The organism is Paenibacillus pabuli (assembly GCF_039831995.1).
In the GTDB taxonomy this organism is placed as follows: Bacteria; Bacillota; Bacilli; order Paenibacillales; family Paenibacillaceae; genus Paenibacillus; species Paenibacillus pabuli_C.
In genome coordinates this window covers 806,879-864,549 of the sequence record NZ_JBDOIO010000004.1, presented here as the reverse complement: position 1 = coordinate 864,549, position 57,671 = coordinate 806,879, and the positions used below count along the sequence as shown (strand labels likewise).

The window sequence follows — 57,671 nt, the reverse complement described above, 5'->3', positions numbered from 1 at the left end:
AGACAGGTTGGCGTAGCCAACACAGAATCAACTACTTCTTCACTCATCAATTCTGTGGTTGTCATAGTGACCCAATCTGAGAGAATTAAAGATAATATTTCCCTAAAATGGGAGGGACGTTTATACTAACTTTATATTTGAACATCTTTATTGAAAGGTGAAGAGATATACTGACGATAATTAAGGAAGAGAAGAAAACTGTTAATAAAATAATAAAAGAGCTACTACTAAATTAGAAAGCCTTCGACCTAGCGTACTAAACCGAGCTACAGCAATTTTAGGAAAAGATATTACCATCCACTCGCTCCACGGAATGATTGGTGGAAAAAATAACGAATATGCCGATTGCGTAAACACTCAGTATGCGAAACCTGATGAGTTTATTTCGAGGTGGTTGGAAGGGTTTATTGAAACAGAGGGAGATGATAGGTGGTCCGGTGGCCATCCTTTGTTTCATTTGTTGAAGGGTAAGAAATTCAAGCAATATCTTATGTTGTTTCTTGAGAGGAATTTCTATAGAAAATTTGAAGAACGAACTAGGGAAAAGCCAATAGAAAGTTTGTGGAGTTATTGGTTTGGGGATAAAGATATCTACTGGGGTTGCTGATATCACCAGTTAAAAGAGATAAGAAATGGAAAAAATGACGTGAGCGAGATTCGCAAAGCTGAATTCTCATACTGGACTATAGGTCATGTAATGAGTACTGGACTTGTTGATATTGAAAATGACGAATTGTACGAATTCGATTCTCTAGAAGAACTATATAAATTCATTAAGAACATCTTAAAGCGTCTTAAAAGATCACAGTACGAAAAGGAATTATATGATCGATATATTGATTACCTAAAAATCTGAGAACATTTTAGAAGAACCATTCCTAATTCCAGAGCTACGGTGGGGTGGAGCAGATAAGGAGCACAAGTATAGGTTGGATTTTACAATCTTAAATCCCCATACTATGAAGATTGTGGGCTTTGAAATAAGTCCACAATCTTCACACATGTCTGTAAAAGGAGCTAAAAGTGGTAGGCAAATTGAATGGAATAGTGATTTAAAATTGCAGTGGGGTAAGGAAATGCGTAATAGAAACGACTATTTTGGAGATTTCGGAATCACAACCATTACTTTTACTGATAGTGAACTCGAGGATTTGGATGCATGCTTTGACAAAATCGAAGATTATCTAAGTATGCATGGTAAAAAGCAAAAGTCGGTGCAGACGCTTTTAGATCAAATCGACATACTTGCAAATGATAATAAGAAGTAGTTATTGTCAGGGAGTTCGTGTTCCCAAAAACGAAAAAAATAACATATAATACTAGTGACAATAAGCCCGCTAAGAACGCGGGCTTATTGTGTTGCGAGAATTCAGAAAGTACACGGTGCAGGATTCCAAGTTAGCTACTTTGGAGCATTCTCATGTATCCGAAGTCAACAGCAGGTCAACGCTGCGTTGGAGAAAATGCTTTCTAAGGGGAATGATAATTACAAAGCCCCGGAGTACGCGGGGCTTAAAGAACGAACGTAGAGAAAACGGCCTGACTCGGAGCTGTGCAAGTTGGAGTCAACAAGGCGATGTAGGTTTTCTGAGTTCGATCAACAAAAAGCCAACCAATAAACAAATAATACAATATGGTGTTATATTACTACCATGTATGTACAGTATGCATAGGAATAATACTAACAGACTTTTTAGAGTGAGTGGTGACCCTATAATGGTCGAATAGTTCTTTTTCAGTATTGTGGCAACAATGTTTATACTTTTCTCCAGAGTTACAAGGACAGGGTTGATTTCTACCTATTTTAATGTACTCTTCTCTTTTCTCCTTCAGTACATCTAAGTCCCAATCATCATGTGGTCCAGATATTTGACCTAGCAAATTATCAAGCATTGCATAATTGTATTCCATTCCTTCTAGGAAAAGTACCGTGTACTTGTCAAATGGGTTAGTTACAATTGCTATAGCTAGAAATTCAGCGTCCTCAATAATGCGACCACAATGGTTACCGTTATAGATTTCTCCAATCCGGTGACCACAAGGCCTCCTTATAGAAACAGTTTCTCCACATATTGAACAGCTAGCCCGTTTTACAACCATTTCACGACTCATAAAATATTGGTATGGAAACAACTTTTGATACTGAAAAATCATCTTATCGTAAAATTGTAAATTAAATTTATTATCTTGAAAATCCAAATGTTTTCTAAGGAAGGAAAATTCTATATCAGCACGATCAAAGGCTAGCCAGGCATCAAAATGTTTTTTTTCTTGCAAATTTCGAAAGGCAGTTAAATATCCTTGAATCACTTTATACACCTGTTCAATGCACCAAATTTCTTTTGCTACAAACTGATTATTATGAGATACTTCGATAGCCTTCAATGATTTAAGATGGTTGGGAATATCTTCATTGAGAGCAGTGCCGCGGAAATTATGCAAATAATTTTTAACAGTCAACAGATCCATGTATATAGCCTACTCTTCCCAAAGATTAACTGCTTTTATCGTCTGATCAAATTTATCAGCATCACCTTCATATGAAATTTGTTTCGATTTCCCTTCTGTTTCTACTATCAGGTTTACTTTTACTTTAAGATCAGATCTTCGAGACTTCATTTTATCGTATAGATAGTTAGTTATCAGCCCCGTAACAATAGGTAAAGCAATAACTGTCATTATAATATTTGGTATGTTTATAAGGTCAGAGTGGAGTTCAAGTTCTTGAAATTGTTCATCAGAAGCGCAAATATCAAAGGTAACCTCGGTACCTTTTGAAACATCTTGAACATATTGAAAAAACGCTATAGATCCTTCAGGAAAAAGTGGGTCATTGTGATCACGAAACCCTTCCTCATATGGAAGGATTAGAGCATTTGCTCGCTGTACTTCTTCAGCATATTCCTTAGGGAAATATGATTTCTCATATACACTATTGAATGTTAATTCAACATCGGTTATTACTATTTTAGATGTTTCTTTGCTTTCGTGAATCACAGCAATATCATTCCTTTCCACAGTTTAGATTACTTTATTATACGATCTCCAACTAAAGGGTTGCAATATAAATGAAGACTCTCAGACAACTTAACAACCTGCAAACAGTCACAGTTACATTCCTTTAATCTCTTTAAAATTATATATAACAAACCTCCAATTAAGATAGCTGAAGATATGGTGATTAATGTAAGATGAAAATCGATGGGCAGGAATATGATAAAGGTTTACAGCTTCCAAAAAGAGGTTTTAGCATTAACGGTTTTGGTGAGCATCATTAGTCCCTTACTCAAAGCTACACCCTAAATGGACAATATTCAGATTTATATTTTATGTACGGGGTTGACGATAGTGTTAAAGAAGAATCAGGAAAATTAACTAATATAGGGGATGAGAAAGTTCTTTGGACTAGTATAGTTAGTAAAGGTGTGCCAACCCAGAGTGCGAGTGTTAATATTTCTGGTGCTCTAGATCTTAGCCTAGTATTCGGAGTCGTTGATTAATATTGTGGATTTGTGTTATCTCGTAAATAATCAAACAAAAAATGCGCTATTCTCATTAGCAACTATAGAAATGAAATTCTCCAAGAGCAACCATTCATCTTCGAATGTGTGGCTCTTGGAGATGTACATACACTTTTATTATTGAACAACGGACTGAATCCAAACTTGTGCGACTTTGAAGGGATTAGTCTACTAAGATTTGTTCCCAACTTGATAAAAGTGATGAAGTTGCCGTACTTATTTTATTTCTAATGCTATATTAATAGAATGACCAATACTTACTTTTATTCTTCAACTAAGATATTTTTTAAATAATTTGCTTGAAACTCAGAGAATTTAGGGGGGAAAGAGTTCCCTATCATCTGAGCTAGTTCTGTCTTAGATATATCTGATGGAAACACATAATCAATCGGGAAGGTTTGAAGTAAAGCTGCTTCTCGAGCAGTAATAACTCTATCTTCTGTTGGATGCAGGAACCTTCCTTTAGAAGGGTTAAGGCACCCTCCCGTAATTGTAGAAGACACTTTGTTCCAGCTTAGGCGTCCATAAATGTCTGAAAAGCCAACTCCGCTTTTTTTGTGACATTCTAACCAGTGCTCGGGAGGCAGGTCCTTTCTACTACCACCATCTTTAGGAATTAAAGCAATAATATTCTTTACCTTCTCGCTATGTTTTGTGGTGTTTTTATGCATAGGATCTTCACTTATATCTACAGATGGGAGGTTATAAATGTAGTCTTTTACAGTTGTACGTAAAGATCGTGAACTTTCAGGAATAGTTACTTGTTTACTCAGAGAACCCAATAAAACTAACCTTTTTCTTCGTTGCGGAACCCCGTAATCCTCCACATTAACTATTTTATAATCTAATTTGTATCCAATTTCCATCAATCGATTAACTGTTTTATTAAAATTAATGTAATTCACAATACCCGGAACGTTTTCCATCATAATAAACTCTGGTCGTATTCCTTCTACTATTCTTAAAAATTCGAGAATTAATTTATTCCTATCATCATCTATAATATTACCTTTATTACGGGTTCTCACACTAGAAAATCCTTGACACGGAGGACATCCTACAACTAAATTTATTTTTTTATGAGGGGTAACATTTAAAATTTCGTTGACACTAACATTACAAATGTCTTGTTCAATTAATACAGTTTCAGGATGGTTCATTTGATAAGCTCTAGCTGCACTACGATTAATCTCTACCGCAGAAGCAACATCGACTCCTGCTTGCTTTAATCCTTGGGTTAAGCCTCCGCAACCTGCGAACAAATCTATTGCGGTTAAATTCATTACATTCACTTCAATACCACCTCTTGATTGTTCATTATATTCATAAATTCAATCAAAATATCTTTGATAGCCTGTTGAGAATCATCACTTTTATCGATCCATTTCTTAATCAACATGTCCTGCATTATGTTGATAGAAGCAGAGTTATCATTACCAGTCATTATTTCTGATAATTTTGATATTTTATTTTTATAATCTTTCTCTTCCATTACTTCCCCAAGTAAATTTCTATTTTGAAGTAAAATCATATCAGAAACGTAATCGTCATCCCAAATGATTTCTTCGGGAGTAAGCTTAGGGAGAAACCTCACACAATTTTTATAAAATTCGATATATCGCTTTTGCGCCTTAACAACTTGATCGTCCCTCTTTTTCCCTTCTCCTCCATCTTTAACGAAATCTATATCTTGGTTTGTAAAGTTCTTAATTTGGTCTTTTAGATAATCCTTGTCATCAAGTAGCTTCGCAGGTAAGGTATCAAAATCAATACAAATATCGTTAACTTTTTGATCACCATCAAAGATCACAAAACTGTTGCCAGTTTGTTCATTTGCATAATGTTGAATATAATTCTGTTTTATATAAGAAGCACCACCAGGTGTGAAAAAAATACTGAAATTGTCAAATCGATCAGAGTTATTCTTTATGACAGCATTTAAGATTTTTTCAGCTAAGTGATCTTCGACATGTATCTTAGCATTATCATATTTAGAAGAAAGTCCTAAATATCTAAACGCTTCGCTCGGGAAACATTCATCGAGAATATCAATTTTAGAAGACTTAGGATTTCTAATAAATCTCTTAATTGCTTCTTTGGGCATTTTCTCTGCAAATGCAGGAGAATGTGTAGACATGACAATTTGATGCTTATTTACTTTTATTTGCTCTAATAGAAACAATAGTAGTAGCTTCTGAGCACCAGGATGCAAGGAAACCTCTGGTTCATCCAATAGAATCAAACTTCTAGGAGGTGAATTTAAAACTCTATGGACTAAAGTAACTATAGCTATTTCGCCACTACCCGCGTGTGCTTCAGAATAAGAAAAACCATTTTTGCTCCATATAACCGATGTTCCCCACCCTTGGAATAACTTATGGTTAATCAGTTTGATATCAACATAATCTTCTTGTAAAATTAAAGCCACTGCTTTAATCTCAGTTTCAGTCAACTGAATTACGTTTTCATTTTGTGTGCATCCGTGTATTTCGTAAATCTCACCTGAATCAATTAAGTTTTTAAGTTTAGCTGATTGTAACCTTAAATAATCTTGCTTAGAACTTGAACGAAGATGATCTATAGTTCCAAAATAAAAGAATTTATCAAACGCACTTAATTCTTTCCTAAAATCAATGTATACAAGATTTTTTTCGATAGGATTTGAACGTGTTTTACTGGTAGCCATACCATATTTTGCTCTAGGTCGCGAAGTCTCCCAATACTCCATACTGCTACGATTTTTGTGATTCATCTTCTGATAAAGTACAGAATGCCTGTCTCCTTTGTTTAGATATTCATAAAAGAAACAATGACGCTCTTGAACTTCTCCAAAATCTTCTATTGGATCAAGTTGTGAAGAGAACCAGTAATCACTAATATTCGTTCCTCTTGGCGAACCATAAAGCGCATGAAGTGCAGAACTTTTACCAGAACCATTCTTCCCTGTTAAAATAGTTAGAGGGAAGTCAAAATTAATTACTGAGTGAAAGGCGAAATTTTTAAAATAGGGAAACGCTATTTTACTTATATAATTATCAAAAATCTGTTTTTCTTTCATCATGAAGATAGTATTTACAGCGCTCTCGAACTTTCCATTAAATTCTCCTACTTCCACAAAAAAACCACCTTATATAAGTTTCTATGTATTTTAGTATCTTTTCTGTTCCATAGAGCCCTCTCTGCTACTTGAAACTTATTTAATAAGTAGCATCAATTATATCATTATAATACATTCTGATTCTCGGATAAATAATTCCCACAAATAAACTGGGGATGCTCAGCACGCTTCGGCGAATAGCTCAGCGGTGCTGATTGATTCACGCGATGCCCGCCGCTATGCGGGGCTGGAGGAACCAATTGACGCCAAGGCCGGACATATTCCGGGTGCGCAGAATTATTTTTGGAAGGATGTACTGAATGCAGAAGGTCGGTGGTCTGACGTAAGTACATTGGAAGAACGCTTTGGAAAGCTGGCGAAGGACGAGCCCATCATCGTATACTGCGGCTCCGGCGTCTCGGCCTGCCCGAACGTGATTGCGCTCGAGGAAGCCGGATATACCAATGTGAAGCTGTATGCCGGAAGCTGGAGCGACTGGATTAGTTATGAGGAGAATGCAGTGGAAACTGCGGAAGAGTAGGTACGGAGCACGGGTCTACAGTATCTCAAAAACGAATACACCGCCATGCAGGCTGATGCCCGGGGCGGTGTATTTGCAGTGCCTGTGCGTAAACAGGGAATCAACATGTAGAGGATGAAGCCACTTTCACTGTAATAAATATATTACTAGGCTAAAGGCAGACAGATAGAGGCATCTATGCATGGGCAGACTTATCCAGCTCTTTCCCGCTCAATGAAACAAGATCTGCAAAAGAAAATGAGGAGAAGCATTCATGAGTCCGTGAATCAAGATAATCACCCATACTCTACGATAGCGGGCCCATAAATAACCAAGAAACAGACCCGTAACCCCATGATTTGCAATCACTGTTGCCACATCAACATCCCACTGACCAGATCCTTGAATGGCGACATGCCAAATGGACCATAACATTGAAACTAGTAGAATGGCAGGCCATCTTCCCAGCAATGCCTCCAACCGGGTTTGCAGCCATACCCGATAGAAAACTTCCTCCAATACACTATTGATAATAAAACCAATCAACACCAAGAGAAGTAATTCTGTCAAATCGGTTGCTTCGATTGCTCCTTCTGGTTGTGCAATTGGGGAATAGAACTTTAGATAACCCCAGACCACAATAATGATTATTGGCGCAATGACGTGTCTGCGAGAGCGAGGCTTTGCCGAGATAATTTCTTGTTGCGCGCCAGTCGTTTTGCGATAAATTAGCAAGAAAATCAGCGGAATGCACAACAGTGTCGTCAACTTGAACGCCAAATAATATAGCTCGAAATGTAATCCTTGCTGGTCAATCGTTATAAGAGAAGCCGTAAATAAAACGCATGACACCAATAACACACTCGATTGTACGACCAAGTGATGTCTCTCCATTTTTTGGAAAGACGGGTGATTTTGACTTTTATAAGGAATCATACGGATTAGAAAAATGCCAAGGAATGCCGGCAACCAACTATGCCATATTGGAATTACTCCCTCACGATCAGCCGTGTACCTTATATTCAAGTTTCCGGTCCACACTAACCACAATACAGCAACAATTATAATTATCATGCACAATAAGCCGATTGCCTTTCCCCATGCTGGAAGCATTACTTTGAATTGCTGGTTCATTCCAATTGCACTCCTTTGAGTTGCATGCCGCTTTTGCCTCGTTCTTTTTTATTTCAGTTGAGTTAAATAAACTCTAGCACATTCCATCTTTATCGTCTATTTATTTCAGTTGAGTTAAATAATATGATATTCTGTGTATATGCCAAAAATCGTGGACCATGAGAAAATGAAGAATATTATCGCAGAAGCAACTTGGAAAATCATTAGCGAGAAAGGCATTCATCATGCAACGTCAAGAACGATTGCGAAGGAAGCCGGACTATCACAAGGAGCTTTAAGACATTACTTTTCAAAACAAGAGAGCCTATTAGCGTTTGCGATGGAGTTAGTTAAGGAAAAGGTACTTATTCGGCTAAGAAATCTGAATGCAAGAGAACTGGCGCCTCAAGAAAGAATTGTTGAATACTTGCTTGAGCTAGTCCCGACTGATGAACAAACATTATTGGAAATGGAGGTTTGGTTTGCATTTGTTACCTATGGAAAAACGCAAAAAGGGTTCGATACCAATTATGAGGACCTCCAAAACGCAATCAAGAATTGCATTATATACTTGAAAAATGAAGGTCTTCTGAGCACAACCGATGAAGAGAAGGAACAAGAAAAACTGTTTGCCTTTATCAATGGAATGGCTCTCAATTTGTATTTAGAGCCTGATAAGATAAATCGAACACGAAGCAAAGAAATGATACAAGACTATATCCATTGGATTATACGTTAAAGGAAAGCATGACGTATAAATCGGGGAGTTAAGTCAGCTGGCCAGAGCCAAGCAGAATACACTTTCCGTGCCTGTGCCTATTCGGGCGTGCATGGATTGATATTCTCTTGGGGCCCACAGCTGCCTACTGTGTAACCAATTGCAGACCAATCTACAGCTGGAGCGACTGGATTAGTTATGAGGAGAATTCGGTGGCTACAGGGGAAGAATAAATGAAAGAAGCCCACATCTGACGATGCGGGCTTTTCGTCTTCCAACTTGATGGCAATGGAGGAGAAGCTAGCCTTCAACCGAATTGACTGATAATTAGACGTATTAATATAGAAGCAGTCCGACCCATGCCACCAATTAATCGAAATATTTTATCTGCAGGTTGCTAAATACTGCCGTCCCCCCTTCAGCATAGAGTGTGATCCCACGGTCGTTCAAGTGGGGGAAGATGATATTGGATAACACCAATGAACCATCATCGACGAAGACCTCGATACTGGTCTTGTCTACCAGAATCTTGAGATGAACTTTGTTCTTCTCCGGAGCGAATGCCGCTTGACTCTCCAAGTCTCGGCCACTCCTGTCAGGATTCCCGGTATAGGTCCGGTTCACATAGACATAGCCACCTTCTACATTGACGCCTGTATCCACATGTCGGCTCTGGTCGTTGGATTCACGAAGCCTTAATCCAATATTATTGATCTTGGTCCACGATATATCGGCCTCAAGCTGATACGAATCTCCCGTCACATGAAGTGTATGAGATCCCTTCACTGTAATCGGTTTAAAGGCAGTCTCCGAGACCACCGCCTGTTCCAGAGACTCAATCGGTCTTGAGATCAGTCGATACTCACCCGTTTTTGTTGTAATCAGTTTAATTTCACGAACAATCGAATCCATGCCGTTGTAACCTTCCTGCAGTGTGGGCGTATTGTTGGCATAGCTCCAGTTATTCATCCAGGCGAATGCGTAGCGATGATCGGTTTTGTCAGTGCTTGCCCCATCTTCGAATGTAACTCCCCCATACCAGTCGAAGCCATAGTCCAGCCATTGTGGTTCATGAAGGTCGGGAACAAATTCTTTGCCATTAAAGCTTCCGGTCCAGTAAGCGTAGGTATTGGGTTGTCCTGATGATCTGCCATTGGCGCTTACGCCGAGTACCCATTTATAGGTTCCGTTATCTGCCCGCATCACAAAGAGATCAGGACATTCCACCAACCCCACTTTTTCCGTGAAGAAGCCGCCGGTATATCGCCAATTTTTCAGATTAACCGATTCATAGAATCCAATCTTCGTCCCTTCAGCCAGAGCCATAACCCACTTTCGGGATTGCTCATCCCAGATGATTTTAGGGTCTCTAAAATCCTTTTGTCCCGGATTCTTGATCACCGGTCGATCTCCATATGGCTTAAACGTTTTCCCTTGATTGGTGCTGTACCATAAGTATTGTTCCTGCTGTCCGCTGTCGGCAGAGGGCTGCGTCATGATTGCAACAATTGCTCCCTTGCCGAAGCCGGCTGTACCTGACTCATCCACAACCAATGAGCCAGACCATGGATCACCGTTCCGGTTCGTATATTTAGGGATTGCTATTCCTTCATCCTTCCAATGAACCAGATCGCCCGATGTTGCATGCCGCCATTCCGTACCATTACCTGTGGGGTAATCACCGTTATACAGATAATAATAGTGGTACTTCCCGTCCAGATATATCGGCCTTTGGGGATCATTCTTCCACTTGTCTGGCGTTGTAAAATGGAAGCTAGCTCTCATACTCGCGCTAGGAGAGGCTACTCCCGTATCCTCTGTAGGCCATGGGCTGTTGGTCAAGATCGGAATGACAGTGAAAGCGAGCGTGATCACACCACAGACAGCAGACCCGATGACCATTTTCTTTCTAATTTTAATATTCATAACAATACCCCGCTTGTAAAAAAAGAAAATGCCAATAGTTATCGACATTTTCTTTCTTCAGACTCTCTGTGGAGTTGGTTTACTCCACTGTCAATTGTCCTTGTGCCAGAATGCTTTCCTTCACTACGGATGTTTTGGATCCTTTGATATTCACCAGGAAACTTGGTGCGAAGGTAGAGTGATGATCTTCAAACATTCCTCGGTTGGTCATGTAACTAGTGATCACTACGTTGTTGCCTTGAACCTGCGGAATAGCAAAATGTGCGTAAGTCCAGGTAACATCCTTAGGATCCAGATCCTGATGCAGTACTAGTCCGCTACCATTCAACGGCTTGTATGGTCCTGTCAGAGAATTAGATACATATCCCAACATGTAGATATCTTCAGCATCGACACCATCCACAACCATTTTGGCTCCTCTTGTATCCGTGAACAAATACCATTTTCCATTCAACTTAAAGACATTTGCACGTTCAATTTCATCTGTTACTGTATTCGATGCAATCAGCGGCTTCATCACTTGTTTTAAAGTATAATCGTCATTCAGTTCAATGATCCCCAAAGCGCCATTGGCTAAGGAAGCTAACTTTTTATTAGGGCTTTGCAGCAAATTCCCCCTCTCGGCCTGGAAGAACTTCTTGCTTCCTTCGTAGAAGGCTCTGTTATTAAATGCATCCTCGCCCTGGTAGCCCGTCTCTGTTCCAGTATTGGCTTCGAAAACAAGGTATTTGTGACCATTATCTTCAACGTAATGAGGATCTCTCAGCGTATGATTGTCGGAATAATCCCCACCGCTGAAAGCCTGCTCCACGGTTTGATACATTTTGCCGTCACCATCAAAGATCGACTTGAAATCTTCAACACCATCCACCTTGAGTGTATTCTCTGTAAGTTCGGAGACATTGATTTGCGCAGTCGTCAGGGTTTGCTTGCCATAAAATCCGTTGGCCGGGTCCCAGCCATGACGATTGGTGTAGAACAGACGAATATGGCCATCCGTAGTCAGCGTAGAAGAGCCGGACCATTCCTCTGCCTGCTGATTCAGAATGGGGTCATTCGGAACGTCCTTGTCGGTGTTTTTGAACACTCTGCCTGCATTTTTCCAGGCATCAATGGATGTGTCTCCTGCCTTTTTGTAGAACATATAGATGAATGTGTCCCATCCCCGATCCGGGTCACCCGCCAGGCCAAAGACGATTTGATAACCATGATAGTCAGCTACGGTACCATCCGCATTCTGCAGTGGCCAGGTATCCCACACATCCATGTCGATGATGTTACCATTCTCATCATACCCTTTTGCAGAAGGCAGATTTTGGATAGTAGATGCGTCAAACTGAGGAACCTTGAATCGTTCTTTGATCTGTTCCTCAGGAATTTTCAGGGCGTCTGCGCGTGTAATATGCGAGAAACCATAACTCTCTTTGTAGTCTGAACTTTCTTTTGCAAAAGCCGAAGCTCCCCCGCCTGCCAATAGTGCTGTTGCCAACGTTACTGCTGTCACTCTTCTCATCATCTTCTGGAAATTCATTAGGTGTATCCCTCTCTCTTGTCATTTTTTTCCGGAAAACAGAAAAAGACCTAAAAATCGTTAGGGTATGGTGGATATACCGATCCCAACGGACTTTTAGGTCTTGCCTGCTTACCAGTAACAATCCCGACATATTCAACTGTCGATAACTATTCTATATGGTCCGATCAAAACTTGGCTATAGATCGAAACTCCCGATTCGGATCAAGGACCAGGGACTCAGTTTATCAAGCATCAGAATCAATCCGAGGTTGGATGAAGTCGATGATCTATCCGGTTGATTTCCATGGCGATCACAACCAGTTGGCTTTCGGTAAAAGCATATCCATAATCCTCTTCAACCATTTCACAGATCTCGCGGGCCTGTGTATATGCTTCGGTAAAATTCATCTTTGCCATCGCTACAAGCTCCGGATTCAGTTCATTGCGGAGTCTGCCTGATTCATCCGTTTGCAGCATATTCTCAAGCTGGGTCAAAAGTCGCTCATAGTTCGCAGACCGTCGATCCAGTACACCGGCAACTTGTCCTACACCTTCCGCGATATCCCTGATCATGGCCGTCTTTTCCGGAGCCTTATAGCTCATGCCCGCATTTTTCCAGGCCGTATGGATATGCATGGCGATATAACCAACCTCATCTTCCGGGATGACCACCTGCAATTTCTCGTAGATCAAACGCTTGGCATGAAGCCCAAGCTGGAACTCTCTTGGATAGAGGATACGAATCTCCTCAAGCAGCGTATTCCGAATTTCGATTCCCTTGCCAATCCGCTCCAGAGCAAACGAGAGATGGTCTGTAAGAGCGATATGGATATGCTCATGAAACGTAACACCCAGTGATTTCTCGGCGAAAGTGATGATCTGCTGGGCGACTGCAATTTCTTCTTCAGGCAGGGTCCCCAGTATTTCCTGAAGGTGGTTATAGCGTTTCGGATCAGTCATCACAAACACTTTTTCAACAAGGCTTGGGTCTACAATATCATTTTTTCCTTTGTGGAAAACAACACCCGGCCCCATGACTATTTTCTCTTCTCCATGATCGTTAACCACAGCGGCATTATTGTTGAGTATTTTTTTGATCTTCATGTTAGTCTCCTATGCCTGTTCGTTAAGTTTATCAGCTTCTGGTCGAACATCGCGATCAACACCGAGCAGCAAGGTAACAGTAAAAGCCGTCGCCAGCGCAAGCACAAAACCGATCAGATAATGAACAAGATTCATCAACCCCGGCTGTACGATAAAAGCAATCATCGGCAATCCGGTTAGCCCAAATGAATTGGCCACAACCTGATGAAATGCGACATATGCTCCTCCGGCGGCTCCTCCGGCGGCCGCACCCAGAAAGGGGCGCCCAAGTTTAAGATTCACACCATAGGTGACTGGCTCGGTAATACCGAACAGCGCGGTGATCGAAGCAGGCAATGCTATTTTTCTCAATGCTTCGTCCCGGGTTCTGACATACACTGCAAGACCCGCCCCTGCTTGCGCAATATTCGCCATGGACCAGATCGGAAGCAAGAAGTTGAAGCCGATATCCGGATTGGAAATCAGTCCAACTTCGACAGCCTGAATCCCGTGGTGGAGACCGGTGATCACAATGGAGCTGTAGATCCCTCCAAGCAGAAGGCCAAAAAGCAAGCTCCCGTAGTTGAAGACGTGTTCGAGAATACTTCCCAGCGATCGGCCCAGACCAAGAGCAAGGGGTTCTATAACCAGTACCGCAAGGCTGCCCGCGATGCTAAAGCTTAAGAAGGGAACGAGAAGAACAGCTCCGGATGACGGCATCCATCGGCGTAGTCCTTTCTCCATTATCGTTAGCATAAGCGCCGCAAGAACGGTTGGGATTATGGCTCCCTGATACCCGAATTGCGGTGATAGGGGCAAAGCTTGAGTAAAGGCTGGCTCTCCACCGATTTCGGTGAATGGAAGAATCCCCGGATGAGTCATGACAATTCCAACAGCGGCACCAAGCGCCGGGGTTCCCCCGAACCGCTTGGCCGTGTTGTATCCGAAGAGAACCGCCATCAGCTGGAACGCGGAGCCCGTCAGCAGTGACAGAATCCGGAACCACATTTGACTCGGATCATCCCAACCGAATGCTCCCGCAAGTCCCAAGAGACCCAACAGCAGTCCAGCCCCGACGAAGAGTGGAATAATGGGCACAACGATATCAGAAAAAAATTGGAATGCGTCCATCAACCTGTGTAACAATGCTCGTGAATGAAGCCCCTTATCATTGGATGACCTGCTGGCAGTAGACATGGACGGCAGTGAGTAGGATTCAATATGACCTTCTTCGTGTAGCCGTGGTGTGACAGGTCCATTCGGGTCGTCTTCTTTTGGTATGGACGAAGCAGCTGACTGAAGCATGCCATTCACCTGGCGATTAACCTTCGAGACAAGAGCGGGACCAAGGATAATCTGCAATTGTCCAGCACGAACGTAAACCCCTTGAATTTCCTGCATACCGTCAAGAGTTTCTTGTTCTACCAGATCACTGTTCTGCAATCGGAGTCGGAGTCGTGTCGTGCAATGGGTGCTTTCGATAATATTGCCCGTTCCTCCAGACAATTCAATAAGTTGTGTGGCTAATGCCCTTGCGGAACTACGCCCCTTGGTGACACTCCGGTCATCCTGCTGCATGGATGCTCCTCCCTGTTACTTAGCATTAAAACGACATCGAAGGATCGATGTCTATCGTTGAAAGTTGATCTTCTACAAAAATAACAATTCCGTCATTTTTGGCAATATTACTATTGTGACCACTTCACTTTCCAAAATCAATGGTCAGTAAATACCACTACTCTGAGGACAATGGCTCATCTTGGCTGTTTATCCGATTCTATCAGACCGTCCCCGGCGAATTTTGCCGGAAGCCGTAGCGACGATCAGTTTTTTAACTAAAAATGGAGCAACCTGCCAACTAGCAGACTGCCCCTTATTGAACTAATGGTTTCCCGTTAGCTCAAATCTTGGGCGGACCAAGGGAGGAAAGGATGCAGTCAGCCTGCCGAGTCAGTCACTTTGACGAAGTTCATCCATAATTGTTGTTTAATCTCTTTAAAATAATGTCTACAATTTCAGTTGTTTTTAAGTGATCCGTAATTAAATGCTCTTGATAAATTTCCCTCCTAAAAGCTTCGACACAAGTAGCTGTCCGTTGGAATGACCATCCCCCTACCTTGTCACCGCGCTTGACTAATCTGTTATAAATGGTGTCCTCTGAAGCTATCAAACAAAAATGATACAGTTCTTCATCCAATTCTTTAAATCCATTGTAAATGTAATTGAAGTTCTCCTCTTTATACAGGGTCATAGGCACAATTAAGTGTTTTTGATACTTCTTCTTTACCTCCCCTGCCACATTTACAGTCAAGGTTTTCCAAAGCTCCATGTCCTGGAAATCATCAGTTTGTTCGTGGGTATGCCTCACTTCTTTAGGGGCAATTTTCCAAGTCATAAGTCCAATATCTTCAGGATCAAATATCATACTATTGGCAATTAAGGGTTGAAGCATTTGAGCTGTGGAGGTCTTACCAGAACCAAAAGCCCCATTAATCATGATAATCACGTGATCACTCCTCTGGTAATATAGCCTTCCTAGAACATTGTACTTCATTGGTTATTGTCCAAAAAAGTCCAATTCTCATGTATCATCTTTACATGTTAATTTGGTCATTTCCACGTTAAACTGCCCGACCGGCCATCTTCCTTCCATTCCTTCTCAATTACCGGATCGTATAGACACTGGGAAGAACAGTGCATTGGTCAAGCTTATGCCTCTCTAATTTGTTTGTAACGAAATCCCCGTGACCGGGTCTTATATACGTAAGGTGGTGAACAAGTGGCCGATGTGGAACAAATCTACGAACAATATTTTCAGGAGGTATACTTATTTGCGTTATCTTTAAGCAGAAATCAGCAGATAGCGGAAGAAATCACTCAGGAAACGTTTGTAAAAGCCGTGAAGAATATTGACCAGTTCAAAGGCAATTGTAAAATCAGCGTCTGGCTATGCCAAATCGCCAAAAATACTTATTTCACGTACATGGACAAACAAAAACGTTTCGAACCTGAACCCCCGCCTGACACCAGGTCTGGCACCAGCCTCACGATGGAACAACAACTGATCGACAAAACAGAGGCTTTGCGCATCCATAAGCTATTGCACAACCTTAAGGAGCCTTACAAGGAAGTGTTTACGCTGCGGGTGTTTGGCGAGCTGTCTTTTGACCATATCAGCCAGATCTTCGGAAGAACGGAAAGCTGGGCCAGAGTAACCTTTCATCGTGCAAGGAACACCATTCAAGACTTATTACTGGAGGAAAAGCCATGAACAAACTATCCTGCGAAGTCGTTCGGGATTTGCTGCCGCTGTATTACGATGAGGTATGCAGTGCTAACACCAAAGACGCCGTCGAAGCTCACCTGGCTACCTGCGAAGCGTGTAAAGCAGCCCTACACAAGCTTCATCAGAGCAGCAGCCTGCCTTTTGAGGTGATGGAGAAAAATAGACAGGCAAGCACAGGGCTGGCCAGCTTTAAGGCATATTGGCGGCGCTCGAAAACAGCGTCTTTTGTGAAAGGCCTGGTGCTCGCGACAGCCGTGAGCGGAGCCATATATCTCGGCTATGTCGGATTATTCCAATGGAATATTAACGAGGTTCCGGCCAGTGTCATTAAAGTCACCAAAGTCAGTCGGCTCCATGATGGAAGAATCGCGTATCATGTGAATATGACCGACGGTTACCGGGTGGATCAGGTGAATTACACCTTGGAGGATGACGGAGATTTCTATATGACACCAGTCCGGCCTTTGATCAAATCCAAGAAATTCGCCGAGATCAGTCTTGGCAATATCAACAACTTCGTGGATCTCGATCAATTAAATGCCAACCGGAAGAACCCTGAAATCACCATTAAGGCCATTTATTACGGTCCGAAGGACAATGCGACGCTGCTCTGGAAGGAAGGCATGGAGCTGCCACCTGCAAGCGAGGAGGTTGAAGCACACTATGCGAATTAGGATTGGAAGCTTGTTTAGCTTCTCATGTGCTCCCTGTTTTTCTGCTATATGAATTCCATATTGATGTGAGCAAAGGAAAGGATTCTAATGACCAGCCCTCTCCAAACGCCGGAAGCTGGAGCCGACTGGATCAGTTATGGGAAAATCCGGCTTACGAGTCCTGACCCGCCCGGGAGGCTGCGTCAGGCCCTGCTCCCGTATAACAGCAAACGGATCCCATATCATTTTCTGTTCAAACCGACAGGTTTCCGGCTGCATTCCGATACTTAACGATATAGCTGATATATTCTTTGGCACTTTGGTTAATTTCTTCATCGGTGACCTGAAATGAGGCCCCAAAGACTGCAAAATACGGTAACGCTACCGCGCCAACATGGTTTATGCTGGCTATGAAAGGTGTAATCACTTCATCTACGCTAAACGAAACAGAGCCCTCTCGCGTGTAATTTCCCTTTTTATCCCCAATGGACATGGCGAGGCTCAGCCTTTTCCCATGCAATTTATTGCCTTTTGACCCATACGCCCATCCGTAAGTAAAAACATCATCAAACCACTTTTTGAGCAAAGGCGGATAGCTGTACCAATATAGCGGAAACTGCAAGATAATATGATCATATGCTTCGAGCAGCTTCTGTTCTCTGGAAACATCGATGTTCCAATCCGGATATGCTTGGTAGATCTCATGGATTGTAATATCAGTCGCATGCTGTTCAAGTTCTTGTTTCCAGCGCCGATTCACTCTCGAAACGTCAATATTTGGATGTGCCAGAATCACAAGTGTTTTCATTTTTGAATTCCTTTCTTCGTTCAGGTTAAACCTTTTGTTTGAATAACGCCATTATCATATAGGCCCAGCAAAAAGAAAATACACACAATAAAGTAAGATGGTTACTTCAAGGTGTGTATGGACTTCATCAGCAAAGTTGTGAGAAAATGAACAGTTATACCGACTCATCAAGATGTAACCTGAACGAGGTGAACTGTCATGAAACAATACAATCTGGGAATCGAAGCAACACTTGAAATGATCGGCGGCAAATGGAAAGCGCTAATCATATGTTTATTAATGTCAGGCGTGAAGAGGACAGGCGAGCTGCAGCGCAGTATCGACGGCATTTCGCAAAAGGTTCTGATTCAGCAATTACGCGAGCTTGAGAAGGACGGTCTTGTCAGAAGACATGTGTATCAACAGATGCCGCCAAAAGTGGAATACAGCCTTACGGAATATGGGGTTACTGCCAACAAGATTGTGGATGTGATGTGTGCATGGGGACGGGAAAATATAACATTAAGACAGCAGCAGGGAGAAGATATTATACTTTTGGAAAATAAAGAGTCTGTTCTTGATCAGCTACCCCTCGATTCGAACAATTGAAAAGAAGGAGAACTTGAATTGAAAAACTATCTCGTATTTGGCGCAAGCAAAGGACTTGGAGATGCCTTCGTGAGAGGTGTTCCCGAGCAGGGAGACAAGGTCTGGGTCATCTCTCGCAGCAGGCCTGACAGTTTGAACCTGAATGACGGCGTAGAACGCATATGGATACAGGCGGATCTGTCTGATCTCCATGCAGCCAACGTGGTCAGCGACGCTCTCCAGCACGAAACACTGGATGTTCTCATTTACAATGTAGGCATTTGGGAAAAGGAAGGGTTTAAGGATCACTATACGTTTGATCAGGACGCTCCTGCTGCTATCTCGAATCTGATTCATGTAAATATAACTTCAGCGATTGTATGCATTCAGGCATTACTGCCCCATCTCCGGCAATCGGCGGCCGGCAAAATCATTCTGATCGGCTCGACTGCTGGTCTGAATAATTCGAATAACACTCAGGTTTCATTTGTAGCTTCCAAATTTGCCATTCGAGGAATTACGGAGGCCCTGCGGGAGCACACGAGACATGATGGCATTGCCGTTACATGTATTAACCCTGGGGAGCTTGCAGCTGAAATACCTTATGAAGAGGGAAGTGAGCGTGCACTTGCTGAATATAATGGCACACGTATCCCCCTCCAGGATATGGTTTCCATCGTCAAATGCATCGTGAACCTGTCCAAAGCAGCCTGCGTAAAAGAAATCAATATGCCTGCGATAACGGATACCAACGCATAATAAAGGCTTGATGTTTTATTGCAGTCCCCATCCAATCATGGAGAATCCTTATAGCAACCAAGGAATAACAGAAGGATTCAATACAGTAAAAAGCCCGTTAAGTAACGGGCTTTTTACCTTTTCATTATGGACTACCATTTCAAGCTGACAAGTCACTTCGAAGCGGCCATCGTCAGCTGCTCTACCAGTGCCCGAAGCGAATAATCAGAGGTTGAACACAGCTGTATACTCCCACCCTGCTGCGGCAGAACGGCGTCATCATACGGATTGCGCAGCACCAGATTTAGTAGGGGCTTAACCGAAGCCAGTGCCTCGGCGAGCGCCAACTGACCTGTGAACAGATGAGCATTAAGCGTACCCTGGATCACAACATCCGCACCAGCCGTCTGCTGTACGAGTGACGTGATCTCGTCCGCATCCGGCCTCATAGAACAGTGGTGCGTCACCACCGTTATTCCTGCATCCTTCAAAAGTGATGCCAGTCTGATCTCGGCTGCACCGCTATTATCGGCCTGCGTCAGCTGCTCCTGCTTCGGCAGAATCAGCAAATAATTCAGCGAAGTCCTGAGCGGAAGCATTCGTTGTGGATCTCGGGTGACTTTCACGGTTTTACGAGCCAGATTCAGTGCCTCCTCATCCCACTCCTCTCTCGGAATAGGCTGGGCAGACGCTTGGTATTGTTGGAATTTACCGTATAGCTGCTGGATCCGATGAACAGACTCATCAATTCGCGCCTCGTCGATCCGCCCGTCCTGCACGGCTGCCAGAATACCCGCAATAACCCGGCTCTGATACTCAGGGGTGTGACACATTAGAATCATATCGTTTCCCGCCTGTACGGCTAGGACGCCTACTTCATCCGGACTGAAATGATTACGGATCGCTCCCATCTCAATATCATCAGTGCAGATTACACCTTCAAATCCCAGCTTGGTACGCAGCAGTTCTGAGGCAAAAAAAGAACTGAGCGAAGCTGGGAGCCCAGCGGATTCCGGAATGTTGGGAAACACCAGATGCCCCATCATGATTGAATCCGCTCCGGCATCGATTGCCTCAACGAACGGGAGCAGCGGTCCCTCCATCAATTGCTCAAGCGTTAGCTCACACGCGGGCAGGACCACATGCGAATCCCCGCTTACTTGGCCGTGACCTGGAAAGTGCTTTGCCGTCACAGCCACACCTGCTTCATGCATCCCCTTGATGTAAGCCCGGCCAAATTGGGCTACCAGCCCTGGATCCTCTCCGAAAGAACGGACACCGACGACGGGATTATCCACATTGGTGTTCACATCCAGTACAGGTGCCCAGTTCATCGGAATCCCCAGCGCATTCAACTGACTGCCGATGAATTTACCGAGCAGATAGGCTGTTTCGGGGACTTCGCTTAACCCCACTGCCCGGTTACCCGGGATATAGGGAAAGAAGGTTTTGAACTTGGACAGGGTGCCTCCTTCTTCATCTACCGAAATATAATAAGGCAACGAGCTGCCAAACTCTCCGGCTATCTTCTGCACTTCTTCGAGTAGTGCCAGCGTCTGCTGCTCACTCTCAACATTATGGGGAAAGATGCCGATTCCGCCAAACCGCTGCTGCGACATTCTCTCCCGAAATTCCGGTTCGGCACAGATCGATGGCGTACCAACCACACACATCATGGCTATTTTATCTTCAAGACTCATCGCCTTCGGTTCAGATTCCGCATAGGTCGCATCCAGTCCCAATTCATGATAGAGTGTGCGTTCCAGATAATCATGCAGATAGAATCTCGATTTCACAAAATGCTCTGCCATAGCAGGCGGCTGGAAACGTTCCAGCGCAGCCCTCATGCGGGGCAAAACCTTCTCGCGTCCACGGCGGTTTCTTGTGTAGTTGTTCTGCAGCGAGCGCCACTCCGCATCATCGCCAGGATACAGCTCCCAGCGGTAAGCATACTTGTGGATCGCTCGTGAACGGTCTGTTGCCACCTCAAAATCATGCATAATGGAAATCAGTTCAGCTTCTTCCTTATGGTTCTGCACCTCGTCCAGCAGCTTCCAGATCACCTCATAATAATCCTCTAACTGATAATTGCCGATGTGAGTATGTCCGGTTACCGGATCAATGCCATGAAATCGTTCCAGGAATCGATCGATGAAGGTGGAGACATCCGCCTTGCGATTCCAGGTTAAGTCCGCATGCAGCAGCATGGGATACCAAGTGGTTTCAAAAATGCCATACGGAACACCGAGGCTGAACGGCCCCGTCCAGTTGGTGGCAACGATACAGTCAAGTTCCAGCTTGCCTGCTGTCTTCGCCCACTGAAGCAAGTTGTCCGTGCGGTTCGATAATACGGGATAATTCTGGTGCTCCGCCCAGTCAAAGCTACGAACGGCTGGAGCTCCCATGACTTCGATGCCTAGCGATCTGAATTTATTCGTATGCGAAGTAACCTCTGCTTCAATATTGCGTCCATTATAAATCCAGATCATGGCTGCACTTCGCTGATCCAGCTTAGCAAGTTCTTCAGGCGGACATTTGTCGAGCATGTCATGCCAGAAAATCGACTGTTTCCCTCGCTCTGCCGTAAATGCAATCAACCGGTTCAAAAAGGCAATAAAGGCTCGTTCCCGCACACCGTCATACTCTACTTGGCAGCGTTCACATTCGCATAGGCTGTAAACCTCGTCACAGCCCAGATGTATATATCGCGATTCCGGGTGGGCGTCAATCATCTCCCCAAGCAGCGTGGTAATCAACTCGAAGGACTCCGGGTGCGACGGACAGATTTCCCCGGTGGACTGCTCTGTTTCGCGAAGGTGCCGCCAGGCTTCATGGCGCAATACATACTCCAGATGTCCGAAGCTCTGTTGAAGCGGAATAATCTCGATAAAATGTTCATGGGCCGTACGCTTCAGTTCTTCAAGCTGCGAAAGGCTTAACGCATGCTTCGGGTGTGCGAACTCGGGGTATGCCCGGAATGGGAATTTATCCTCATATTCAATCAGCACTGCGTTCGTCTTATATTTTGCAAACTCCCCCAAATATTCGATTAGCAGCTCCGGCTTCGAGAACGTCTGGCGCAAATCCAGGTTCATTGCCCGTACAGCCGTATCCGCCCAGTCGGATATAGACACGGCCGGGATGTCTCCATCTGAGCCACGTAGTTGAACCAAGGTCTGTAATCCGTAAAATAAACCCGCCGCATCCAGCGCGTAAACCTCAGCTTTTCGGGCCGATACCTCTAACGTGTAACCTTGCGACCTCCCGGCAAGACAAGCCCATTTTTCTTCCCTTTTTGCAGTGATTGAAGTGACATCAGGGGGGAGCTGGCTCTTTTCCCGTTCTTCCAGAACTTCATCAACGGCCTGATCGTTGCTCTCAGGGTTATGATCTCCCTGCCGTGGTTCTTGGTCCGATAAACGTTCGACAACAAGCATGTAACCTTTATCTATCCTAGAGGATGTATATTGAAGTCCCGGAAATGCCCTTCTGCAATGGATCGCGAGCCGGGGATCCTCCTGATCCATATACATGCTTATTCTTGCCTTGCCATCCAGTCGCAAGGGACTTTCCTGAACGGCTGTCATCTGCTTCGGTTGTGGTATCAAGCTCTGCATCGCTCTCCTCCTATTCGTTACCCGGTGGGCGTGACCGACCATTCTTCCAGCATTGCAGCACGCTTAACTTTCGACCATTCATGTTGAAGCTAACCAGATCCGCAGGTGCTCCTGCCTCAAGTCCTGCGGCCTGTTGAAGCCCAAGCAGCTCCGCCGGATGCGCCGAAGCACAATCCCAGGCATCGGCAAGTCCGGCAAGTCCTGTTTCCACGAGATAGCTCACCTGATCCAGCAGCATCCTTGCCGAGCCGGCCAGCAGCTGCGGCTGCCCGGCAAGGTGCAGCCGCCCTTCTGCTGTCAACACCACGTCGCCGCCGATGTGCAGACGGTAAGAACCTGGTGGCATGCCGCTCAGTGAGACGGCATCGCTAACGAGAATGGCCCGTTTGCGCTTCATTCGGAGAATGACAGACAGCACGGATGGCGGAAGATGATGGCCATCTGCGATCATGCAGCCATACAGCTCATCTGCTGCGAGCTGCTCCCACAGGTAGTTTGGATGGCGTGGAAGCATCAGATGCGCACCATTGCCAAGATGGGTGGACATGACAGCCCCTGCCTGGACAGCTTCCCGAATCTGCTCAGGCGAAGCCGCCGTATGCCCAATCGAGACCAGAATGCCAGATTCACAGCACCGGGCGATAAATGAAGCTGCACCCGGCCATTCCGGGGAAAGGGTCACGATACGGATTAGCCCGCCTGCTGCCTCCTGCCAGCGGCACAAGGCATCCCAGTCCGGGGGAACGATATGCTGCCGCGGATGTGCACCGCGCGGTCCGTCCTCCGGTGACAGGAACGGGCCTTCCAGATGAATGCCCGCTATGCACGCGGCCGCATCCGCGTTTACCCGAACAGCTTCTGCAATAGCGGATGCAGATTCAGCGAGGCGATCATAACGGTTTGTAATCAGTGTAGGGCAATAACTCGTGACTCCTTGACTCCGCAGCAGCATGGTCAGCTTCAACACCGTATCCGGGCACAGCGGAGCCGCATTCAGATCCAGACCCCAGCCACCATTTACCTGCAAATCAACCAGACCGGGGGCAAGCCAGGGAAGATGTTCCGTGGAAGATGTCAGAGCAAGATCAGTAACGGCAGCAATCTTTCCCTCTCTGACTCGGACCTCAATGGGCAGCCCCGTCCGGTAGTGTCTACCAACAATGGGCAGACTCACAGGCCGAAGGCTTCCCGGTCCGTAAACATCGTGATACCGGGATGTGTACGCAGGATCGTAGCGGGACATGCCGTGCTTATCGGATCATGTAAAGCTGCCTTGAGCGCCTGACGTTTCGACACGCCTGGAACAATGGCAAACAGTTTCTTGCCTGCCATCAGCGCCGGCACCGTCAGAGTCAGAGCCTGTTCAGGTACATCATCCAACCTGGCAAAACAGCCATCGTTTACCTGCTGACGCCGGCAGGCATCATCCAGCTTCACCACTTTCACAGGCACTGGGTCATTAAAATCAGCAACAGGTGGATCATTGAAGGCAATATGACCATTCTCTCCGATCCCAAGACAGATGATATCGATGGGCGCAGCACGAAGCAGCTCTCCATACCTCAGACACTCCTGCTTGACATCGCCCAGTCCGTTCAGCAGTTCCACCCGCCCCGGCTGAATTCGGCTGAACAATCGTTCCGTCAAATACCTGCCGAAGCGCTGCGGAGCCTCCTCGGGCAAACCAATGTATTCATCCATATGAAAAGCACAGACCCGTGACCAGTCGATGTCCTTCTCCCGCACCAATCCCTCATACAATTCGTTCTGCGAAGGCGCTGCAGCAAAGACCATACGGACATGGCGCTCTGAATCCTGCAGCAGCTGTCTTAATTGAGCACCTACTGCAGCAGCTGCAGCCGTCCCCATCTGATCCCGATTGGCATAGATCTGTACAGACATTCGATCTGCGACCTGGGTTTCCAGTGGTTGTATTAAGCCATTTGCTTTCATGCTTCTCATCCTCCTTCAGACGGCTGTTTGCCCGATTCTTCATGACCCACATTCTGCATCAGCAGTGTCGCATGCGGCAGATCATGCTCGCTTGCATAGTAATAACCGTTATAACGGATCCGGCGTGGTTCAAAACCTACCTGCCTTCCCGGTACCACCGCTTCCGAGCCAAGCGTTATACTTCCATCTGATCCGGTGATCCCGCTGGTATACCGTCCTGCCGAATACGTAAACCTTCCCTCCACCTTCGCACCCGCTAGTACTGCGCCGGAATCGTAATCTCTGACCTTCAGGGTGACGGATACTGCTGATCCGCTAAACACCAGATTCATGTCCGAGACAACCAGCGGCTTCAGGGTGGTGCTTCCCGTCGTAGCCGATACTTCATCCGTGAGTGGTCCGATGTTACCCTGCAAGTCGCGGGCTGCAATGCGGTAGTAGTACGTCGTATCCGGCAGCAGTCCCTTATCCTGGTAGTTCAGACCCCGGGCGAGTCCGGCGATATCCGAAGCAGCAGGCGTGAATCCTTGGATGGTACTCCGGTAAATTACATAGCGCTCCACTTCCATGTTATCCGAAGCCATTTCATAATTCAGCTGTATGGCCTGATAACTGGTTGCTTCGATGGATGGCATTCCCGCAAGGGCTGAAGGGGCCTCCTGATCATCCGGCGCTGTCCAAAAAATGCCGCCCGGTCCCCAGTAAGAAGGCAGTGCCCGGTAGGAATCATAGTGATGAACGGCAATGCCGCCGAAGGCGCTGCTCTGCGCGTAAGCTGTATAGACCTTATCCAGTTCGGCTTCCATATGGCTGCGGCCTTCCTCCCAGAACGTGATCGCCTCTGGATCGCCGCTATTTGCGATATCCAGCGTCTCCACACCGATTACCACCGAATTCGGTTTGCCGATCTGGTCAGCGTAAGCCAGTTCTCCAGTGGCCCCGGCAATAATGCCCGCAGAGCCATCCGCCGTATCCCGGTAATCCATGATGGAGATGTAGTCAGAGATATCCTGTACATGCTCGGAGAGCCACTTGCTGGAGCCATTCCAGACAATATTCGCCCCCTGGTCGGAAGTGTCATACCACTTGGGCACAGCCGGGCCGAACGGCAGCCGGATACCCGCCATATTCCGGCGGTCAATCATTTTTTGCAAGACATCCAGGTATTCCTTCTGCAGAAATCGGCTAGGATCTCTAAAGTCGGGGGAAATGTAAGGTTCAATATCCACATTGATACCATCGAACTTCTCTAGATCTGCAGCTGCAAGATTGTAATTGACGACCTGTTCCATTTCCCTTACTGCATGACTGTGATATTTCTCGTAAGCGCCCATATAGGCCGGAGAAGTGCCGCCAGCAATGAGTGCATGAACCTGCAGATTTTTGCTATGAGCCCAGCTCAGGAACGAACGCAGTTCATCCACCTGTTCTTCCAGCGCATTGTACCCGGCATATTTGCCCACTGCCAGATACAGGGTCTGAACCGGCTCTTGCCCGAATGTCTGCGTATCTGTGATAAATGACTCGAGCACCTGACGCGCACCGGGATTCAGGAGCAATTTGTAGCTTTCCGGTTCCCAGATCCACATCGCCCGGTCCTGATCGGGCAAAGGCACGGCCGGTTCATGCGTCCCGTTTCCAACCTGTGCATACACGGTTGGACTATAGCCGTATCGCCCCGGTGCATTGGTCGCTCTGGCCTCCAGACTGACCGTACGATCGCCCATTCCCGCCGTGTCCCACACGAATACATACGCCGAACCTTGCTCGACCGCCTGCTGCCATGGCCCCCGATTCACCCTTACCTCTACCATCGAAACCGGAATGGGCGAGCTGGTCTCCATGGTGACCTCAACCTGACCGCTTAAAGGCACACCTTCGGACGGCCCAGTAATCGTGACGACAGGGACAGCCCCTGCCGGATTATCAATCGTAAGGATGGCGGGAGCACCCCATACCCCGTAGCGGGTGGACGTATCCAGTCCACGGACCACCAGTTCAACTGTTCCGTTATAGCCCGAGGTATCCAGCATGTAAGACCAAGTGCCGCTGTCATCCCCGTCCGGATCATTCATCAGCACTTCGTATTGGGACGTTCCGTTCACATACAGCCGAATATCGTACAGGTCGGTATAACTGCCTCCGATCTCTACCATCCCCCCGTCCGACACATACCCACCTCCCGGTGCGTCCAGCGAGATGGAACCCGCTGCTCCCGCATTACCAGGGAAGGGTATTCCAACGAACACCATACCTATCAACAAAATCATGGCTAGCCTGAATCCGGAGTACACACGCAGGTGCTGCTTTTTCATAAGCGAAGCCTCCTTTTGCCATTCTGTACTAATGGTCTAGGATTCCTGGGCCGTACATTCGCTCATTTCGCGCTCAACTGAATATTCAGAACGCGGTCATACGCTTCCTTATAGGTGCTCAGCAGCTGATCTACACCAAGATTGTTAATCTCCTCTACATACTTCTCCCAATCCGCCAGACTGCGGGAGCCAGTTACGAACTTGGCGAAGCTCTCATCGCGGTGCTTTTTGATTGCCTGCCCGGTAATGGATATAATTTCATTTTCGCTCTCGGTAAACGCAGGTCTTGGCTGCATGGCTGAAGGATCATACTTCACCGCTTCTTCATAAGCGTGCTTCAGGGCATCCGAGAACAGTGACAAATGGGCATTAAAATCAATCCACGTATAGGTCCCGCTGGTCTGAAGCCCCGTCTGCTTGCGCATTTCAATGACATCGTTATACTCCGGCTTGAACTTGATCGCATCGCCTTCCTTGACATAGGTCTCGCCTTCTATTCCCCAACTGCTGAGTGTACGCCCTTCCTCGGAATAGAAAAAGTCCATGTACTTCATGACATCGTCAATGTTTTTGGAGGTGGAAGCTACCGTTAATCCGCCCTCCATATAATGAAAATACGGATTCAGCTGTTTTCCCCCGGAAATGCCGGCTGGTGGTGCCATGAACTGCATGTTGAACTCTGGATTCTCCGGCTGCATGGCATTGTTAAAGAAATCAATCCGGCTGATATAATCAATGGTCACGAATGATTTGCCCGTAGAGACCATATCCTGCCACTGCTTGGTTTGCAGAGATAAGAAATCGGGCGGAACCAGGCCTTCGTCGTAGAAACTTTTCCACATGCCTACCATAGTTTTATAGTTGTCTTCGGTCGGTCCATAACGCCACTCTTTCTGGTCAAAATCGTAGTAGGCACCTTCTCCGGTCCCATAATTCACCGTCATATTGGCATTCATCTCATCCGGAATCTGCCCGTAACGGATGGAGAGAGGGTAACTGTCCGGATATTTCTCCTTCAGCTTCTTCAGGGCCGCATGCAGCTCTTCGTAGGTCGTTGGAACCTGAATGCCTTCCTTGTCAAAAACGTCTTTGCGATACATCCAGATCATGCGGTTCGTCTCACCGAAGCCCTGATTGGGGAACATATACATCTTGCCGTCGGCGGAGAGGGCAGCCTTCGCTTCCTCGGGGTATTGTTTCATCCATGCCTGCAGATTCGGCATGTTATCCATATGCTCCATCAAGTCCACCAGCGCGCCCTGCTGTCCAAACTTGTTTGATTCTTTGCGATTGGGCATATACATCAGATCAGGCAGCGTTTTGGAGGCAATCGCCAGATTTAGGCTTTCTTCCAGCTTGCCGGAAGGTGTCTGCACTTCAAGCGTGACGCCGGTCTTCTCCTTTAACCAGTCCCAAACGGGCCAGCTCTTGGAATATGGGAACGTGGCATTGTTATCCAGCAGTGCGGTGAACGTCTTTCCCGTTCCCGTGGAATTTTTCGTTACGCCATTCTCCCCTTGAACATCCGTCTTTGAGCTGGAACCGTTGCCGCCTCCACTGCACCCCGCTACCATCGTTACAGCAATCAACAGCGGAAGTATTACCGATTTCCATTTGGCCATACGCTTCTCTCCCTTAATCTGAATTTACGGTGGTTCTTGCCGATTAACCTTTGACCGCTCCAACCATGGCTCCCTTCACGAAATACTTCTGTACAAACGGATAAATGACCAGAATCGGCAGGGTGGAGACCATAATGGTCGCATATTTGAGAGATTCCTCCACCACCATGTTATCTCCTCCAATCGACGTAACGTCGCCTGAGCTTGCACTTCCGGCCAGCACCAGATTACGCAGCAGCACCTGAAGCGGAAACAAATCGGGAGATCTGAGATAGAGCAGCGGGAAGATAAAGTTATTCCACATGCCCACGGCATAGAACAGAGCAATGGTCGCGAAGGACGCCTTGGACAGCGGCACTACAATACGAATGAAGATGCCGATATCGTTCAGACCGTCCATGCGGCCCGATTCCTCCAGCTCTTTGGGAATGCCAGAGAAGAACGTTCGCATCAGAATCAGATTCCATGTACTCACTGCCCCTGGGAGAACCATGCCCCAGACGGTGTCCACCAGATTCAGGGAACGGACCACCAGAAAGGTCGGGATCATTCCGCCACTAAAGAACATCGTAATGACAATCAGCACGGTGAAGCTATTGCGCAGCGCCATGTCTTTCCTGGACAATGCATACGCTCCGGTTGAAGTGACCACCAGCGAGATCAGCGTACCGAGCACAGTATAGATAATCGTATTTCGGTACGCCGTCCAGATTTGCGGATCTCCCAGCACCAGCTTATACATGCTCAGGTTGAAGCCCTTGGGCCAGAAGGAAATATTGTTCTGGATGACGTTTACGTTGCTGCTGAGGGAGACGGCCAGCATATGAAGGAACGGATAGAGTGTGACCATCACAACAAGCAGCAGGATTAATGAAGCCACGAGATTAAACCAGGAGAATCGGAGGGATTTCACATTCACACCTCTTTTCTACCATAGACTGGTTTCACTTAATCGGCGGCTGAGCAAGTTGGCCGTATAGATGAAAATCAGGCTGATGACTCCCATGAACAGGTCAATGGAGGCGCCATAACTGAAGTTTCCCTGGACCATCCCCACCCTGTAGACATACGTGCTGATAATATCAGCTGTATCGTAGATCGCCGGATTCTGCATCAGGAAAACTTTCTCGAAACCAATCTCAAGCACCTTGCCGATATTCAAAATCAGCGTTATGACGATCGCGGGAGATATGCCAGGCAACGTGACATGCCAGATTTTGCGCAATCGGCTTGCTCCGTCCATCTCAGCGGCCTCATACAGCTGCGGGTCGATGGCCGTCAGCGCGGCCAGATAAATAATGGTCTCCCAGCCAATATGCTGCCAGATCTCCGACAGGACATAGATCCCCCGAAATAGCCCTGGCTCATTCATGAAATTGATAGGTCCCACGCCGATCCATGCGAGCAGATTATTAATCAGCCCTCCGGTGGGGGACAGGAACATAATGACCATACTTGCCACAATCACATTCGAGATAAAATGGGGCAGGTAACTGACCGTCTGTACAAAACGCTTGAACGCCGCCTTACGCACCTCATTGAGCAGAATGGCAAGCAGGATCGGGGCCGGGAACCCAAACACCAACTTATACAATCCCAGCAGGAACGTATTTTTCATGAGCGGCCAAAAATCGGGATTCTCCAGAAACATCTGGTAGTATTTGAGCCCTACCCAATCACTGGCCCATATTCCCTTAAACAGGTTGTAGTCTTTGAAGGTAATGACAAGTCCGAACATCGGTGCATAGCGGAAGATTAAATAATACAGGAGGCATGGCAGGAAGAGCAGCCATAGCGCCTTATTTTTGTTCCAAATCCGGGTCATCCGTACCTTCCGCCGAGACGAATGATTTAATTTTTTTCGCAGTTTGTCTTCCATTAAGCCAGCATCAGCCATCGGCAGGCCCCCTCTTGCTACATGATTGCAGCTCAATAAGATGTGAGCTAACTTCCCCTGTTTCACCGGGGTTTATAACCAAATTATAGCGAGTTTTCATCTGTAAGCGCTATCTACATGTTATATAACATTTCGCCTGTAATGCTATTTTTCAGATATCCGCGTATAAATCCGTAAAAGTGTATATTGTTTGTGTCAGCTTTATGCCGCTATGATTAGATTAGTCCATTGAGCTAATTGACCTGAACTCTCCTATTTTCAACAGAAGCAGCACTAGAGCAGTTGAGTCCGAACCAAAAAGCACGAGTCACAGAGATGAAAAACCCTGCAGCTCGCGCTTTTCTTTTCTTCCTATACAATGATCTATTGTTATTGCTGAGTATATAAATTAATCCAGTTAATTGGCCCACTCACTGCCATTCCAGATATCCGGATTATCAATAGTCTGATTTTCTCCACGTACAACAGAATCATAACTATCCTTTGTATTAGTATACCAGTCAACTATAACTAACTTCCCATTCACATTTTGCACCAGAAATTCAGTAGGTTCAGCAAAGCTGCCTACATCCTTACTAACGCGTGCCTCTAATTGAAAATAGAAAAAACCTTCACCTTCTCTAACATGTTCAACTTTTCCGGCACTAATATCAACGCCTGTCACTCGATTATGAGTGAGCTTGTTTTTGCGAAACAAATTAAATTGCGATGCAATCTTTTTTTGCGTATATTGCTTAAGGTTTTCGTTATCGATATAACGATCCAGTTCAATGTCGGAGCCGTTCCAAATCGCTTTGTAATATTCAGTTAGCGCTTCTGTACACATTTTATAGGCCGTATCAGTATCCAAAGCGGATAGACCACTTTCGTCTTCAGCTAAAAAATGGGAGGAGTCATTCGATGAATTTTCTTTGGTGTTGGGAGAAACTTCTGCATCTTTAGCATTCTTAACATTAATTTCTCGGGAAACAGGAGCATCATTACTGTCGTTGTCACTCGTATTAGCTTGTTCACATGCACTTAGACTTAATAAAATCACCAATAACAGGTAAGAACGTTTCATTAATTTCCTCCAGTGAGAATATTCTTCTACTCCACATCTTGATGCGGGGAAATGAGGCTATTGTGCACGATGTCAGCATAGGCATCCTTCATTAAGATCACACAAAAGCATAGTTAAAGGATTTTATATTGTCAGATAACTTCTCTTTAAATCCTGAAATTATCCCTTTATTATAACAAACCCTTTATGGTAAGCGCTATCTACATGTTATATAACATTTCCCTATACTGCTATTTTCCAGATATCCGCGTATAAATCAGTAAAAGTGCATATTGTTTGTGTCAGATTTATGCCGTTATGATTAAATTAGACCATTGATCTGCGGCTGTATCCGAGGGGGGAATGTCATAATGAAGGGACTGCTTACAAACCGATTTGCGCTGAACGGCCTGTTTGTTAAGCTAATGCTGAGCTTCCTCAGTGTCATCCTGATTTTGGCTTCATTTAATCTGTTCTCCCATCTGTACCTGAGCAACAAAGTTTATCAGGAGATGGTAAGGCAAAATGAGCTGGGCCTCGCACAGACCGTCGAAGGATATGAGAATCACTTCCGGCTGACCCAGAACATGATTCTGGCCCTCACTCAATCGGATACCTGGACAGCCAACTTGGGCATATTGAGCCACCTTAAGGACAATCGTCGTTATGATATTCCCGCTGAAGTGAAGGCCGACCTCTCTACCCTGTATACCAATCCTTTTTTGCATATCGACAATTTCATTCTTTATTTCAAGCAGGAGGACTATGTGCTGGAGAAGGAAGGACTTAGCAGCGCAGCCGACATGTTTGGCAAATATTATTACAGTGAAGCGTATTCGCCGGACTACTGGAAAACCCAAACAATGAACAACCAGTTCTTGAAGGTGATGCCCGCAACAGCTTTTACGGAAAAAACGGTCCATTCTTCCCGCTCTCTGGGAGAGCTGATGCCTGTTATGATGAAAGCCATCCCCTATGAGGAAGTGTACGGAATTGTGATGCTGAATCCGCAGCGTATGCAGGATACGTATGGAGACGGCAGCCATAATCCGTTCTACATCATGGATAGTGAGGGGCGTTTATTGTTCACTACCACAGAAGAGGAACTCCATAATCCTCCGCTTCCTATAGAGGGAAGCAGACATGAACGCATTGGAGATCAGTATTACTTCTATGAAAAAGGCAAGCAGACCGGGTTCACCTATGTGAGGGTCACCCAGGCCTCAGTGATTGCGGCAGAGATGCGCGGCATGCAGCTGCTGCTTACGGTACTGCTCGGCGCTGCCATTTTGATCAGTGTACTCTCCTCCCTGCTGTTCAGCCTGAGGTTAAACCAGCCGCTGCAGCACCTTATTGCCGCTCTTGACCGAAATTCCGGAAGCGGGACAGACAAGTTGAGCAGAGTGAAGGAATTCGCCATGATCGGTGACCGTCTGAGTAGCATTCTGGAGAGCAATCGATTCATTCAAAGCGATCTTGCGCAGAAGAACTCTCTGGTACGGCAGTTCGCTTATACGCATAAAGTCAAGAACATCCCGCTCAGCTCCCATCTGGCAGATCTTGAGGAGGTTCGGCAGCCCGAACATCCCTACGTGGCCATTTTATTCAAGGTTGGCTTCAAGGACCGGCCTGATGAATTGGAACAGCATACCCTCCTATTGTGGAAATTAATTCAGAGCCTGTTCACCAGCAATCCGAATAACAGCGTTGCACTTCAGCCTGAACAGGATCAGTTACTCCTGCTCCTGTTCGATCCCGGTCCGCAGAGCGGTATCCTGCAGGCGCTCGATACGCTGAAGGAGCTGCTTGCCGCTGAAGAATCTCTATACCTGACCATCGCGGTAAGCCCGGTGTACTCGGGGGATATTCCATTTACCGATGCGTACGGGAATTTGTCCACTCTGCTCAAGGAGCGAAGACTAAACGCAGAAACCCAGGTTATTGTGGAGCCACGAGCCTCTTCATCCAGTTCGTTTCATGTCAAGGTGACCTACGGGGAGGAACTGCATGACCTTCTGCAATCAGGTAATGAGGAGGCCGTTATGGCCTGGCTGGATCGCCAGCTGGAACAGCTGAAGCACAAGGACGCAGCCGCAGAGGATTTTCGGACATTTGCTCTCGGTGCAGTAGAGCAGATCGGTAAGACAGTAATGAAGCTGAATTTGACGCACATTGTAGGCGGGCTTCCCTCCTCTCCATCTGGTGATCCTTTCGCTGGTTTTTATTCCATACAGCAGTACAGGACATGGCTTCAGTCGCAGATTCAACCTGTGCTCACCGCGATCAGCAGCCAATTGGAAACGAAAGATCCCGTCATCAGCTTTGTTCTCGATTATCTGAACCATCATTATGGGGAGGATATTAATCTGAATCTTGTTGCCGACAAGCTGAATCTCACGCCGGGCTATCTCTCCAGTGTGTTCAAGGAAAAGACCAACATCAACTTCAGCGAGTATCTCAATAATCTTCGGGTTGAGCGGGCCAAGGAACTGCTAGTGAATGTCGATCTGCGAATTCAGGATATCGCCATGCAGGTCGGTTATCAGAACGTGAACTCGTTCATCCGCATGTTCAAGCGTCGATACGGGCTGACCCCGGGAGAATATCGTAAGCGTCATGCGGGTGATGACCCGTTCATCTCCTCGAGTCATGGTTAGCCAGACGTGACCAGCGAGGCATCTTAAGATTGTATATAAGCAAATACCCGCTTAGAAAGCGGGCATTTGCTTATATATTGCTTATATATTACATGAGAATTTTGGACAGGTGTACAAGAGCCGTTGAGGGAATGCGTTGTTCTTCAGGGATATTCTCATAGAGAATATGTTCTTTTCCCGCATCCATCATGTGTTTGCGCATGGCTGCAATACGGCCTTTGCTGTGATCGATGAAGCGGAAATCCACCTGCCGCAGACTTGGCATTTCAGTCAAACGTTCGAAAGTTTCTGCCTTTATTCCTTTATGTATCTCTTTCAGTTCCAGTACCTCTAATTGCTCCGCTGTCCACAGGTTGTCTATTTCCCGTAATGATTTCATAAAATCCAAGTCCAGCTGCCGCAGGTTCTTCATGCCTGAAAAGTCGCACAGCCGCTCGACTTTGGGCAGTGACAAGTGCAAGAACTCCAGATGATGCAATGCACTCAGTTCATCAATATGGGTCAGATTCCTTACAGACGACAATCTGAGCATACGAATGTTTGAGTCAGCGAGCACATCCAGCGGTCCATTTAAGACACCATGATCGATGGCCAAATATTCAATAAACGGCAGGTCCACAACAAAGTCCAGCGTCTCGATGTTACAGTTTAACACCAATGTACTCAACCGAATACAGTCCTCAATCGGAGATAAATCATCGAATTTACCGCTTAGAGAGAGATACTGCAGCTGTTTGTAATGTCGGATGAACTCCAGATTTTGCGTTTTGGTTGCTCGTATATTCAGAAATTCCATTCGCTGCAGCCCACCAAGTACTTGCAAATCCTGTTTCTGTTTCAAATCCAGTTCCAGAGCCTTGACATTTTTCAATCCAGCAAGTATCTTCAAGAATTCTTCCGTGTAGCGCCCCTTCTCCTCCACATTCGTAATCTTTAGGATCAGATCAGGCCGTTTGGAAAATACCCGCTCGTCCAAGTCCGCTACATCTTCCATCACATCGGCTCCGACTACAAAAGAAACGGTAGCCCGATTCCGCAGCTGCTTCACCGCATTGTCCATTTTCGCTGCGTTCCAGGGAACCCCGCTCATCGACGCAGTCCAAGGTTCACTCATTTCAGATCCCCTCCATCTGGTTTTCCTGTAATTGTAAATGAAGAAAACTAACTTGAGAAGTGCAATATAGCCTGCATTTATAGAGTTCGTTCGCGTCTCTTCTCATTTGCTCCCCGCCCATCTATTATAGATATAAGTGTTTGAACAGACTGGAGGAACCACAGCATGCAATTTGCCAAACGAATGAACCATTTTAATGAAGGAATATTTACCCGATTATCTGAAATTAAGCGACAACGTCTGGAACAGGGGCTGGGCGTCATTGATCTTAGCGTAGGCGCACCCAATACCCCGCCAGCGCAACATATTATCCAGGCTTTGTGTGAGGCAGCGGCTGATGTGCAGAATTACACCTATGCTATTAACGATCAGAGTGAGTTGCTGGAGGCTGCCAGTGAGTGGTACCAACGCAGGTATCAGGTCGATCTGGATCCCAAAACCGAAGTTTGCTCTCTGCTCGGCTCACAAGAGGGTCTGGCACACATCTCATTATCCATCGTGGATGAAGGTGATCTTGTCCTCGTTCCGGATCCCTGTTATCCGGTATTCGCGGACGGGCCGCTCCTGGCGGGGGCAGAGCTGTACTACATGCCGCAACAGGAAGAACATCAATATGTCATTCAGCTGGAAGAGATCCCCGAAGCTATCGCGCAGAGAGCCAAATTCATGCTGGTATCCTACCCCAACAATCCAACAACAGCCATGGCACCGGAGCAGTTCTATCTGGACCTGATCGCATTTGCCAAAAAACATGATATCATTGTCCTCCATGACAATGCGTACAGCGAACTTGTGTTTGACGGGAAATCATGTGGAAGTTTTCTTGCCTTCCCTGGTGCCATGGACGTAGGCGTTGAATTCAATTCCCTGTCCAAAACCTACGGACTCGCTGGGGCTCGAATCGGATTTTGCATGGGCAATGCAGCAATCGTATCCATGTTGAAAAAGCTGAAATCCAACATGGATTACGGCATGTTCCTCCCGATCCAGAAGGCAGCCATTGCCGCCATTACCGGGGATCAGAGTGACGTAGACCGGGTACGGGCTATCTATGAGGAACGGCGGGATATTCTGTGCCAAGGCTTCAGCAGACTCGGATGGGAAATAACGAAGCCCGATGCCACCATGTTTATCTGGACGCGGATTCCGGCTCATTATGACAGTTCGGAGCAATTCGCCATGGATCTGGTCAGCCGGGCGGGCGTCATCGTGACGCCTGGAAGTGCATTTGGACCTTCAGGGGAAGGATATGTTCGTCTCGCGCTTGTCCAGGATGTTGAGAATCTTCACCGAGCAGTGTCATCTGTTGGAGACAGCGGCATTCTCAGAGCAACAACTTAGATAATGAATAACGCGAGCGGCAAAGGACTGGAGTAGCAGCAGGCTCGCGTTATTTGGGGTTTATATAAAATAGGATAGTTATCATTCATCCACTCTTAAGGAACCACGTTGAATTGAGTCGTTCTGAATTAGTTGAAAAAAGTGGCCTGCAGACTTCCTTCTATTTCAAAGCCATCCATCTTTGCGCAAACGCATGGCCCAATTGTTGGAATGCCTGCCGTAAATGTCGGTAGAAGGTTGCACGGCTCATATGTAAAACTTCAGCCAACTCGGTCTTCCGATAATTGCTATGCAAATAGCTTTCCCTAAGTATGCGCTGCCCCAGTTCAGTAAGTGGGTAGGTTGGCTGATCAGCGTGAAGGATGTTCATAACCAATTCCCGTGCAATCACTCCTTCGCACCCCATGGCCTGTAAGGGCGCCATCCCTTCAAGCACCGTATCATCATGTATATGTTGGAGCATTTGTCTGACTTCATCCCAGGATAAGACACGGGGTTTCTCCTGAGCGATGAAGCCTGGAGTCTGAATGTTCTGCCTTAGAATACGCTGAACCCAGACCCCAAAGGTCGCCTGCCTGAAATCCAGTTCCCATATTTGCATATCCTCCTTGGCATTTTGCTTAGTCGGCATCATCCGTTCCTCAAATCCCAAATGTGACAGCAACGTGTTTAGTTGTCTGTCCGCAGTGGGAATTATTGCACGCAGTCCGTTCATCGCATCGATTAGCCAGAATTGGAACAGCATGCCACCCAGTTCTTCAGGGCGATAATAGGACTGTTCCACGTCTACTGCTGCTAGAAGGATGCATATCGTATCAGCCGCTTCAGGAGGGAGTCCGCGTGCCGAGTTCGCCGCCTCGCCCAGCATTTTCAAATCATTAGGGGCATATTTCTCCAATATAGACAACGTTTTGTCATGCAACCAAAGTCCAGCACAGAATGCCAGAGGTAGCTTGTCTGCATTCCGTATAACGCGTATCCCTTCTGGAACATGATTGGCAATATCATCTAATAATGCAGAATGCTGTCCACTCTCGATTAGCTCTGATTGCCAATCCGAACGTGCCAGCGACGCGTTAAGAAAACGCTGTAAGTAAGGAAGATCTTCAGGCTCAAAAGACATCTGCTGCTCCACTTCCCGCTGACGTACCGTTGAGAAATCGGTATAAGCATGGGTCGAGGGCAATTGTTCGCGGTACAGCTCCAATGTATGAGTCGCAATCTGCATTTGCAACAGCCTGTTCACTGAAGGATACCGCTCCGTAAGCAATTCCAATACTCGGGAACGCATCATCTGGTAATGGCCAGGGTCGCGCCTCTCGTAGTCCTCCCTCAACATCCGGGACACCAACTGATGTAAAGTAAGACCTCCGACGCCAGAACGGACACAGGATAATGTACTCAATGCCACGTAATCCAATACACTCAGGGGGTGATGCAGCAACTGATTGAGCATCGACTGATCTGCTGCCGGAAATAGCGACAGCAACTGTAAAGCCTCATACATATAGGGAGAGGTCGCTTCCTTGAGTATCTCTGCGCTCAAAATGCGGGGAAGCTGATGTTCGTATTCCTCCCGATCTCTTCCCTGACGTCGCAGCATATCCACCGTCAGCGCAAGCAGCAGTGGGTGCCCATCTGTTTTTTCTACGATATCCTGCTGTACTTGGAGTGGCAATCCGCTTGATTGGACATATTCGTGAACTTCCTGGCGAGTGAGAAGCTCAAGAGAAAATGAATGAACACGATTAACCCATAAAGGATTTGTATTCCACTGAACGGGCAGCCCAGTCCGGGAAGCTACAACAAGCAGGAATTCGCTTGCTGCAACCAAGGGAAGCAACCTGGATAACAGCCAGTTATCGATCCGGTCTATTTTTTCACAATTATCGATTACCACTACGGTACGTTGATGGGTCAACTCTGCAACAACATGTGCAAGAAGTGGGGTATCTGCCGTACGTGTTCGGCCATACTCCGTCTCCAAACTCATCTCCAGATGAGACAGGAAGGCGCCTGGCGTCTGCAGGCAGATCTCTCCGTCCAACCACAACGTAACCGCTGAATATCGCCTGGCCTCTGCTGCCATTTCCGTGAGCAGCGTCGTCTTGCCAATACCCCCGATTCCCGTAATCGAAAAAATTTGCGATTCGACATTAAATGAAGCAAGCCACTCAGTCAACTTCTTCAATTCCTGAGCAAAACCGACAATGTGCGGCGCAGGCAGATTTTTGTTCTCTGATTGTGGATTCATGCAGCACACTACTTTCTGTTTCAATTATGAGACATAAACGAGACAAGCATGTTACTTAAAATATATTATACTAGTTTTTGATTGACACAGATTCTCACCGTTCACGTTCTACAATTCTTTTCGGTTACATCCTAATTTTATTTCTAGATACTAAAGGGGAAGTGAAGTTTAAATGAAGAAATGTTCATCCATGATGAAAATCCTGCTTGTGATCATCCTTAGCGCGGGACAAATGGGTGTGTACACCTCTGTGAAGGCAGAAGGCCAACAAAGCGGATCAAGCTCCATCCCGCCTGTTGAGAACGGCTGGGTCCAGGTATCTACCCAAGATCAGCTTGTGTACATCAACCATAATCAGGAACTTTACCTGACAGAAAACATCCGCCTAACCGCGGATATCGACTTGTCGGGGATAAACTGGATTCCGTTTGGTGGCAATGAATACGCTCCGTACAGTGGTACATTTGACGGGCAGGGACATTGGATCACAGGCTTGGCTATAAATAATGACACCCGATTATCAAACGGCTTTATGGGTGAGTCCAATGGTCATATTCAATATATTAACCTGGAGGCAGATATTAAAGGGGGCTCCAATACAGGTGCACTCGTAGGCTTTCAATCCGGGGGAAGCATTGATCATGTATATACGGAGGGAGCTGTACTGAGCGGGCACATCTCCAGCAGTATAAGCCCTACAGGGGGCATCGTAGGATTATTGAGCAATGCACGTCTGTCTCACTCTTCCTCAGCCGCTTCCGTTACGGTAAGCGAATCTGACAATTTGCATGGAGGTGGACTTATAGGATCCCAGGCAGGGAGCCACATAAGCGAATCTTATTTTACCGGTAATCTGGCTAACGAGCCTCTAGAGAACAAGCCTTATGCCCATATATATGCTGGAGGAATTACAGGTTATCAGTTAAGTATCACAGATCAATACAATATCGTCAAAAACACCTATTCAACTGGTGCAATCTCCACGCTGAATCCGAGTAGCTACTCACAATGGGGTGCGATCGGTGGATATGTGTACAAAACAAACATATCGGGTTCATACTTCGACACGATGACCACAGGTATGACCTCAGGGACAGCTTTATTTGCTGACAGCATTATCGAAACCTACGGGAGAACTACAACAGAAATGAAGCAGCAGGCTACTTATGCCGGATGGGATTTTACAGATACCTGGAACATACATCCTGCCATCAACAACGGCTATCCGTATCTGCGCCCTGCAGTATTAACAACCGAGCTGCCTCAGGCGTTTCAGAATGAATCTTATTACATTGATCTGGCTGGCTATGACGGAGCACGCGCAGGACTTACCTGGACTGCCTCTGGACTCCCCCAAGGATTAAGCTTGAGCCCTTCTGGTGAGCTGACAGGGACACCGATACAATCCGGCACGTACACCGTAAACGTCTCTCTGTCGGATGCCGGGTCCGCCACAACGGAACGCGCTCTGCAACTAGTCGTTGCAGCGAAGGCTCCAGGTATTGCGGATGCAGAGGTTCAGCCCGGAATGAAGGTAGGCGCAACAAGCATTACAGCAGTGCCAACCCAAACCGATCATACCTTTGCCTATGCGTTGGATCCCTCGGACCCTAACCCTCCATTGGTTGGCGATGCATTGCCTGAGGATGCAGTACCCTATATTTCTGGTACCGATATTCCTGCCGCAAGTCCAGGACAGGTTGTGATCCTATTTGAAGTGACAGACGATGACAATAAGGGAGACTATCGCATTCAGGCGTGGCAGCGCTTCGTGCTAGAGCAAAAGCATATTCGTCAGTTCGTCCCTGTCAGTGGTATTCATCTGGAGCGGGCTGAACTGGACCTCACGTCTGGTGGGCCCTCGGCAAAACTGACAGCAACCGTTGAACCAGAAGACGCTACTATCAAAACACTCCACTGGAGTTCCAGTGATGAAACTGTTGCCACCGTGGACCTGAACGGGGAAGTTCAGCCTGTGGCTGAAGGTACAGCCATTATTAAAGTTACATCCGAAGATGGCTCCTATACGGCAAAGGCAACCATCACGGTATTTCCCAAGGCTGGAACAGTCACCGGTTCTGTATACGGCACGGGATTGACTCCACTTGAGGGCGCCTCTGTTTCCGTAGACAGCATTGATATACTTACGGATAACCTGGGAGGTTTTACGTTGGAACAGATTCCTGTCGGAACCCGAACTCTCATCATAAGCGCAAAAGGTTATGATGCGGCAGAACGAAGCGTGGAAGTACTGGCGGAGCAGGCTGTGGATGTGGGCAAAATTACGTTAATGCCCCTTACAACTCCGCAACCCGAGCCCCAACCGTCACCTGGCACTCCCCCAGCCCCTTCTCTTGTATCAGGATCGGAGTCATCGGCCGGGTCCCCGACTGTTCCGTCGCCAGCCGCAGGTTCAGCTACGGTCAAGCTGGAAATTAACGGGCTCGATATCGAGGTTAAAACTTCAACAGAGACCGCCCCTGACGGTCAGGAAGCGATCCGCCTTAAGCCTGATGCGGCTTCTCTCGTGCAAGCATTCGCCGGTTCAAGATCGGAAATGCTGATCCGTTTCCATACGGAATCTCCTGTCGTATTCCTGGATCTGCCGGTCGCGTCACTACGGAGTATGCTGCAAAAGCAGTCGGAGGTCAGCATAACCTTCGAAGTCAATGGAGTGAGCTATGAGCTGCCCTTGAACATGTTACCCTCACTGGCTGACAGTATGACTGTAACCATAGGTATTGGAAAAACATCCCCCAGCATCGTAAGCACCCTGGATGCTGCGGTGACGAAGCAAGGCTATGAACTCATCGGCAGCCCCATGAACTTCGCCTTATATATCGATGGGAAGCAGACAGGACATTCTAATCAGGGATATAGTAAACGAATCCTTTCACTCCCTTCACAGGCTGAACCCGAAAAGTCAACGGCCGTGTGGATTGATGCAGAAGATCAGATGCATTTTGCCCCTTCCCTGTTTACCATGGACGCCCAGCAGGCACAAGCCATCATCTTCACACCCCATAACAGCATGTTTGCAGTCGTCTCTGCGAATCATGCATTTGCGGACATGAAGGATCACTGGGGACGATCCGACGTCGAAATGCTTGCGAACAAATTCATTGTCGAGGGTGAAGACGATGACACCTTTGCGCCAGAGAAAGAGATTACACGTGCCGAATTCACGGCATTGCTTGTCCGTTCTCTGGGATTGCCTGAGCACCAGCCGACAGCAGTGTTTGCCGATATTACAGCAGAGCAATGGTATGCTGGAGCCGTGGGCACTGCACAGGCTGCAGGCTTAATCAACGGTTTTGATGATGGCTTGTTTAGACCGGATGCAACCATTACCCGTGAACAGATGGCTGCAGTCCTCGCCCGTGCATTAGTTTTTGCAGGAATACAGCCTCATCCGGACACGGAAGTACTGGCTGTATTGGCCGATCGAACCACTCTTTCAGAGTGGGCTTCCGAACCAGTGTCCATAATGATGGAAGCAGGCTTGATGCAAGGTACGCCAGCCAATATGTTTTCTCCTAAGGAAATGGCGACCCGGGCTCAGAGTGCGGCAGTATTGAGCAGGATGCTGCAATATATGAAGTTTATTGACATACCACAGTCACTTACACCCTAAGGGATGCTTCTTGAAAGAACTGGTTGACCTGAACAGATATAAGTTCCATGAAATTATCCACCTCCCAATCTATCAAAAAGTGGACAGCATCGTCGAACAGGTTGTGGAGTTCCCCCAGCAACTGATTCAGTTGTCTAAAAAGCTTCAGGAGAAGTTCATCCAGTTTCCGGTAGAACCGTTGTATCAGAATTATCGGTATAAATCAATAAATAAACGTCAAAAAAGCCCGCTGCATAAGCGGGCTTTTTTCATTTCCAATCCTGTACTGTATCCATTTACTTCATTGGTCTGTGCCAGTTGGAACGGTACATCAAATAAAGGAAGTACGGTGTTCCAATCAGGGCAATAAGGATTCCTGAAGGAATCTCTGTCGGCGCCATGACTGTTCTGCCAATTGTATCAGCGAGCACAAGCATCACTGCACCCGCGAGTGCGGATAAAAACATGGACCGTCTTAACTTATGTCCCGTCAGCAACCGCACCATATGTGGAGCAATCAAACCGATAAACCCGACGGTTCCTACACAAGCGACAGCCCCCGCTGCCAAGAGCACCCCCGTCGTCATGGCCAACAATCGTGTACGGCGTACGCCCAGTCCAAGTCCTGACGCACTGTTATCGTCGAATACCAACAGTTCGAATCGGCGTGCCAGCCACCAGGCCAGCGGAACCAGAACAACCAAAAATAAACCGATAACCTTCACCTGATCCCACGTACGGGCATAGGTACTACCTGTCAACCAGATATATCCGCTGCTGCCGTATACTGCGCCACGAACAATCAAAATCTGAATCCCTGCTCCAGCAATGGCCGACATGGCGATCCCCAGCAGCACAACCGCAGACGGATTCAGTCCTTTCTTCCAGGAGAGGGAGAACACAACCACTGCCGCAATAGACGCACCGATAATTGCTGCGATTGGCAGCAGATACATCGGCAGACCCGGCCATAAAATGATGACCATCATCGCTCCAAGCCCTGCCCCAGAGGACACACCGACGATAGACGCATCCGCCAGCGGGTTACGCACGGCCATCTGAATGAGCACTCCGCTGATCGCCAGTGCAGCTCCTGCACCTGCAGCAACAAGCGTACGCGGAATCCGAAGCTGAATTACCGCGGAGAATAGTCCATCAGATCGGAATAAACTCGGCAGCAGATCGGCCAGCGGAATTCGCAGACCGCCAAACATTGTACTAAGCAATATAAGAGCTATAGTTATGACTGAGAACAATACGGCCATCGGGCCGAACGCAAAGCGGCGTGAAGGCGCACCTGTGCTCATTGAAGATGACATACCTGAACCGTTCGCTGCTTTCATACGTGTAAGAACCAGCCAGATCAGCCATGGCGCACCAATAATCGCCATGACAGCTCCTGTCGGCAGCTCCATGCTGGAGTTATGTACCATCTTGGCGAGCACGTCTGCTCCAACGAGGAGAGCCGCTCCCCATATAAAAACACCGGGTAACAGTAATCGGTTGGAGCGCACCCCACTCAATCGAACCAGATGGGGTGCTACCAGACCCACAAAGCCGATCGGCCCAATTACGCTGACAATTACCGCTGCCAGCAAAACCGCGATGATCAAACCGCCGGCACGAGCCAGTCCAACCTTTTGACCCAAAGAGGACGCCGTTGATTCATCCAGCTCAAGCATATCCCACTGTCTGGACAATATTAGCGCCAGAATGGTTATGCCAACGACCCATGGCCAAACATAAGTGACGCCGCTCCAGTCATTCTGGACGAGTGTTCCGGAACCCCATAGGAATAGTCCCTGCGTTTCCATGGAGAAGAAAATATGCAGTGCGCTTGTAAATGAACCAAGCACCATCGACACGATCATACCGGATAACGCAAGTCGAACCGGACTAGATTTCCGTCCGCCACCCATAAAATAAGCAGCAAATGCCGCAATCAGACCGCCAAGAGCGGCGAACAAAAAAGGCGATTGATTGAGTACCCCCGGGAAGAGAATAGCTCCCAGCACGACAATAAAATAGGCACCTGCATTAATGCCCAGCGTGTCTGACGCAGCCAAGGGATTACGAGTGATCGTCTGCAGCAGCGCTCCGGCAACAGCTAGCGCACCTCCTGCGATAATGCCGATAACCGTACGCGGCATACGCAAATCCCAAATCATATTGTGTTCCAACGTATTCTGTCTGCCTGTAAGAGCATCCCATACGGTGTGCAATGGAACGGAAGCCTCTCCATAACAAAGACTTACAAAAAAAAGCACGATGAGAGCGGTTAGACCGCCCCCATATATGCTTATGGTGCGCCAGTTCATCGCTGGCCTAGTTCCCTGAACTGAACTCATTTGGTAATCGCCTCAACAACCCCGTCAACCAACACTTTGGAGGAGATGGGTCCACCAAATGTCCATGTTGTGCTGTCCAGTTGATATAAGCGGTTTTCCTTCACGAAATTCAGTTCTTTCCAAACCGAGTTATCTTTCATTGCTGTGCCAAAAACGTCATCGTCTGGCTGTGTAATATAAATGAAGTTACTGTCCTGTACATCAGACAAGGATTCAATTCCCACTGTGGAGAAACCATATCCCTCTAGCTTTTCCGGCTGCCAATCGTTAACCAAACCGATCTTGTTCAATGTCCCAATAACAACCGAGTTGTCGGTGAACATACGCAGACTTGCTGCATTTTGATACGTAAATGCCTGTGTCAGCGCAAAATTGAAATTCTCTTTACCGGCAGCAGCCAGTTTTTCTTTAGCTTCTACATAATGTTGATCCAGTTCATCCAGTACTTGTTTCGCTTTGTCCTCTTTGCCAAGAGCAATTGCGATGTTATTGAAGATATCTGTCATTTTGTCATAGTTATAGCCATCACCATCGTAAGGGTCGAATTCCATCGTTGGTGCAATCGCATTAAGCTGATCGTAGACTGCTGTATTATTATCTGCATTGGCAATGATGAGGTCTGGCTTCAAAGCAGCAATAGCTTCCAGATTCGGCTCACTACGTGTACCGATATCCGTTACACTGTCGTCCAGGGCTGCTTCGGAAGTGACATAGACTTTGTAGTTGGCATTGTCTGCATTACCTACCGGTTGAACGCCCAGTGCAACCACATCTTCCGTATATGTCCATTCCAGTGTAACCACGCGCTCTGCCGGCTTGTCCAGCGTAAGCTCTCCGCGTTTATGCTTAACGGTTACAGGGCCGGAAGCCGCTTCCGTCTGCGTGTTGTCAGAAGTATTACCTTCACCTGCATCCGCAGCTGATCCGTTCGAGCTAGTGCTTGCAGAACCGCATCCTGCTAATGTAAGAGCAAAAACCAACAATAATAGTAGTCCGTTCAAGCTTTTTTTCATGTACTGTAATCTCCCCTGTTTGTATGTATTAATCTGATAATAATTATCATTATCACATTTTGGATTATGCGACAGAAATCACATTTTGTCAATGAAAAAGCGACAATACGCTGACCACAGATTCTGCATCTTGCCCATTTATGGGGATAAACAGAAAAAGAGTCCCTGGTTATCCATGGACTCTTCTCAACCAGCATCACGACATGACAGCTTTGCAGTATTATTCATCAACGTGCGTTGCCTTCCATCCTGTAAAATAGCACCACGATTCCAACGGGGATCTGAAGGCTATCCCACTGAATGCTATTTCAGTTCCATCGTGGTAATGCACGTATCATCCTGATCATACGTGGACAGCTGGGACTCTGCGACCTTCCCATCATGGACAATACGAATCAAGTATGTTCGGTTTCTCGGTACCCACAGGTCAACAAATCCGTTCTTTCCGGTTTTCATCGGCTCTTCTTTCATAAATGTATTCCCTTCGGAGTCATGAATTGTCACCAGGAGCTCCTTGTTCTTCAGCTCCCCCTGACACCCAGTCAGACTATGAACGGCACAAGGATGAGTCTGCTCCACATAGGGTGCAATCGAAAGGAAGAACTCTTCTTCAGGCAGATCATAGGTTGTCGTTTGATCATCCTTATCGGTAACGACCAACTGGGTGGCATTAATGGAGGCCGATTTGGTTTCGACTTTGCCCGTACTGATATCGTATACCAGTTCCTTGACATTGGTAGATTCAGGAGGGCCTGCTTCTTTGGTTAGCACATTGTCAGCAATCAGATATATTCCTAAGCCCACCACTATAATGAATAAGGCAGCAATGAGTATTCCTTTTCTCAACTGAAGTTCATCTCCTCGTCCGTTTTGGTTTATTATAATGGAGAATGCTACGCCGTGGGCTAAATACAACATCAAAGTCACCAGATATTCACATATTTGTATTATTGGCCAAAAAAATCACATCATATTAAAAGTATTATTGATAAGCAAAGGAGGGTGTGTATATGCATAAATCTGCATCCGAATCAGACACAGATCGAAGAATTTACAAATCCAAACAGGCGCTGAAGGCTTCCCTTCTGGAATGGATGTCACGCAAACCGCTGGAGAGCATTACCATCACCGATATTGTCAAATCGGCCGATTTGAATCGCAGTACATTTTACAAACATTATGTATACAAAGAAGACTTGCTGCGTGAAATTTTGACCGATGTGATCCATGACCTGATAGCCGCTTACCGAGCTCCTTATGAGCATTACCATGATTTTGAGATCAAGGATTTGAGTGCTTCAGCCATCAAAATCTTCGACCATGTTCTTGTCAATTCCAGCTTTTATACCCTGCTTGTTCATTCCCATATGCCTATGGGATTTCGGGATACTCTCTATGAAACGCTCATTACCCTGTACCTGCAGGACGTAACGGATATATCTCCGGATCCCAGGATCGACAAGGAACTCCTTGCCTGCTATCAGGCTAATGCCGTTCTGGGTCTTATTACGGGCTGGGTACAGAGCAACTTCAAATACAGTTCCACTTACATGGCAGAGCAGCTATTGGAATTTACTCGTATGAATCGCTCGAATGAGGTTTATCGCTCGAATCTGGCCCCGGGCCACGTTCATAAACTAGGCCTGCCCATATAAAAGAGGTACCACTCTCATTCAACATGAGAGTGGTACCTTCGAATAGCTGCCGTATTATCCTATTGTCTAGTTACTAATCCAGCCGCCATCGACAGGAAGCTCAACGCCTGTAATAAATTTCGATTCATCTGAAGCGAGGAACAGATAGGCATAAGCGATATCCATGGATTCTCCGGCATGCGGAGGCAGAGGAGCCAGATTTTTGTAATGCTCACCCATCTCCACTTGTGACTTGATGCCTGCTTTTTCCACCATGCCGGTAAATACAGCACCTGGATGTACAGAGTTAACCCGTATATTGTCTTTCGCAAACCACTGCGCACCATGCTTGGTCAGTGAACGTACAGAGCCTTTGGAAGCGCTATAGGCTGCCCCCTGCGCGTCTGCAATTCCGCCAATGATTGCAGCGATGGACGATGTATTAACAATAGAGCCTTGTCCATTCTGCTGCATGTAAGGGATAACCGCCTTCATACCCAGCCATACCCCTGTGCCATTAATGGACATGACCTTCTCCCAATCTTCCAGCTCGGCCTCCAAAATCCCCTTGGCTATGTGAATTCCGGCATTGTTGACCAGAATATCTATTTTACCATATTTCGCTACCGTTTCTTCTACAACAGCGTTCCACGATTCCGGACTCGATACATCCAGCTTAAGCGCAATGGCATCTCCGCCAGCCGACACGATCTGCTGCACCTGCTCTTCCAAAGCTTCAACAGCCACATCGGTAGCGACAACCTTAGCCCCTTCTCTGGCAAACAATTGAGCCCCTGCCAATCCCATGCCGCTCGCGGCACCTGTTATAATTGCAACTTTTCCAGTTAATCTGCCCATTTCATATCATTCCTTCCTATTTGAAGATGAACGCCTAATTAAAGCATTCAACTCGTTAACACCTCTAGTATACGGACGAAATGAAAGCTCTTTCAATCAGCAAATGGGCAGGCTTTTGTGGGATAACCAATAGATAAATATGGATCTGTTTACTTCCTAGATGATAATCCACAGTATAGACGAGATCTGTTGCTTTGACTTCCAAACCAACCTACGAAAATTGCCAACATCCTGCGAGGGGGTCGGTCCATTTTCCTTCACTGAATCTGGCAAACAAATATAGCGCCCCTTTAAACTTCCATTCCATTTCGATATAATCATTATAAATTCTGGAAACCGTGGTGAACATCAGAATGATTACCTACCAGCCAGACCGAAGCTGTTCGCCAAGCGGATCATGAGGAAGAATATACATTGAAGTGGCTCCGTGTACATAAGAAAGACCATGATATCAGGAAAACCATAGACTGGAATGGTCAACTCCCTAAACATATTGCGATTATGATGGATGGAAATGGGCGCTGGGCCACGAGAAGAGGACTCCCTAGAAGTGCGGGACATTATGCGGGCATGCAGACGATGCGCGAAACGATAAGCATGTGCCACCGAAACGGGATCGCCTCTCTCACCCTCTATGCGTTTTCTACGGAAAATTGGAAAAGACCGAAAGAGGAAGTAGACTATATCATTAGTCTGGTCGTCGAATTTGTACAAGATACTACCGTTCAGGAATTGAATCAACATGGTATTAAGGTCAATTTCATTGGTGATATATCCAAATTCCCTCCTGAAACACAGGAGGCCATGCGCAAAGTAGTTGAACTAACCCAGGCCAATAGCGGAATGACCGTATACTTCGCCATGAACTATGGCGGGAAAAGCGATATTGTTCAAGCCGTTAAATTATGTATTGAAGAAAACAAAAACGTGCCGGACATCTCCGAGCAGGACCTTGAGAAGTTTCTATATACCGGGCAAAATCCGGCACCTGATCTATTGATTCGGACTAGTGGGGAGAAACGGCTGAGCAATTTCTTATTATGGCAGGTTGCCTACGCTGAGCTGTGGTTTACGGATGTCATGTGGCCGGACTTTAGCGAGCCATTGCTCTATGAAGCCATTTTGGATTACCAACAGCGCAAGTTGCGGGCGTTAGAGGTTTAGTATACCGTTTGTTTATCCATTCCCGCTGATTATAAAAATCAATGAGGCATCAGCTCTCCAGCCATATCTACCGTAACATTCCACACTTTGCTCCATATACTATGATATCATTCTCATCTGCACAAATCAGTATCGGAGTGCCCAACTGCTCTTCAATAAGTTGGGCATTACAATCCAATTACAGGATCTGAAGTTCATTACGAAATTCCTTCGATAAACTATTCCCCCAATTCAGAGTCCACTCCCCTTAATTAGGGTCTCGGCTACGGAAAGGAAAAGAGCGGCGGTCATGTCTTTTTAACACAGCATCCCGCCGCTCCCTAATCTCTAGCCATCCATAACTATCATCTCAATAAATAGACTTTTTGACTGGATAAAAGGCATAAACTTTAATTTTTATGCTGACATAGACTATATTGTGAATCGACATTAAGGAGTCAGTTTCAGAATAGTCACCGTGGTATTCAGATTGTTATGCAACTGTGCAGGAGTTGCATTCGCATTTACCAGTTGAATCGTTGTCGGAACCGTTGTGACCGTAACGATAACTTCAGCAGATACGGGACCTCCTCCATTACCCGTGAAGGGCACGGGAGTTATGGGCGTTCCGTTCACTGTGAGATTGAAGTCGGCATCGCCCTGATTATGAATGGAGAAAGAGATAAAGTAACTTCCTGTTTCATTGATGGTTATCGTTGAAGATGGCGGCACGAAGGTAAAGGCACCACCCACATTAGCCAAAACACCAGTCAACGTAATTGGCGAGTTTCCTGGAACGGTGTCCGTACCTGTACCGGGATCAGCTCGGAAAACACTCAGGAAATCGGAAATTCCAGCCCCCGTTGGACCGGCAGGACCTGTTGCTCCAGTTGCACCTGCAGGACCGACAGGACCAGCTGGACCCACGAGGCCAGAAGGGCCAGCAGGGCCAACCGGGCCAATCGGGCCTGCTGGGCCCACTGCTCCTACCGCACCAGCCGGACCCACTGGTCCTTGTATACCAGGAATCCCTTGCAGTCCGACTGGCCCCGGTATCCCTTGAGCACCAGTCGCCCCTTTGGGACCTATCGGTCCTAGTGGACCAGGAATCCCTGGTACGCCTTGCGGTGCATTAACAATAACTTTAGGTTTAACCTTCACAACCTTAACCTTCACACCGCAATGTACATGTTTTTTGAATTTACGCCTACAAATCCGTTTCCCATGACGATTTATCAACTAACTCACCTCCGTGATATTTCTCCACATACTATGTGCAGGAATAACAAGGGGCGTAGACAACTAACTATAATTCATAAAATTACAGGGCCCATTATGAGTAGAGTTGTCTATATTATGGAGCAATATTCAGGTTTATGGAATGTGGTTACAGTTTGTAGAACGCCTTCAATTACATAAAATTTAAACCACATATTGAGAAGCTTTACGCTTTATACATGTTTGTTATTCGTTGACCTACCCGTCAGCCAGTATGTGAGTGCACCTGAGACAACAAAGGCTACAACCAGGCCGACACACGCATGGATCACATTCAGCGTACCATCTTCCATGAATGCAGGGATTTGAAGCAGGCCTGCTGAATCGCTTAAAGCGAAAGATTTTACGGACACGATGCCGAAATAAAGTCCGCCTATAGCGCCACCGATAAGCGCTGCATAAAAAGAAGCTCTCCTTCTCATATTGACGGCATAGATCGCAGGCTCGGGAATGCCCAGTAGAGCAGTTCCTGTTGCCCAGAATGCGAGCTTTCTGAACTCGGGCTGTCTGCTGCGCAGTCCCGCAGCCAGTGCAGCCCCCGCTTGAGCAGTAAACGCAACAAACATCGCAGGAATGATCACGGAGAATCCGTTGGTCATCAGCTCATTAAGCATTAAGGGAACGAGCCAATAATGCAATCCAGCAAACAGCATTAATGCAAATGTCGCTCCCAGCAGCATCACAGCCAGGACAGGTGCATCCGTGAGCAAGGAATCGACGGCAGCGGGCATCCGCTTGTCAATCCACGAACCTAGTGGGCCCAGCACCAGCAGGACCAGTGGGACCAGAATTCCAAGTGTTAATGCCGGAGCCAGAATTCCTTGCAGCATCTTAGGACTGAATCGTTCAACTGCCCTTTCTACATAAGACGCCGCAGAGATCGTTATAATCATCCAGAGAGTCGCTGAGAAAAAGGCTGCCTGCGACACCATCGGCACACCCATAAAATGAACTTCTTCTTGACCTGACAGTAAATAACTCATTTGAGGGTAAAACATCAATCCACTGATAGCTGCTGCAACGTAGATATTACTCTTTAACTGCCGAGCAGTACTGATAGCTGCCAATACCGGCAGCAAATAAAAGGCGCTTTCCCCAATGGATTTCAATATCATAAATGTCTGACTTTGTAGGAAGGATGAGGGTTCCGAAAAACCGTATGCACTAATCAGTGTTATGATCGCAAGCACAATCTTGAAGACTGCTGCTCCCAGAATGGCAGGCATTATGGGTCTAAACACATCGGATATAAACGGTAATACCAAAAATGACTTTCGGTTTAAAAGCTTCTCTTCCCGTTTAGGATGATTGTGCATGCTCTCTCTAGCGCCTATGTCCCCTAACAGAAGGTGATAATAGGAGAATTCATCACGAATCGTCAAGCGACATTCTGCACCTGTTATCCGAACTGTTACTTCAAGATCGGTAGCAATAGGGACTGACATATCTACTTTACTGTTATCTTCCAGAACAAGTACCGTTGCCTGCTCTTCCCGCGTGACCTGTCTTATGTTTTCCTTTCCACCTGCAAGTTTCAATATCTCTTCGAATTGCCTGTCATTCATATGTACCTTCTCCTTATGCTGCGGTAAACCCGAGTTTTATGATGTGCCCTTATCTATATACCCATTTCCATGATCAAACTTCAATAGGATATTCAAACTAATTTTCCTTTCATTTCATGAATAATCAAGCAGGGTACATGGACCTAAACTCACCTTATAATAGCAAAAAGCCTGCTTCCGCAGGCTCTTTCATTCTTCTATGATGGTTTCATTTTCCGGACCCTTATGACAACGCCAACATGGCATTCATATCTTCCTCTGCCGTTGTGATCAGCTTCAAGCCAAACATGTCAACAAGCACATCCAATACCCCAGCCGAGATAAATTCTGGCGGTTTCGGTCCAATACGGATGTCCTGAATACCAAGACTGAACAGCCCAAGCAGGATCGCCACCGCTTTTTGCTCAAACCAGGACAGGACAATGCTGACAGGCAGCTCGTTCACCGAGCAGCCAAAGGCGTCCGCGAGAGCCAGTGCAATTTTCACGGTAGAACCGGAGTTGTTGCACTGCCCCAAATCGATATAACGGGGAATCCCTGTATCCCCGACTGTACCGTAATCCACATCATTGAAGCGGAATTTGCCGCATGATGTGGTTAAAATCACGGTATCGTTAGGCAGGGAAGTCGCGAGCTCGCGATAATAGTTTCCGCCTTTCCCTGGTGCATCACAGCCCGCAATGACGAAGAAACGACGGATATGTCCGTCTTTGACTGCCTGAATAATCTCCGGGGCAAGCCCGATCACCGTTGCATGATGGTACCCTGTCGTTAACACCTGCTCAGACTTAACGTCTGCCGCCGGCAGGGAAAGTGCACGTTCAATCAGAGGGGTGAAATCATCATGGATAATCTTAGCTACGCCTTCCAGGCCCGCGACTTCATACGAAAAGAATCGGTCGGCATATGTACCTTTGATGGGCATGACACAGTTCGTGGTCGCGAGTATGGCACCCGGGAACTGTTCAAATAATCTGCGCTGATCATACCAGGCTTTGCCGATATTGCCTTTCAGATGAGCATATTTCTTAAGTGCCGGGTACCCGTGTGCAGGCAGCATCTCAGAATGAGTATAGATGTTGATGCCTTTCCCTTCTGTCTGGCGAAGGAGCTCTTCCAGCGCATACAAGTTATGTCCGGTCACTACAATACATTGTCCCTCAATCTGATTCTGCGAAACGGTGATGGGCTGCGGTATGCCGAATCTCTCCGTATGCGCACGATCCAGCACATCCATGATTCGGATCGCCGCGTTTCCTACTTGCATGGCCATATCAAGATGTTCCTGCACGTTAAAATTGGAATTGGTCAAAGTCATATATAGGGCCTCATGTGTTATTCGATCCACTTCGGGATCATGATACCCCAGCTGCCGTGCATGTGTCGCATAAGCGGCTATGCCTTTTAACGCAAAAATCATGGTATCCTGCAGACTAGCTATCGTTTCATTTTTACCACAGACCCCAACTACCGTACATCCACCACTCGGTGTCTGCTCACATTGATAACAAAACATGCCTGTTCCCTCCCAAACCTGATTCGAATTCATTCGCTGGTAACAGCGTAACAAACCCTTGAGGGACCAAGTGTGATGGCGGACACAGTTTATTAATCGACACCTTATAGTCAAAATTAGAAGTAAATGAACCTATTGGTTCCACGTTTCATATTGGCTGCGTATGAATACCAAATACAGTGGTGCACGTACAAACCGTGTATCACTTAAAATAAATTGGACAAGAGGCATATCTGAGCTCCTTATGAAAAATACTGTGTACATAAAAAATATGAGAATGAAACGATTCTATATTTTGCTCGTAAGGGTAATACACAGAAGAAATCCATTTAATCAAGGAGCTGGTCAATTGCAATACTATAGGCACAGTGCTGAGGAGACCCTTCAAGCGTTGGATAGTTCCCCGAAGGGGCTTACGGCCTCCGAAGCTGCAAAAAGACTTGAGACAGAGGGATATAACGAGTTAAAAGGCAAAAATGCAACACCTGTCTGGAAACTGTTTCTTGAAAATTTTAAAGACCCCATGGTCATCGTGCTGCTCATTGCAGCAGGTGTACAGGTTGTACTTGGACATCTCATTGAATCGCTGATTATCTTTTTGGTCATCCTGTTGAATGCAGTAATCAGTGTCGTGCAGACCAAAAAAGCGGAAAGCTCACTCGATGCTTTAAAACAAATGTCTGCTCCGGAAGCCAAAGTGATTCGTGACGGCGAGAAAAAGACCATCCCGGCCAGGGAACTCGTTCCTGGCGATATCGTTTTATTGGATGCGGGAGATTATGTCCCGGCAGACGGTCGCATCCTGGAATCCGGAAGCCTGAGAATCAATGAGGGCATGCTGACCGGAGAATCGGAAGCAGCCGAAAAACATGCTGATGCCATTCCGGAAGAAGCTCCCATCGGTGATCGCCGCAACATGGCCTTCAGCGGCTCGCTGGTCGTCTATGGGCGGGGAACTCTGGTAATAACTGGCACCGCGTTAAAAACCGAGATCGGCAAGATTGCCGAATTGATTGAAAACGCCGAAGCCAAAGAAACTCCGTTACAGCGCAAATTGGAAGCCTTCAGCAAGAAACTCGGCTTTTTCATCCTCGGGCTGTCCATTCTTATTTTCGCCATTGAGGCAGGACGTGTCTGGTTAACAGAAGGCACGGACAATCTGGGTCCTTCGATCATCAATGCGCTGATGTTTGCCGTTGCTGTCGCCGTCGCCGCCATTCCCGAAGCTCTCTCTTCCATCGTGACGATTGTATTGTCGCTGGGAACGAATAAGATGGCCAAGCAGCACGCGATCATTCGCCGTCTTCCTGCCGTGGAAGCACTCGGTTCAGCCAGCATTATCTGTACAGACAAAACAGGGACGCTTACCCAAAACAAGATGACGGTTGTGGATTATTACATCCCCCATGGCACCAAAGAGGAATTCCCGGACGATCCTGATCAGTGGTCTGAAGAGGAAAGACGGTTGTTACATATTGCAGTGCTCTGCAATGATTCGAATATTAATCAGGAAGGCAAAGAGCTGGGCGATCCGACCGAGGTGGCCCTCATTGCCTTCAGTAATCGTGTGAACAAGGACTACAACGAAATCCGGGACCAGTTCCCACGGGAAGCGGAGCTTCCTTTTGACTCGGATCGGAAACTGATGAGCACGGTACATACCTTCGAAGGACAAACGGCCTTGCTAACCAAAGGTGGTCCGGATGTGCTATTCAGCAGGTGTACTCATGTGTTCATGAACGGAGAGGTTCAGCCGCTTACAGCTGAGATTCGCACACAATTCGAAGAGAAAAACGAAGCCTTCTCCAAACGCGCCTTCCGTGTACTGGCTTATGCTTACAAAAAATTCGATGACAAAAAGCAGGTCACACCCGAAGACGAATATGATCTGACGCTTGTTGGACTGACAGCCATGATTGATCCACCGCGTGAAGCCGTGTACGGCTCCATTGAAGAGTCCATGAAGGCTGGTATCCGTACCATCATGATCACAGGGGATCACAAAACGACAGCCCAAGCCATTGGACGGGATATTGGACTTGCAGGCCCGGATGATCTGGCCATTACCGGCGCGGAGCTCGACAAAATGTCGGATGAAGAGCTGGATCGCCAGCTCGAACACATTTCGGTCTATGCACGGGTATCCCCTGAAAACAAAATCCGCATTGTGCGCGCATGGCAGCGCAAAGGCAAAATTGCCGCCATGACCGGAGACGGCGTCAATGATGCACCCGCTCTCAAACAGGCCGACATCGGCGTAGCCATGGGCAGTGGTACCGATGTCGCCAAGGATGCGGCTGCCATGATTCTGACGGATGATAACTTTGTATCCATCGTTAACGCCGTCAGTGTCGGGCGTATGGTATTTGATAATATCAAAAAAGCCATTGCTTACCTGTTTGCGGGTAACCTTGGGGCCATTATCGCCATATTGTTCGCACTTATAGTTGGATGGGTGAACCCGTTTACGGCCCTGCAGCTTCTCTTCATCAATCTGGTCAACGACTCCCTGCCTGCCATTGCACTCGGGACGGAAAAGGCGGAACCGGATGTGATGCGGCGCAAACCGCGTGATATTAATGAAGGCATCTTTGCCGGCGGTACGCTTCAAGCCGTGATTACACGAGGTGTATTGATCGGTGCGGCTGTTATTGTGTCCCAGTATATCGGGCTTGGCATCTCGGAAGAAATGAGCGTAGCGATGGCCTTTACGACCCTGATTCTTGCACGGAGTCTGCAAACATTTGCAGCCCGTTCCAACACACAGACCATCTTCCAGGTGGGCTTCACGACGAATAAATTTGTGCTTGGTTCGATCCTGGTGTGTCTCTGTCTCTACGGAATCACATTGATTCCGGGTATACGCGGCATCTTCGCCATTCCGGATGCGTTTGGTTGGAACGAGTTCCTGATTGCAGGCGGCCTTGCCCTCCTCGCAGTCATTCTGATGGATGTCATCAAGTGGATTCGCAACCGCGGCAAAGCGGTCAGTGTTTCGTAAAAAATACTTCAACCCTTCAAAGGCGCCCTCAACGGGCGTCTTTCTGCTGATGTAGATCAACCTCTGCAATACAAGGCATTGCCTATTGTTTTTTTATGTTTCGTTTCGATCTGTATCATCTCATTTGTCACCGATGCGAAACCCTTCAAATTTTATGACATTATTGCCATATATGCGGATTGGGCGTAAAATGGTTTATTGATTTTCAATATAGCTCAATTGAATTCATAGACAGGAATGGTAATGTGAAAGATAAAATTGTAATGCCTCTCTGGACATGCTGTCTGTTCATTGTTGTGATGAATACCACCATGTTTAATGTATCCCTGCCCGTCATTATTAACGAT

The 57,671-nt window shown here is 46.7% G+C and carries 42 protein-coding genes and 2 pseudogenes (1 of these 44 cut by a window edge); 16 read left to right on the top strand and 28 right to left on the bottom strand.

What is annotated here, in order from left to right; translation table 11 throughout:
* Window positions 1-929: 929 nt before the first annotated feature.
* A complete protein-coding gene (locus ABGV42_RS23455; protein WP_347383925.1) occupies window positions 930-1,268 on the top strand; it encodes a hypothetical protein in 339 nt (112 codons plus the stop codon).
* Between the two features lie 379 nt (window positions 1,269-1,647).
* Here ABGV42_RS23455 and ABGV42_RS23450 read toward each other — a convergent pair whose 3' ends face one another.
* Window positions 1,648-2,469: a YecA family protein gene (locus ABGV42_RS23450; protein ID WP_347383924.1), complete on the bottom strand. Its 822-nt coding sequence runs from the start codon at window positions 2,467-2,469 to the stop codon at window positions 1,648-1,650.
* Window positions 2,470-2,478: 9 nt separating this feature from the next.
* Complete coding sequence (locus ABGV42_RS23445; protein ID WP_347383923.1) at window positions 2,479-2,997, bottom strand: hypothetical protein; 519 nt, start codon at window positions 2,995-2,997, stop codon at window positions 2,479-2,481.
* A gap of 305 nt (window positions 2,998-3,302) precedes the next feature.
* On the opposite strand from ABGV42_RS23445, the pseudogene ABGV42_RS31900 reads away from it, so the two are divergent.
* Window positions 3,303-3,500, top strand: a pseudogene (locus tag ABGV42_RS31900) (NPCBM/NEW2 domain-containing protein); the annotation flags it as partial.
* 284 nt (window positions 3,501-3,784) lie between these two features.
* Here ABGV42_RS31900 and ABGV42_RS23440 read toward each other — a convergent pair.
* A complete protein-coding gene (locus ABGV42_RS23440) occupies window positions 3,785-4,804 on the bottom strand; it encodes a DNA cytosine methyltransferase (protein ID WP_347384476.1) in 1,020 nt (339 codons plus the stop codon).
* A 5-nt stretch (window positions 4,805-4,809) separates the two neighbouring features.
* On the bottom strand, window positions 4,810-6,636 hold the full coding sequence (locus ABGV42_RS23435) for an ATP-dependent nuclease (protein WP_347383922.1): 1,827 nt from the start codon (window positions 6,634-6,636) through the stop codon (window positions 4,810-4,812).
* A gap of 157 nt (window positions 6,637-6,793) precedes the next feature.
* On the opposite strand from ABGV42_RS23435, the pseudogene ABGV42_RS23430 reads away from it, so the two are divergent.
* Window positions 6,794-7,159: pseudogene (locus tag ABGV42_RS23430) on the top strand (sulfurtransferase); the annotation flags it as partial.
* A gap of 210 nt (window positions 7,160-7,369) precedes the next feature.
* Here the strand turns inward: ABGV42_RS23430 and ABGV42_RS23425 are convergent.
* Entirely contained in the window at window positions 7,370-8,272 is a 903-nt protein-coding gene (locus ABGV42_RS23425; RefSeq protein ID WP_347383921.1) for a CPBP family intramembrane glutamic endopeptidase, read from the bottom strand.
* Window positions 8,273-8,411: 139 nt separating this feature from the next.
* On the opposite strand from ABGV42_RS23425, the gene ABGV42_RS23420 reads away from it, so the two are divergent.
* Window positions 8,412-8,990, top strand: coding sequence for a TetR/AcrR family transcriptional regulator (locus tag ABGV42_RS23420; RefSeq protein WP_347383920.1), 579 nt, complete (start codon window positions 8,412-8,414; stop codon window positions 8,988-8,990).
* Window positions 8,991-9,338: 348 nt separating this feature from the next.
* Here ABGV42_RS23420 and ABGV42_RS23415 read toward each other — a convergent pair whose 3' ends face one another.
* The 5 genes from ABGV42_RS23415 to ABGV42_RS23395 form a co-directional block, all read right to left on the bottom strand.
* On the bottom strand, window positions 9,339-10,871 hold the full coding sequence (locus tag ABGV42_RS23415; protein ID WP_431523687.1) for a glycoside hydrolase family 32 protein: 1,533 nt from the start codon (window positions 10,869-10,871) through the stop codon (window positions 9,339-9,341).
* Window positions 10,872-10,974: 103 nt separating this feature from the next.
* Window positions 10,975-12,426 carry a glycoside hydrolase family 68 protein gene (locus tag ABGV42_RS23410; protein ID WP_347383918.1) on the bottom strand — a complete coding sequence of 484 codons (1,452 nt, stop codon included), beginning with the start codon at window positions 12,424-12,426 and terminating at the stop codon, window positions 10,975-10,977.
* Between the two features lie 240 nt (window positions 12,427-12,666).
* A complete protein-coding gene (locus tag ABGV42_RS23405) occupies window positions 12,667-13,512 on the bottom strand; it encodes a transcription antiterminator (protein WP_347383917.1) in 846 nt (281 codons plus the stop codon).
* Window positions 13,513-13,521: 9 nt separating this feature from the next.
* Window positions 13,522-15,069 (bottom strand): PTS transporter subunit EIIC, encoded by a 1,548-nt coding sequence (locus tag ABGV42_RS23400; RefSeq protein WP_347383916.1) that lies wholly within the window; start codon window positions 15,067-15,069, stop codon window positions 13,522-13,524.
* A 391-nt stretch (window positions 15,070-15,460) separates the two neighbouring features.
* Window positions 15,461-15,988, bottom strand: a complete 528-nt coding sequence (locus tag ABGV42_RS23395) for an AAA family ATPase (RefSeq protein WP_347384475.1) — start codon at window positions 15,986-15,988, stop codon at window positions 15,461-15,463.
* A 282-nt stretch (window positions 15,989-16,270) separates the two neighbouring features.
* Here ABGV42_RS23395 and ABGV42_RS23390 point away from each other — a divergent pair, with 282 nt between their 5' ends.
* The 3 genes from ABGV42_RS23390 (at window position 16,271) to ABGV42_RS23380 (ending at window position 17,721) form a co-directional block, all read left to right on the top strand.
* Window positions 16,271-16,762: an RNA polymerase sigma factor gene (locus ABGV42_RS23390; protein WP_347383915.1), complete on the top strand. Its 492-nt coding sequence runs from the start codon at window positions 16,271-16,273 to the stop codon at window positions 16,760-16,762.
* Window positions 16,759-17,451 carry a zf-HC2 domain-containing protein gene (locus ABGV42_RS23385; RefSeq protein ID WP_347383914.1) on the top strand — a complete coding sequence of 231 codons (693 nt, stop codon included), beginning with the start codon at window positions 16,759-16,761 and terminating at the stop codon, window positions 17,449-17,451. Before ABGV42_RS23390 ends, ABGV42_RS23385 begins: the two co-directional genes overlap by 4 nt.
* An 87-nt stretch (window positions 17,452-17,538) precedes the next feature.
* A complete protein-coding gene (locus tag ABGV42_RS23380; protein ID WP_347383913.1) occupies window positions 17,539-17,721 on the top strand; it encodes a hypothetical protein in 183 nt (60 codons plus the stop codon).
* Here the strand turns inward: ABGV42_RS23380 and ABGV42_RS23375 are convergent.
* Window positions 17,684-18,238: an NAD(P)H-dependent oxidoreductase gene (locus ABGV42_RS23375; protein WP_347383912.1), complete on the bottom strand. Its 555-nt coding sequence runs from the start codon at window positions 18,236-18,238 to the stop codon at window positions 17,684-17,686. The genes ABGV42_RS23380 and ABGV42_RS23375 overlap by 38 nt on opposite strands.
* Window positions 18,239-18,436: 198 nt before the next feature.
* Between ABGV42_RS23375 and ABGV42_RS23370 the strand changes: the two genes are divergently transcribed.
* Entirely contained in the window at window positions 18,437-18,826 is a 390-nt protein-coding gene (locus ABGV42_RS23370) for a winged helix-turn-helix transcriptional regulator (RefSeq protein WP_347383911.1), read from the top strand.
* 18 nt (window positions 18,827-18,844) lie between these two features.
* Window positions 18,845-19,564, top strand: a complete 720-nt coding sequence (locus ABGV42_RS23365; RefSeq protein WP_347383910.1) for an SDR family NAD(P)-dependent oxidoreductase — start codon at window positions 18,845-18,847, stop codon at window positions 19,562-19,564.
* Window positions 19,565-19,716: 152 nt separating this feature from the next.
* Here ABGV42_RS23365 and ABGV42_RS23360 read toward each other — a convergent pair whose 3' ends face one another.
* From ABGV42_RS23360 to ABGV42_RS23325, 8 genes are all read right to left on the bottom strand, one after another.
* Window positions 19,717-23,160 (bottom strand): glycoside hydrolase family 3 N-terminal domain-containing protein, encoded by a 3,444-nt coding sequence (locus ABGV42_RS23360; RefSeq protein ID WP_347383909.1) that lies wholly within the window; start codon window positions 23,158-23,160, stop codon window positions 19,717-19,719.
* A 10-nt stretch (window positions 23,161-23,170) separates the two neighbouring features.
* Window positions 23,171-24,334: an N-acetylglucosamine-6-phosphate deacetylase gene (locus tag ABGV42_RS23355; protein WP_347383908.1), complete on the bottom strand. Its 1,164-nt coding sequence runs from the start codon at window positions 24,332-24,334 to the stop codon at window positions 23,171-23,173.
* Window positions 24,331-25,113 (bottom strand): glucosamine-6-phosphate deaminase, encoded by a 783-nt coding sequence (locus tag ABGV42_RS23350; RefSeq protein ID WP_347383907.1) that lies wholly within the window; start codon window positions 25,111-25,113, stop codon window positions 24,331-24,333. Before ABGV42_RS23350 ends, ABGV42_RS23355 begins: the two co-directional genes overlap by 4 nt.
* Window positions 25,114-25,118: 5 nt before the next feature.
* Window positions 25,119-27,428, bottom strand: a complete 2,310-nt coding sequence (locus ABGV42_RS23345; RefSeq protein ID WP_347383906.1) for an Ig-like domain-containing protein — start codon at window positions 27,426-27,428, stop codon at window positions 25,119-25,121.
* A gap of 62 nt (window positions 27,429-27,490) precedes the next feature.
* Entirely contained in the window at window positions 27,491-29,050 is a 1,560-nt protein-coding gene (locus ABGV42_RS23340; RefSeq protein ID WP_347383905.1) for an extracellular solute-binding protein, read from the bottom strand.
* A gap of 43 nt (window positions 29,051-29,093) precedes the next feature.
* Window positions 29,094-29,900 carry a carbohydrate ABC transporter permease gene (locus tag ABGV42_RS23335; protein WP_347384474.1) on the bottom strand — a complete coding sequence of 269 codons (807 nt, stop codon included), beginning with the start codon at window positions 29,898-29,900 and terminating at the stop codon, window positions 29,094-29,096.
* A 78-nt stretch (window positions 29,901-29,978) separates the two neighbouring features.
* Window positions 29,979-30,875 (bottom strand): ABC transporter permease, encoded by an 897-nt coding sequence (locus ABGV42_RS23330; RefSeq protein WP_347384473.1) that lies wholly within the window; start codon window positions 30,873-30,875, stop codon window positions 29,979-29,981.
* A gap of 469 nt (window positions 30,876-31,344) precedes the next feature.
* Window positions 31,345-32,010 (bottom strand): hypothetical protein, encoded by a 666-nt coding sequence (locus ABGV42_RS23325; RefSeq protein ID WP_347383904.1) that lies wholly within the window; start codon window positions 32,008-32,010, stop codon window positions 31,345-31,347.
* 350 nt (window positions 32,011-32,360) lie between these two features.
* Here ABGV42_RS23325 and ABGV42_RS23320 point away from each other — a divergent pair, with 350 nt between their 5' ends.
* On the top strand, window positions 32,361-34,646 hold the full coding sequence (locus ABGV42_RS23320) for a helix-turn-helix transcriptional regulator (RefSeq protein ID WP_347383903.1): 2,286 nt from the start codon (window positions 32,361-32,363) through the stop codon (window positions 34,644-34,646).
* Window positions 34,647-34,734: 88 nt separating this feature from the next.
* Here the strand turns inward: ABGV42_RS23320 and ABGV42_RS23315 are convergent, their stop codons facing one another.
* Window positions 34,735-35,760 (bottom strand): hypothetical protein, encoded by a 1,026-nt coding sequence (locus tag ABGV42_RS23315; RefSeq protein ID WP_347383902.1) that lies wholly within the window; start codon window positions 35,758-35,760, stop codon window positions 34,735-34,737.
* Between the two features lie 165 nt (window positions 35,761-35,925).
* On the opposite strand from ABGV42_RS23315, the gene ABGV42_RS23310 reads away from it, so the two are divergent.
* On the top strand, window positions 35,926-37,101 hold the full coding sequence (locus ABGV42_RS23310; RefSeq protein WP_347383901.1) for an aminotransferase class I/II-fold pyridoxal phosphate-dependent enzyme: 1,176 nt from the start codon (window positions 35,926-35,928) through the stop codon (window positions 37,099-37,101).
* A 160-nt stretch (window positions 37,102-37,261) separates the two neighbouring features.
* Here ABGV42_RS23310 and ABGV42_RS23305 read toward each other — a convergent pair whose 3' ends face one another.
* Window positions 37,262-39,355: a bacterio-opsin activator gene (locus ABGV42_RS23305; protein WP_347383900.1), complete on the bottom strand. Its 2,094-nt coding sequence runs from the start codon at window positions 39,353-39,355 to the stop codon at window positions 37,262-37,264.
* Between the two features lie 172 nt (window positions 39,356-39,527).
* On the opposite strand from ABGV42_RS23305, the gene ABGV42_RS23300 reads away from it, so the two are divergent.
* Entirely contained in the window at window positions 39,528-42,989 is a 3,462-nt protein-coding gene (locus ABGV42_RS23300) for an S-layer homology domain-containing protein (protein ID WP_347383899.1), read from the top strand.
* A 275-nt stretch (window positions 42,990-43,264) separates the two neighbouring features.
* Here ABGV42_RS23300 and ABGV42_RS23295 read toward each other — a convergent pair whose 3' ends face one another.
* The 3 genes from ABGV42_RS23295 to ABGV42_RS23285 form a co-directional block, all read right to left on the bottom strand.
* On the bottom strand, window positions 43,265-45,316 hold the full coding sequence (locus ABGV42_RS23295; protein ID WP_347383898.1) for an iron ABC transporter permease: 2,052 nt from the start codon (window positions 45,314-45,316) through the stop codon (window positions 43,265-43,267).
* Window positions 45,313-46,329 carry an ABC transporter substrate-binding protein gene (locus tag ABGV42_RS23290; protein ID WP_347383897.1) on the bottom strand — a complete coding sequence of 339 codons (1,017 nt, stop codon included), beginning with the start codon at window positions 46,327-46,329 and terminating at the stop codon, window positions 45,313-45,315. Before ABGV42_RS23290 ends, ABGV42_RS23295 begins: the two co-directional genes overlap by 4 nt.
* 303 nt (window positions 46,330-46,632) lie before the next feature.
* Complete coding sequence (locus ABGV42_RS23285) at window positions 46,633-47,175, bottom strand: CueP family metal-binding protein (protein WP_347383896.1); 543 nt, start codon at window positions 47,173-47,175, stop codon at window positions 46,633-46,635.
* A gap of 164 nt (window positions 47,176-47,339) precedes the next feature.
* On the opposite strand from ABGV42_RS23285, the gene ABGV42_RS23280 reads away from it, so the two are divergent.
* Entirely contained in the window at window positions 47,340-47,984 is a 645-nt protein-coding gene (locus ABGV42_RS23280) for a TetR/AcrR family transcriptional regulator (protein WP_347383895.1), read from the top strand.
* A 66-nt stretch (window positions 47,985-48,050) separates the two neighbouring features.
* Here the strand turns inward: ABGV42_RS23280 and ABGV42_RS23275 are convergent, their stop codons facing one another.
* On the bottom strand, window positions 48,051-48,821 hold the full coding sequence (locus ABGV42_RS23275; protein WP_347383894.1) for an SDR family NAD(P)-dependent oxidoreductase: 771 nt from the start codon (window positions 48,819-48,821) through the stop codon (window positions 48,051-48,053).
* 414 nt (window positions 48,822-49,235) lie between these two features.
* Between ABGV42_RS23275 and ABGV42_RS23270 the strand changes: the two genes are divergently transcribed.
* Window positions 49,236-49,985 carry an isoprenyl transferase gene (locus ABGV42_RS23270; protein WP_347383893.1) on the top strand — a complete coding sequence of 250 codons (750 nt, stop codon included), beginning with the start codon at window positions 49,236-49,238 and terminating at the stop codon, window positions 49,983-49,985.
* A 429-nt stretch (window positions 49,986-50,414) separates the two neighbouring features.
* On the opposite strand, the gene ABGV42_RS23265 is transcribed toward ABGV42_RS23270, so the two are convergent.
* The 3 genes from ABGV42_RS23265 to hcp form a co-directional block, all read right to left on the bottom strand.
* Window positions 50,415-51,125 (bottom strand): collagen-like protein, encoded by a 711-nt coding sequence (locus ABGV42_RS23265; RefSeq protein WP_347383892.1) that lies wholly within the window; start codon window positions 51,123-51,125, stop codon window positions 50,415-50,417.
* Window positions 51,126-51,415: 290 nt separating this feature from the next.
* Entirely contained in the window at window positions 51,416-52,807 is a 1,392-nt protein-coding gene (locus tag ABGV42_RS23260; RefSeq protein ID WP_347383891.1) for a PTS transporter subunit EIIC, read from the bottom strand.
* A gap of 223 nt (window positions 52,808-53,030) precedes the next feature.
* Complete coding sequence (gene hcp, locus ABGV42_RS23255) at window positions 53,031-54,323, bottom strand: hydroxylamine reductase (protein WP_347383890.1); 1,293 nt, start codon at window positions 54,321-54,323, stop codon at window positions 53,031-53,033.
* Between the two features lie 349 nt (window positions 54,324-54,672).
* Between hcp and ABGV42_RS23250 the strand changes: the two genes are divergently transcribed.
* Together ABGV42_RS23250 and ABGV42_RS23245 are read left to right on the top strand one after the other, a co-directional pair.
* Window positions 54,673-57,324, top strand: a complete 2,652-nt coding sequence (locus tag ABGV42_RS23250; protein WP_347383889.1) for a cation-translocating P-type ATPase — start codon at window positions 54,673-54,675, stop codon at window positions 57,322-57,324.
* 245 nt (window positions 57,325-57,569) lie between these two features.
* Window positions 57,570-57,671, top strand: partial view of an MFS transporter gene (locus tag ABGV42_RS23245; protein ID WP_347383888.1) — the 5' end (the start) only. It continues 1,242 nt past the right edge of the window; only the first 102 of its 1,344 coding nucleotides appear in the window; the start codon lies at window positions 57,570-57,572; its stop codon lies beyond the right edge, outside the window.

Coding starts and splice junctions, on each gene's coding strand:
- ABGV42_RS23450 (WP_347383924.1), bottom strand. CDS start 2,469: ATGGATCTGTTGACTGTTAAAAATTATTTGCATAATTTCCGCGGCACT.
- ABGV42_RS23440 (WP_347384476.1), bottom strand. CDS start 4,804: ATGAATTTAACCGCAATAGATTTGTTCGCAGGTTGCGGAGGCTTAACC.
- ABGV42_RS23425 (WP_347383921.1), bottom strand. CDS start 8,272: ATGAACCAGCAATTCAAAGTAATGCTTCCAGCATGGGGAAAGGCAATC.
- ABGV42_RS23420 (WP_347383920.1), top strand. CDS start 8,412: ATGCCAAAAATCGTGGACCATGAGAAAATGAAGAATATTATCGCAGAA.
- ABGV42_RS23415 (WP_431523687.1), bottom strand. CDS start 10,871: ATGGTCATCGGGTCTGCTGTCTGTGGTGTGATCACGCTCGCTTTCACT.
- ABGV42_RS23410 (WP_347383918.1), bottom strand. CDS start 12,426: ATGAATTTCCAGAAGATGATGAGAAGAGTGACAGCAGTAACGTTGGCA.
- ABGV42_RS23405 (WP_347383917.1), bottom strand. CDS start 13,512: ATGAAGATCAAAAAAATACTCAACAATAATGCCGCTGTGGTTAACGAT.
- ABGV42_RS23400 (WP_347383916.1), bottom strand. CDS start 15,069: ATGCAGCAGGATGACCGGAGTGTCACCAAGGGGCGTAGTTCCGCAAGG.
- ABGV42_RS23395 (WP_347384475.1), bottom strand. CDS start 15,988: ATGATTAATGGGGCTTTTGGTTCTGGTAAGACCTCCACAGCTCAAATG.
- ABGV42_RS23385 (WP_347383914.1), top strand. CDS start 16,759: ATGAACAAACTATCCTGCGAAGTCGTTCGGGATTTGCTGCCGCTGTAT.
- ABGV42_RS23380 (WP_347383913.1), top strand. CDS start 17,539: ATGACCAGCCCTCTCCAAACGCCGGAAGCTGGAGCCGACTGGATCAGT.
- ABGV42_RS23375 (WP_347383912.1), bottom strand. CDS start 18,238: ATGAAAACACTTGTGATTCTGGCACATCCAAATATTGACGTTTCGAGA.
- ABGV42_RS23370 (WP_347383911.1), top strand. CDS start 18,437: ATGAAACAATACAATCTGGGAATCGAAGCAACACTTGAAATGATCGGC.
- ABGV42_RS23360 (WP_347383909.1), bottom strand. CDS start 23,160: ATGCAGAGCTTGATACCACAACCGAAGCAGATGACAGCCGTTCAGGAA.
- ABGV42_RS23350 (WP_347383907.1), bottom strand. CDS start 25,113: ATGAAAGCAAATGGCTTAATACAACCACTGGAAACCCAGGTCGCAGAT.
- ABGV42_RS23345 (WP_347383906.1), bottom strand. CDS start 27,428: ATGAAAAAGCAGCACCTGCGTGTGTACTCCGGATTCAGGCTAGCCATG.
- ABGV42_RS23340 (WP_347383905.1), bottom strand. CDS start 29,050: ATGGCCAAATGGAAATCGGTAATACTTCCGCTGTTGATTGCTGTAACG.
- ABGV42_RS23335 (WP_347384474.1), bottom strand. CDS start 29,900: ATGGTCACACTCTATCCGTTCCTTCATATGCTGGCCGTCTCCCTCAGC.
- ABGV42_RS23330 (WP_347384473.1), bottom strand. CDS start 30,875: ATGACCCGGATTTGGAACAAAAATAAGGCGCTATGGCTGCTCTTCCTG.
- ABGV42_RS23325 (WP_347383904.1), bottom strand. CDS start 32,010: ATGAAACGTTCTTACCTGTTATTGGTGATTTTATTAAGTCTAAGTGCA.
- ABGV42_RS23320 (WP_347383903.1), top strand. CDS start 32,361: ATGAAGGGACTGCTTACAAACCGATTTGCGCTGAACGGCCTGTTTGTT.
- ABGV42_RS23315 (WP_347383902.1), bottom strand. CDS start 35,760: ATGAGTGAACCTTGGACTGCGTCGATGAGCGGGGTTCCCTGGAACGCA.
- ABGV42_RS23310 (WP_347383901.1), top strand. CDS start 35,926: ATGCAATTTGCCAAACGAATGAACCATTTTAATGAAGGAATATTTACC.
- ABGV42_RS23305 (WP_347383900.1), bottom strand. CDS start 39,355: ATGAATCCACAATCAGAGAACAAAAATCTGCCTGCGCCGCACATTGTC.
- ABGV42_RS23300 (WP_347383899.1), top strand. CDS start 39,528: ATGAAGAAATGTTCATCCATGATGAAAATCCTGCTTGTGATCATCCTT.
- ABGV42_RS23295 (WP_347383898.1), bottom strand. CDS start 45,316: ATGAGTTCAGTTCAGGGAACTAGGCCAGCGATGAACTGGCGCACCATA.
- ABGV42_RS23290 (WP_347383897.1), bottom strand. CDS start 46,329: ATGAAAAAAAGCTTGAACGGACTACTATTATTGTTGGTTTTTGCTCTT.
- ABGV42_RS23280 (WP_347383895.1), top strand. CDS start 47,340: ATGCATAAATCTGCATCCGAATCAGACACAGATCGAAGAATTTACAAA.
- ABGV42_RS23275 (WP_347383894.1), bottom strand. CDS start 48,821: ATGGGCAGATTAACTGGAAAAGTTGCAATTATAACAGGTGCCGCGAGC.
- ABGV42_RS23260 (WP_347383891.1), bottom strand. CDS start 52,807: ATGAATGACAGGCAATTCGAAGAGATATTGAAACTTGCAGGTGGAAAG.
- hcp (WP_347383890.1), bottom strand. CDS start 54,323: ATGTTTTGTTATCAATGTGAGCAGACACCGAGTGGTGGATGTACGGTA.